The 56,480-nt window shown below is 59.3% G+C and carries 52 protein-coding genes; 9 read left to right on the forward strand and 43 right to left on the reverse strand.

From position 1 onward, the window contains the following. Positions 1-67 precede the first annotated feature (67 nt). A complete protein-coding gene (locus HMPREF3138_RS03055) occupies positions 68-400 on the reverse strand; it encodes a type II toxin-antitoxin system RelE/ParE family toxin (RefSeq protein ID WP_038872483.1) in 333 nt (110 codons plus the stop codon). A 31-nt stretch (positions 401-431) separates the two neighbouring features. Next, on the reverse strand, positions 432-659 hold the full coding sequence (locus HMPREF3138_RS03060) for a type II toxin-antitoxin system Phd/YefM family antitoxin (protein WP_038872484.1): 228 nt from the start codon (positions 657-659) through the stop codon (positions 432-434). A 134-nt stretch (positions 660-793) separates the two neighbouring features. Here HMPREF3138_RS03060 and HMPREF3138_RS26085 point away from each other — a divergent pair, with 134 nt between their 5' ends. Next, positions 794-1,036 (forward strand): hypothetical protein, encoded by a 243-nt coding sequence (locus HMPREF3138_RS26085; RefSeq protein ID WP_139145114.1) that lies wholly within the window; start codon positions 794-796, stop codon positions 1,034-1,036. A gap of 97 nt (positions 1,037-1,133) precedes the next feature. On the opposite strand, the gene HMPREF3138_RS26090 is transcribed toward HMPREF3138_RS26085, so the two are convergent. From HMPREF3138_RS26090 to HMPREF3138_RS03070, 3 genes are all read right to left on the reverse strand, one after another. Then, positions 1,134-1,328 carry a hypothetical protein gene (locus HMPREF3138_RS26090; protein WP_139145115.1) on the reverse strand — a complete coding sequence of 65 codons (195 nt, stop codon included), beginning with the start codon at positions 1,326-1,328 and terminating at the stop codon, positions 1,134-1,136. A gap of 158 nt (positions 1,329-1,486) precedes the next feature. Beyond that, on the reverse strand, positions 1,487-3,601 hold the full coding sequence (locus HMPREF3138_RS03065; protein ID WP_033644081.1) for a peptidase domain-containing ABC transporter: 2,115 nt from the start codon (positions 3,599-3,601) through the stop codon (positions 1,487-1,489). Beyond that, complete coding sequence (locus tag HMPREF3138_RS03070) at positions 3,594-4,871, reverse strand: HlyD family secretion protein (RefSeq protein WP_033644082.1); 1,278 nt, start codon at positions 4,869-4,871, stop codon at positions 3,594-3,596. Before HMPREF3138_RS03070 ends, HMPREF3138_RS03065 begins: the two co-directional genes overlap by 8 nt. A 320-nt stretch (positions 4,872-5,191) precedes the next feature. Between HMPREF3138_RS03070 and HMPREF3138_RS03075 the strand changes: the two genes are divergently transcribed. Next, the gene (locus tag HMPREF3138_RS03075) at positions 5,192-5,509 is read left to right on the forward strand and encodes a hypothetical protein (protein WP_079007635.1); all 318 of its coding nucleotides are present in this window, start codon (positions 5,192-5,194) and stop codon (positions 5,507-5,509) included. A gap of 77 nt (positions 5,510-5,586) precedes the next feature. Here HMPREF3138_RS03075 and HMPREF3138_RS03080 read toward each other — a convergent pair whose 3' ends face one another. The 4 genes from HMPREF3138_RS03080 to guaB form a co-directional block, all read right to left on the reverse strand. Then, positions 5,587-7,212: a cholesterol oxidase substrate-binding domain-containing protein gene (locus HMPREF3138_RS03080; RefSeq protein ID WP_070558783.1), complete on the reverse strand. Its 1,626-nt coding sequence runs from the start codon at positions 7,210-7,212 to the stop codon at positions 5,587-5,589. A 128-nt stretch (positions 7,213-7,340) separates the two neighbouring features. Continuing rightward, a complete protein-coding gene (locus tag HMPREF3138_RS03085; RefSeq protein ID WP_033644341.1) occupies positions 7,341-8,144 on the reverse strand; it encodes a helix-turn-helix domain-containing protein in 804 nt (267 codons plus the stop codon). 1,098 nt (positions 8,145-9,242) lie between these two features. Continuing rightward, a complete protein-coding gene (gene guaA, locus HMPREF3138_RS03090) occupies positions 9,243-10,820 on the reverse strand; it encodes a glutamine-hydrolyzing GMP synthase (RefSeq protein WP_021504498.1) in 1,578 nt (525 codons plus the stop codon). Positions 10,821-10,923: 103 nt separating this feature from the next. Beyond that, a complete protein-coding gene (gene guaB / locus HMPREF3138_RS03095; protein ID WP_038872489.1) occupies positions 10,924-12,387 on the reverse strand; it encodes an IMP dehydrogenase in 1,464 nt (487 codons plus the stop codon). 170 nt (positions 12,388-12,557) lie between these two features. Between guaB and xseA the strand changes: the two genes are divergently transcribed. Next, positions 12,558-13,934, forward strand: a complete 1,377-nt coding sequence (gene xseA, locus HMPREF3138_RS03100) for an exodeoxyribonuclease VII large subunit (RefSeq protein WP_038872505.1) — start codon at positions 12,558-12,560, stop codon at positions 13,932-13,934. A gap of 3 nt (positions 13,935-13,937) precedes the next feature. Here xseA and HMPREF3138_RS03105 read toward each other — a convergent pair whose 3' ends face one another. Both HMPREF3138_RS03105 and HMPREF3138_RS03110 read right to left on the reverse strand, forming a co-directional pair. Then, entirely contained in the window at positions 13,938-16,304 is a 2,367-nt protein-coding gene (locus HMPREF3138_RS03105; protein ID WP_038872492.1) for a glycoside hydrolase family 31 protein, read from the reverse strand. Between the two features lie 11 nt (positions 16,305-16,315). Continuing rightward, positions 16,316-17,626, reverse strand: coding sequence for an MFS transporter (locus HMPREF3138_RS03110; protein ID WP_033648908.1), 1,311 nt, complete (start codon positions 17,624-17,626; stop codon positions 16,316-16,318). Positions 17,627-17,985: 359 nt separating this feature from the next. On the opposite strand from HMPREF3138_RS03110, the gene HMPREF3138_RS03115 reads away from it, so the two are divergent. The 3 genes from HMPREF3138_RS03115 to HMPREF3138_RS03125 all read left to right on the forward strand — a co-directional run bounded on the left by HMPREF3138_RS03115 (position 17,986) and on the right by HMPREF3138_RS03125 (position 20,497). Further along, on the forward strand, positions 17,986-19,068 hold the full coding sequence (locus tag HMPREF3138_RS03115; RefSeq protein WP_038872496.1) for a LacI family DNA-binding transcriptional regulator: 1,083 nt from the start codon (positions 17,986-17,988) through the stop codon (positions 19,066-19,068). A 62-nt stretch (positions 19,069-19,130) separates the two neighbouring features. Continuing rightward, positions 19,131-20,156: a M4 family metallopeptidase gene (locus HMPREF3138_RS03120; protein ID WP_070558785.1), complete on the forward strand. Its 1,026-nt coding sequence runs from the start codon at positions 19,131-19,133 to the stop codon at positions 20,154-20,156. Next, the gene (locus HMPREF3138_RS03125; protein ID WP_033635587.1) at positions 20,156-20,497 is read left to right on the forward strand and encodes a protealysin inhibitor emfourin; all 342 of its coding nucleotides are present in this window, start codon (positions 20,156-20,158) and stop codon (positions 20,495-20,497) included. Before HMPREF3138_RS03120 ends, HMPREF3138_RS03125 begins: the two co-directional genes overlap by 1 nt. 4 nt (positions 20,498-20,501) lie before the next feature. Here HMPREF3138_RS03125 and HMPREF3138_RS03130 read toward each other — a convergent pair whose 3' ends face one another. From HMPREF3138_RS03130 to trmJ, 22 genes are all read right to left on the reverse strand, one after another. After that, a complete protein-coding gene (locus tag HMPREF3138_RS03130; protein ID WP_038872500.1) occupies positions 20,502-20,723 on the reverse strand; it encodes a zinc ribbon domain-containing protein in 222 nt (73 codons plus the stop codon). A 12-nt stretch (positions 20,724-20,735) separates the two neighbouring features. After that, positions 20,736-21,692 carry an AEC family transporter gene (locus tag HMPREF3138_RS03135; RefSeq protein WP_038872502.1) on the reverse strand — a complete coding sequence of 319 codons (957 nt, stop codon included), beginning with the start codon at positions 21,690-21,692 and terminating at the stop codon, positions 20,736-20,738. Between the two features lie 99 nt (positions 21,693-21,791). Further along, positions 21,792-23,282, reverse strand: coding sequence for a ribosome biogenesis GTPase Der (gene der / locus HMPREF3138_RS03140; protein WP_019452357.1), 1,491 nt, complete (start codon positions 23,280-23,282; stop codon positions 21,792-21,794). Positions 23,283-23,537: 255 nt separating this feature from the next. After that, positions 23,538-24,719 carry an outer membrane protein assembly factor BamB gene (bamB, locus tag HMPREF3138_RS03145; protein WP_038874541.1) on the reverse strand — a complete coding sequence of 394 codons (1,182 nt, stop codon included), beginning with the start codon at positions 24,717-24,719 and terminating at the stop codon, positions 23,538-23,540. Positions 24,720-24,730: 11 nt separating this feature from the next. Beyond that, positions 24,731-25,351: a YfgM family protein gene (locus HMPREF3138_RS03150; protein ID WP_033635592.1), complete on the reverse strand. Its 621-nt coding sequence runs from the start codon at positions 25,349-25,351 to the stop codon at positions 24,731-24,733. Between the two features lie 13 nt (positions 25,352-25,364). After that, positions 25,365-26,639, reverse strand: coding sequence for a histidine--tRNA ligase (gene hisS / locus HMPREF3138_RS03155; RefSeq protein WP_025159556.1), 1,275 nt, complete (start codon positions 26,637-26,639; stop codon positions 25,365-25,367). 139 nt (positions 26,640-26,778) lie between these two features. Beyond that, positions 26,779-27,900: a flavodoxin-dependent (E)-4-hydroxy-3-methylbut-2-enyl-diphosphate synthase gene (ispG, locus tag HMPREF3138_RS03160; protein WP_016929756.1), complete on the reverse strand. Its 1,122-nt coding sequence runs from the start codon at positions 27,898-27,900 to the stop codon at positions 26,779-26,781. Positions 27,901-27,947: 47 nt separating this feature from the next. After that, the gene (rodZ, locus tag HMPREF3138_RS03165) at positions 27,948-28,922 is read right to left on the reverse strand and encodes a cytoskeleton protein RodZ (protein ID WP_038874539.1); all 975 of its coding nucleotides are present in this window, start codon (positions 28,920-28,922) and stop codon (positions 27,948-27,950) included. Beyond that, positions 28,912-29,661, reverse strand: a complete 750-nt coding sequence (gene pilW / locus HMPREF3138_RS03170) for a type IV pilus biogenesis/stability protein PilW (RefSeq protein ID WP_033638557.1) — start codon at positions 29,659-29,661, stop codon at positions 28,912-28,914. Before pilW ends, rodZ begins: the two co-directional genes overlap by 11 nt. A gap of 98 nt (positions 29,662-29,759) precedes the next feature. Further along, positions 29,760-30,956 carry a dual-specificity RNA methyltransferase RlmN gene (locus tag HMPREF3138_RS03175; protein WP_004941426.1) on the reverse strand — a complete coding sequence of 399 codons (1,197 nt, stop codon included), beginning with the start codon at positions 30,954-30,956 and terminating at the stop codon, positions 29,760-29,762. Between the two features lie 237 nt (positions 30,957-31,193). After that, the gene (ndk, locus tag HMPREF3138_RS03180; RefSeq protein ID WP_004941424.1) at positions 31,194-31,619 is read right to left on the reverse strand and encodes a nucleoside-diphosphate kinase; all 426 of its coding nucleotides are present in this window, start codon (positions 31,617-31,619) and stop codon (positions 31,194-31,196) included. 162 nt (positions 31,620-31,781) lie between these two features. After that, the gene (gene sseB, locus HMPREF3138_RS03185; RefSeq protein WP_038874537.1) at positions 31,782-32,612 is read right to left on the reverse strand and encodes an enhanced serine sensitivity protein SseB; all 831 of its coding nucleotides are present in this window, start codon (positions 32,610-32,612) and stop codon (positions 31,782-31,784) included. Between the two features lie 89 nt (positions 32,613-32,701). Beyond that, entirely contained in the window at positions 32,702-33,997 is a 1,296-nt protein-coding gene (gene pepB / locus HMPREF3138_RS03190) for an aminopeptidase PepB (protein ID WP_038874535.1), read from the reverse strand. Positions 33,998-34,220: 223 nt separating this feature from the next. After that, positions 34,221-34,421: a Fe-S cluster assembly protein IscX gene (iscX, locus tag HMPREF3138_RS03195; protein WP_006327336.1), complete on the reverse strand. Its 201-nt coding sequence runs from the start codon at positions 34,419-34,421 to the stop codon at positions 34,221-34,223. Between the two features lie 32 nt (positions 34,422-34,453). Further along, positions 34,454-34,789 carry an ISC system 2Fe-2S type ferredoxin gene (gene fdx / locus HMPREF3138_RS03200; RefSeq protein ID WP_004941417.1) on the reverse strand — a complete coding sequence of 112 codons (336 nt, stop codon included), beginning with the start codon at positions 34,787-34,789 and terminating at the stop codon, positions 34,454-34,456. A 2-nt stretch (positions 34,790-34,791) separates the two neighbouring features. Next, the gene (hscA, locus tag HMPREF3138_RS03205; protein ID WP_038874531.1) at positions 34,792-36,642 is read right to left on the reverse strand and encodes a Fe-S protein assembly chaperone HscA; all 1,851 of its coding nucleotides are present in this window, start codon (positions 36,640-36,642) and stop codon (positions 34,792-34,794) included. 32 nt (positions 36,643-36,674) lie between these two features. Beyond that, positions 36,675-37,196, reverse strand: a complete 522-nt coding sequence (hscB, locus tag HMPREF3138_RS03210) for a co-chaperone HscB (protein ID WP_038874529.1) — start codon at positions 37,194-37,196, stop codon at positions 36,675-36,677. A 62-nt stretch (positions 37,197-37,258) separates the two neighbouring features. Next, on the reverse strand, positions 37,259-37,582 hold the full coding sequence (gene iscA, locus HMPREF3138_RS03215) for an iron-sulfur cluster assembly protein IscA (RefSeq protein ID WP_004941410.1): 324 nt from the start codon (positions 37,580-37,582) through the stop codon (positions 37,259-37,261). A gap of 54 nt (positions 37,583-37,636) precedes the next feature. After that, positions 37,637-38,023 carry a Fe-S cluster assembly scaffold IscU gene (gene iscU / locus HMPREF3138_RS03220; RefSeq protein WP_004941408.1) on the reverse strand — a complete coding sequence of 129 codons (387 nt, stop codon included), beginning with the start codon at positions 38,021-38,023 and terminating at the stop codon, positions 37,637-37,639. Between the two features lie 24 nt (positions 38,024-38,047). After that, the gene (iscS, locus tag HMPREF3138_RS03225) at positions 38,048-39,262 is read right to left on the reverse strand and encodes a cysteine desulfurase (RefSeq protein WP_016929764.1); all 1,215 of its coding nucleotides are present in this window, start codon (positions 39,260-39,262) and stop codon (positions 38,048-38,050) included. A gap of 54 nt (positions 39,263-39,316) precedes the next feature. After that, a complete protein-coding gene (gene iscR, locus HMPREF3138_RS03230; RefSeq protein ID WP_004941404.1) occupies positions 39,317-39,811 on the reverse strand; it encodes a Fe-S cluster assembly transcriptional regulator IscR in 495 nt (164 codons plus the stop codon). A gap of 193 nt (positions 39,812-40,004) precedes the next feature. Further along, positions 40,005-40,739: a tRNA (cytosine(32)/uridine(32)-2'-O)-methyltransferase TrmJ gene (gene trmJ / locus HMPREF3138_RS03235; protein ID WP_025303916.1), complete on the reverse strand. Its 735-nt coding sequence runs from the start codon at positions 40,737-40,739 to the stop codon at positions 40,005-40,007. A gap of 119 nt (positions 40,740-40,858) precedes the next feature. Here trmJ and suhB point away from each other — a divergent pair, with 119 nt between their 5' ends. Then, positions 40,859-41,662, forward strand: coding sequence for an inositol-1-monophosphatase (gene suhB / locus HMPREF3138_RS03240; protein ID WP_004941400.1), 804 nt, complete (start codon positions 40,859-40,861; stop codon positions 41,660-41,662). Between the two features lie 56 nt (positions 41,663-41,718). Here suhB and HMPREF3138_RS03245 read toward each other — a convergent pair whose 3' ends face one another. Together HMPREF3138_RS03245 and HMPREF3138_RS03250 are read right to left on the reverse strand one after the other, a co-directional pair. Further along, entirely contained in the window at positions 41,719-42,741 is a 1,023-nt protein-coding gene (locus tag HMPREF3138_RS03245; protein ID WP_038874527.1) for a nickel/cobalt transporter, read from the reverse strand. After that, a complete protein-coding gene (locus HMPREF3138_RS03250; protein ID WP_033651572.1) occupies positions 42,732-43,367 on the reverse strand; it encodes a DUF1007 family protein in 636 nt (211 codons plus the stop codon). Before HMPREF3138_RS03250 ends, HMPREF3138_RS03245 begins: the two co-directional genes overlap by 10 nt. Positions 43,368-43,549: 182 nt before the next feature. Here HMPREF3138_RS03250 and csiE point away from each other — a divergent pair, with 182 nt between their 5' ends. Beyond that, complete coding sequence (gene csiE / locus HMPREF3138_RS03255) at positions 43,550-44,815, forward strand: stationary phase inducible protein CsiE (protein ID WP_038874525.1); 1,266 nt, start codon at positions 43,550-43,552, stop codon at positions 44,813-44,815. On the opposite strand, the gene HMPREF3138_RS03260 is transcribed toward csiE, so the two are convergent. Together HMPREF3138_RS03260 and glyA are read right to left on the reverse strand one after the other, a co-directional pair. Then, positions 44,816-45,961 (reverse strand): 3-phenylpropionate MFS transporter, encoded by a 1,146-nt coding sequence (locus HMPREF3138_RS03260; protein ID WP_038874523.1) that lies wholly within the window; start codon positions 45,959-45,961, stop codon positions 44,816-44,818. Positions 45,962-46,117: 156 nt separating this feature from the next. Beyond that, positions 46,118-47,371, reverse strand: coding sequence for a serine hydroxymethyltransferase (gene glyA / locus HMPREF3138_RS03265; protein ID WP_025303922.1), 1,254 nt, complete (start codon positions 47,369-47,371; stop codon positions 46,118-46,120). 357 nt (positions 47,372-47,728) lie between these two features. On the opposite strand from glyA, the gene hmpA reads away from it, so the two are divergent. Further along, on the forward strand, positions 47,729-48,919 hold the full coding sequence (hmpA, locus tag HMPREF3138_RS03270) for an NO-inducible flavohemoprotein (RefSeq protein ID WP_038874521.1): 1,191 nt from the start codon (positions 47,729-47,731) through the stop codon (positions 48,917-48,919). Positions 48,920-48,956: 37 nt separating this feature from the next. Here hmpA and HMPREF3138_RS03275 read toward each other — a convergent pair whose 3' ends face one another. From HMPREF3138_RS03275 to HMPREF3138_RS03300, 6 genes are all read right to left on the reverse strand, one after another. Next, a complete protein-coding gene (locus HMPREF3138_RS03275; protein WP_038874518.1) occupies positions 48,957-50,141 on the reverse strand; it encodes a c-type cytochrome in 1,185 nt (394 codons plus the stop codon). Beyond that, positions 50,138-52,048 (reverse strand): NAD(P)/FAD-dependent oxidoreductase, encoded by a 1,911-nt coding sequence (locus HMPREF3138_RS03280; RefSeq protein WP_038874517.1) that lies wholly within the window; start codon positions 52,046-52,048, stop codon positions 50,138-50,140. Before HMPREF3138_RS03280 ends, HMPREF3138_RS03275 begins: the two co-directional genes overlap by 4 nt. Before the next feature lie 85 nt (positions 52,049-52,133). Next, the gene (gene patD / locus HMPREF3138_RS03285; protein ID WP_038874515.1) at positions 52,134-53,558 is read right to left on the reverse strand and encodes an aminobutyraldehyde dehydrogenase; all 1,425 of its coding nucleotides are present in this window, start codon (positions 53,556-53,558) and stop codon (positions 52,134-52,136) included. 35 nt (positions 53,559-53,593) lie between these two features. Next, positions 53,594-54,400 carry an ABC transporter permease gene (locus HMPREF3138_RS03290; protein ID WP_038874514.1) on the reverse strand — a complete coding sequence of 269 codons (807 nt, stop codon included), beginning with the start codon at positions 54,398-54,400 and terminating at the stop codon, positions 53,594-53,596. Then, the gene (locus HMPREF3138_RS03295; protein WP_033644105.1) at positions 54,390-55,334 is read right to left on the reverse strand and encodes an ABC transporter permease; all 945 of its coding nucleotides are present in this window, start codon (positions 55,332-55,334) and stop codon (positions 54,390-54,392) included. Before HMPREF3138_RS03295 ends, HMPREF3138_RS03290 begins: the two co-directional genes overlap by 11 nt. Before the next feature lies 1 nt (position 55,335). Continuing rightward, the gene (locus HMPREF3138_RS03300) at positions 55,336-56,364 is read right to left on the reverse strand and encodes an ABC transporter ATP-binding protein (RefSeq protein ID WP_038874513.1); all 1,029 of its coding nucleotides are present in this window, start codon (positions 56,362-56,364) and stop codon (positions 55,336-55,338) included. Positions 56,365-56,480 lie beyond the last annotated feature (116 nt).

Consider the following 56,480-nt stretch of genomic DNA (forward strand, 5'->3'; position numbering starts at 1 on the left):
CTGGAACCGGCCAGGCTGCATGCGCTGTTGACACAGTGGGGGGCCGGCTAGCGCATATTGAGGGCGATCAGGCCATGATCAGACGCTTAAACAGCAGCTGCTGAATGTCCTGCCGATGTGACAAAATCGCATGTGCTGTTACCACCCTTCCGTCGACAGAATACAAAACCCGGTAACCTTCAGGGTGGTTAAACTCCCGGTACTTTGCGCAGCCGATTTTCAGCAGCTCGGGGCAAATCTGGCATCCCTGTGGAAACTGGCCAACGATGCGCTCAAACTGAGTGAGAATATCTGCAATCACTGGGCGTGGTTCGACATCAACGCGACGGAGATGGTTCACTATTGTGTCGATACAGTGCCTTACCGTAAGCGTGTACTCAAAGGTCACCTGCTGTTCCATTGCAATCCTTTAATGTTGAGCACTGTAATGCTTAAAGCCCATCCAACAGCTGTTCCTTTGAGAACACGCGCCCTTCCGCTTTATCTTTCTCTGACAGCGTCAGCAATTTCAACAGAGCAATGGCGTTCTCTCGCTCCTGCTGCTGCTCATAGGATTCTATCACGTAGGCGGGAACCCCATTTTGCGTGACCAGGATAGGTTCAGAGAGATCGAGCGTGGCCGCGTTTTTTTTAACGTAGCTGATGGTCTCTACTTTCATCGTGCCCCCAAGCGCTACCAATCATATTAAGGTCTGAATATAGTCTATATTTAGACCAAAAACAATAATCTGCTTCAAACCTCATGATTGAAGCGAGGCAGAAAATAGCATAGCCATATAAAGAAAAATCCTCTGTGAAAACAAAAGATGGTATAGGCAAGCGAGACGAATCCGCCCTATCTACCAGCGCCCCCTTTTCGTCATCAGTTACCCTGACCTTATTCGAACGCCTGCCGGACGTGAGCGGCGCCATGGTCAGCGGCGAGTTCAACTCGCAAGTTCTGCAAGAGGCCGAGCAGGAAGGCTATCTGGTGCTGCGCAAGCCGCTGGAACCGGCCAGGCTGCATGCGCTGTTGACGCAGTGGGGGGCAAGTTAACTACACAGATGGCGCAGGTTATCCGCCAGCAATAAGGCAGGCTCAATGAATAAAACATTAAGCCTGCCGCATTTTACGTGGCGTTATCTAAATACGATTAATCGCATTTAGGCGGTTCTGGTTTGCAAACCGGCGGCTCAGGTTTACATACCGGCGGTTTTGGCGTGCAATCGCCCCAGGCATTATTCCACGCGTTTCCCCAGCTGTTAATCACTTTGCCGATAATAGCCAGACCCAGGCCAATCGTTGCGCCGTTCACCTGCTGAACTTCTGTTGAATTTAATTCTCTCATTTTTCATCTCCATTCACTAAAAAGAATCAATTTAAAATACTGCTTTTTATGAACCGTCGGTTCACGCTTTAGGTATAAGGCGCTCGATAAATTAATTCAATAACGAAAATCTTAATTAAAGATGAAATAAATATAAAATTTTATATTTCATCAAACAATTACGCCATTGCATTTACAGGCTGCAAAGTAATTACCCGATCTGCCGATGCAATCGTCGATGGCCGATGAGCAATGATAACGCGGGTCATTTTCAACGAGGATATGGCTTCGTTCACCCTTTTTTCATTGTCCAGATCCAAATGACTGGTGGCTTCGTCCATAAACAGAATACTGGGCCTTCGATATAACGCGCGGGCGATAAGAACCCGCTGTTTTTGCCCGCCGGAAAGGCTCCCCCCCAATTCGCCCACCAAGGTTTCATATCCCATCGGCATTTTCATAATATCGTCGTGAATATTGCAATGCTTGGCGCATTCAACGATAAATTCCGTATCGGGATGAGCATCAAAACTGCATATGTTCTCGGCAATTGAACCGGCAAGCAGTTTATCTTCTTGCAATACACATGCGATGCACTCCCGATAATTATTAATGCCGATATCATGAATGTTAATGCCGTTGATAAACAAGCGCCCTTCCGTCGGTTCCAACAGCCCGCACATCAGCTTCATCAACGTGGTTTTGCCAACGCCTGAAGGCCCGACGATCGCCACGCTTTCTCCCGCCGCGATCTGCAGGCTGAGCCCGGGGATCACTGGGCGCGAAAGGCTGTCATATTGATAAAGCAGATCGCGCACTTCAAAAGTCACCGCCTCGTTGGGATTGCATATCTTGCGATAGGGCTTTTCTTCCTCTGTCGTAGAAAGCACGATGTCCGCCAGCCTTTCATTATGCAAATTCAGCATTCGCAGCCGAATGACCATATCGATAAGATTTGACGCGCGATCGGAGAATTGCCCCCGATAGGCATTAAAGGCGACAAACATGCCTAATGTCATTTGACTGTCGATCACTAAAGACGCGCCCAACCACAAGATAACGATTTGATCGCAGGCCGCAAGAAACGCATTCACGCCGCCAAAGAACATATCGAGCTTCGTTACCCGAATATTGGCGTTTGCCGTATCGATATTTAAATTTAACCAGAACTGCGAACGCGTTCCCGCCAACCCCAACGACTTCAGCGTCGCGATGCTGTACAGCGTCTCCATAAAATGTGAGCTGGCTTTCGCCGACTTCACCAATTGCTCCTCGGACGCTTGCCGATAATAGCGATAGGTCGAAAGGCGCAGCAGAACATATAAGACCGTAAAGCCGGAGGCTACCCACACCAGCCAGCCGCCGTACATGAACATCATGATAAATACGCCGACCGACATGATGCCATCAATGATGCTGGAAACGATACTGGTGGTAAACGTGGTGCGAATGGCGTCCAACGAGCCAAAGCGCGATTGAATATCACCCAGCTTGCGCTTTTCAAAATAGGCAAGCGGGAGCTTCATCAGATGATCAAACAGCCCTGATTTCCACTGTATATCGATCAGCGCGCCCATCACGATGGAGATCCACGAGCGAAACATCGAAACGCAGGTGCGGAACAAGATAAAAAACAGTAAACCGACGCAAATAATGACCAATAAATTATGGTCGCCGGCCTGGATGACGTGGTCCATCACCAACTGAGTCCCGACGGGCATCAGCAGGTTGACGGCCTCAATGACCAGCGACAGCGCGAAAATTTTTACCAGCGCGCTTTTAAGACCGGTGACATTGCTGAGCAGTTTTCTAAAGTGCAGGCGATTTTTCTGCACCACAGGCGTGAATTCACTGCTTGGCCATACCTCTAAAGCGATTCCGGTAAAATGAAGGGAAAACTCCTGCAGGCCGATAACCCGGCGGCCAAATGCCGGATCGTGCAGGGTTATCCGTCCACCGCGAATGTTGACCAGGACCACAAAGTGATTCATATCCCAGTGCAATATGCAGGGCCTTTTCACCTGGTGAATCTCATCCAGGCTCAAGGATAGAGCCCGCGTTTTCAAATTGAGATTCTCGGCGATCGCGATCAGCGAGCTCAGGGTGGCGCCGCGGGCCGAGATATCAAACTTCTGGCGCATCGACAGCATATCGATGTGCATGCCGTAATAGCCGCACACCATCGCTAAACTGGCCAGCCCGCATTCGGCGGCCTCCGTTTGCAAGACCTGCGGCACTTTTCTTCTGAGCGACAGGTTCAGCTTGCCAACGATATTCTCATAAACTTTATTCACGAAGTGGCCCCGACACACTGTTTTTCATGTCATAAAATGGCGCGAACATCCATTGGTAGATAGGTCTTTTTTCCAGGAAAAGCGTGGCTTGCGCCTTCATGCCGCTTGAAAGGTTCAGCTTCTTTCCCTGATAGCCAAACTGCGTGTTATCGATAGCCACCAGCACTTTGTAGTACGACTCAACCAGTTCAGCCGATTGTCGAGTTGGCGAACTGCTGTAAGTGGACATTTCCTGAATCGATGCGGGAACATAAGCGATGCTTTCGATCACGCCGGGAAACTGACCAAATTTTTCATACGGGAAGGCGTCATAGCGAACGTTGATGTGATCGCCTCGGCTCACGTAAGGCACGCTGCTGTTGGGCAACCATAAAACCAAATAATAGATGGCATGATTACTGGGGATTAATTGCGCCAGGCTGTCTCCCGTATTGACCATTTGCCCAGGCGTCACGCTGAGCGATTCAACGCGCCCGTCCGCCGGCGCATTGACAATCAACGAGCCGCTGGCGTCCGCTTCGGCCAGCTGCCGCAGGAGATCATTGCGCTGAAATTGATATTGTGAGATTTGATTATCGAAATCGGACGCTCTTGTCGCGAGATCGCTATTCAGGTTAGTTATCTGCAAAGACTCTTGAATGCTTTGGTTATAGAGACTGTGGAACGTACTCTGCTGCTGATAGTAGAGGTAAACCTGGTTATTCAGCTGATCCCGATTAATGAGCCCCTTACTGCGATACTCATCGTAATTTTTCATGGTTTCGCGCATGAAGTTAACGCCGTTGCGTGAATTTTCGACCATCTGTTTGGACTGGCTGTGCGCCAGTTTATATTGGTCAATCTGCGCTTGCAGATTGACCAGGGTCGTTTTCTTGTTCGCCTCCAATTTGGCGATGATGCTATCGACCTGCGCCAGTTGATTTTCTATCGCCTGCCGCGTGCTTGCGCTGACGGTGCCGGAATCCGTCACCCTGCTGACGTCTATCTGATAAAGATGCTGCCCTTTTTTTACCTGATCGCCCACATTGACAAAGCGTTGTGCAATGAATCCCTGCTGAGTAGCAAATATGTTGACCGATCTTGGCAGCGTCGTGACCTCTCCGCCCACGCTGATACGCCGGGTATAACCGCCATAGGTCACGAAAATGATCAGCACAGAAACGAATGAAAGTGAAATGCCCGCGATGACCCAGGCCGGCAACCCTGCAATTAACAATGCTTTTCCTGCCCATTTAGAACGACTGTGCGATAAGGCCTCTTCCCTAAACAAATTCTGACCTCTCCATATATAACGACACCGTTCATTTTTATCTTTTCCCTGGCCCAACACGGCGCTTATTTAGATTTAGTCTTTGTTGGCAAAACCCACAAGTAATAATAATCTTAAAAAAACACAAAACTGCTGAAACGTCACAAAAAGTGCGACCCTAATATTAGCGACGGCGTTATGAGTTGCATATTTCAACGCCGACCTCTTTAATCTAAGCGTATTCTCATCAAGCCGTCATTCACAGAGGCTGCGAGAATTAAGCGGCGAAACGCTTTACGTTTCGTTCCTGAGGCATAGGGATAAAGTTGAAAGGATTTACTATGAAAGAGCTAAATACTGCAGAGATCGAAATCGTTTCTGGTGCGGGGATTATTTCCGATACGGCAAGCTTTGTATCAGGATTTGCCGGCGATGTTATCATTGATACCGTAAAATTGGCCAATGATGCGCTTAATACCCGATTGATCTCTTCCGTAGGCCAAGGGTTCAACGCGATCGGTTTTGGCTTGGGCGCCGTTCATAATGTCGCGGACTCGCTTGGCTATGCGGCATTTAAAAGCGTTGCAGCCGTAGGCTCCCTGCTGGGCGGGGATGCAAGCCGTATCGAATATCATTACGAGAAAGAATGGGGTGCTTGAAAACAAGCGGCTCCCTCTGAAAGGTTAATGATGCTAACCACCTGCCCAATCAGGTGGTTATTTCAATTACGCACTCACTAACTCTTCTGTTTGAAAACCGCTTTGGTCAATGGAGAGGAGAACACGTTGTGCGGATCGTACTTATTCAGCACGTTGCAGGCATGATTCCAACTGTCATTGTTCCCTGCCCCTGCATTAAAGCTGCGCGGAATGTTTTCTTCGAGTACGGTTTTATCCTGCCACGCGGCCTGTGACGTATAACCCCAGCCTTTACTCCACTCTACGCGAACCGTCGCATAGTCGCCCGCATAGTGGCTAAAAATCCATTTTTCCATTTCACTGTAGAATTTATTGGCATCCGGCGTATCGGGCATGGTCAGAATATCCAACCAGATCGCGACATCCCATTCCGGATGGGATTCAACGGGGCGAATGGCCGAAAGATCGGGAGCAATGGCATTGGCCACCGCGCTCTCTTTTGCATTGTCCAATCCGGTGACGCGAATTTCAATCGGGCCATTCATCGGAAATGAATTCTTGCTCTGGTAATCGGCCACCATTTCTTCATATTTTTTCGTGAAATCGTGCAATACGTTTTGAATATTGCTCCGCTTCGTGATTATCGCGTAACCATTGGCCGTCACGCGCAGCGTTGTCGGCTTCACATACAACAGCAGATCCTTGCTCCACCCCCACAGATCCGCCGACACGGTGGCCCCTAAACCAATGCTGACCAACTCCATCTGCGCCTTGCCGAGTGTCGGGGTCAGCTCCGGATGACCATTATTGATTTTTTTAATGATATCGGAAATTTTAACCGGCAAATTATCCGAGAACGGATAGTTAAATGGACCATTAACCGGTTTTGACACTTTTGGGAAGCTGTCTTCTTGCTTCCACACTTTCAGCCATGGTTTTTCCGTGAACGGGAACCAAATGACTTCAACGCGCCCGCACAGATCCAAGAAATGGCTGAAGGTATTTTTTGTCGTGCTTGCAGTGGAAAAAAGATCCGCCGCGGTGACATTAACATAACTTTGACAGCGTAAACGCCGGTTGCGCGGCACCTGCAGCGTCACTTCGCTGATAAAAGCCCGGCCGACATGCACCAGGAATGCCGAGCTCTCCGCATTATCACGCGTAAACTCCTTTAATTCATACTTCGACCGCGCCTGATCCCAGACGACAGCTTTTAGCGACACCACGCTATTGCTCACGGAACCAAAGCTGGCAAACTCAGCCAGAGGCTCATCTTTTGCCGGAATGCAGGTTCCATGGCCGCCGATGGCGAGCACGCCGCCCAGGGTCAGATCGCCAGGCGCCGGCGTCGCGTAAAAGCCGGGTTTCTTTTTTTCTAATTCAGTGAGCAAAGCCTGCATTGTCACCCCCGTTTGCGCGGTGACGTATCCATGCTCTCCCACTTTATTGATTGAGATGTTTTTGAATTTCCTGGTGAGGTCGATCAGCACGACATTGCTGTTATCCTCCCCGTTTGCAATAACGAGCGGGGACCAGTTGTGCTTGATGCCAACCGGACGCACGCAATATTTATTCTCATGCGCCCAGTTAATTACGGCCAAGAGCTCATCCGTATTTTGTGGATAGCAGGTCAGAATATGATTGCCGGAGATTTCTTTTGACCAATTAACAAAATTGACATACTCATAGCCCACAGGGAACGTGTTCAAACTAGAACTAGTCATAACTGACTTCCTTTTAAAATTAAAATAGATAGAGATAAAAACGGCAACAGCCCGAGCGCTAATTGATCACCCTGATAAGCACCTCCTTTTCCTTGGGATAATCCCTCTGTTTTACTGCCCGAATAGCGTCAAGACTTGCCAATATAAATCAACACTTTGACGTTAATTTCCGCGTATTGAAAATTCTTTTCTTTATGCAACTCAATTAAAAAGCCGTTTCTTATTCGCACGCCAAGCAAAGGAAGATAGGCGTCATAGATGCTGTCAAAAAAAACCAGGTATTCGTTCAACCTGCCGTTAAACTCGAACAACAAATACTGCCCTCTTATCAACGTCAGATTGCGTGTCTCGTAGTACCCTTTGCTGAGCGTTACTTCCCAACCGGATGAAGCCAACTTTACCGTGCGCATTGACGTATCGGTATTTTTCCCTGTGCGGCTGCCGTATTTCTGTCGCTCCTCTCCTCCAGAACTGGAAGCATTCATCGAATGATAGAGAAAAAACTTATATCCCTTAAGCAGGTATATGTTCTTGGGCATTTCGATAAAATGATATGCTGACGGATTTTGTATTAAAAAGGGAGGGAGATGTTTGGAAAAGTCCCATTCCTGGCTCGTTCTAAAGTCCTTTGGGCTTTCACCGAAAAAGCGTTGAAAGGCGCGGCTAAAAGCCTGCTGGGAGCTAAAGCCGATAGCAGTAGCCACTTCCAATACTTTTAAATCAGACTGTTTGAGCATGACGGCAGACTTGCTCAGACGCCTATTTCTAATATACGTCGCTATTTTCATTCCCGTATAACGCTGAAACATTCTTTGCAAGTGCCATTTCGAATAACCAGACAAATCCGATAACTTTTCTATCGAGAGATCATGCTGTATATTCATCTCGATCAAATTAACTAGCTCGACCACAATACTATGCTGGTAACTCATAATGACATCCATGCCCTAACAAAACCCACCCTCAAACAACCTGCTCATTGGGCTTTTATCCATTAAAATGAAAAACAAAGCGCTGCCGCAATCATGCAATTAGGATTAGAATGTGAAAAACGATGAACCTTTTATAATTGATTGACAGAGAGATACTTCTTTTTGGGTAGACATCCTCCTTATGACGTTATTGGTATAATTCTTATAAAGCTTTTCCCTGGTGAAGGCTTTTCCTGTCTCTTTCATCTTGACCAATATCCATCCTGACGTTGTGCAACTAAGCAGTCAAAAGAAAGCATGTCCTGGCATCCGTTGATAAATCGTTTGCCTCCCTCTCGGCGGTGCATTTTAATACCCTTACATTTAGAGTAGCCTATGTAGATAGCTTAGAAAATATCAAATGCCAGATAATTACACAGTTCGCACTTTATGTTACGACAATAATTAAAAGACAAGAGAAATCATATAATTAGAATTTCAACTCCAAGCAATGAATGCCGATAAAACGTAGGAATCGCCCTTGAGAAGGGTTATTAAATACAATAAAACCGCTGATTTCCTCAATAAAAACAGAAGGAAAGATTTATAAAATAAGAAATAGACTAATTCATCGCATCCTTCTGATATATTTATTCGTCAGACCAAGTCTTTCAGAAAAATCCCATAAAAGGGCGCACGGAGTCCTTTTATTTTCGCAGAGGATTAATTAGCTACGCCATCGCCCGATGCCGATGAGTCGACGCGCCTCAATACGGCAATTCATTATGCCGCGGCCCGGCGGATACGGTGAATAAAGCCCCGTTATCCGACGACATCATCGCACCGGCGAAGTGCGCGTGGTTGCAGAATACCGTTCTGCGGATAGGCGCAAAGCCGAGATGGAAAACGCCGCGCCTCAGAAAATGAGCCGTAAGCAAAGCGCAGGCGGCTCCGTGCGGGCTGTCCTCTCCATTCGCGCCTCTCTCAACCCAGCCCTCTTGCGGATCGGAGGCCGTCTACGGCACAGGGCGCCAAACATCGGGCATAAAAAAACCCGCCGTTAAGCGGGTTTGGTTCTCATGTGCGGTTCACTGACGCCAGCCTACGCCGGACGCGGGATTACTCCCACTCGATCGTCGCCGGCGGCTTGCCGCTGATGTCGTACACCACGCGGGAGATGCCGTCCACTTCGTTGATGATGCGGTTGGACACGCGGCCGAGGAAGTCATACGGCAGATGCGCCCAGTGCGCGGTCATGAAGTCGATGGTTTCCACCGCACGCAGGGAGACCACCCAGTCGTATTTGCGGCCGTCGCCCATCACGCCGACCGAGCGCACCGGCAGGAACACGGTGAACGCCTGGCTGACTTTGTTGTACAGGTCGGCTTTGTGCAGCTCTTCGATGAAGATGGCATCGGCGCGGCGCAGCAGATCGCAGTACTCTTTCTTCACTTCGCCCAGCACGCGCACGCCCAGACCCGGGCCCGGGAACGGGTGACGGTACAGCATGTCGTACGGCAGGCCCAGTTCCAGGCCAATTTTGCGCACTTCGTCTTTGAACAGCTCTTTCAGCGGCTCGACCAGGCCCAGCTTCATCTCTTTCGGCAGGCCGCCCACGTTGTGGTGCGACTTGATCACGTGCGCTTTGCCGGTGGCGGAAGCGGCGGATTCAATTACGTCCGGGTAGATGGTGCCCTGCGCCAGCCATTTCACCTGCTCTTGCTTGCAGGCTTCTTCGTCGAACACTTCAACGAACACGCGGCCGATGATTTTACGCTTGGCTTCCGGCTCGTCGACGCCCGCCAGCGCGGTCAGGAAGCGGTTTTCCGCCTCGACGTGCACGATGTTCAGGCCGAAGTGGTCGCCGAACATTTCCATCACCTGCTTGGCTTCGTTCAAGCGCAGCAGGCCGTTGTCGACGAACACGCAGGTCAGACGCTTGCCGATGGCGCGGTGCAGCAGCATCGCGGTCACGGAGGAGTCAACGCCGCCGGACAGGCCGAGGATCACGTGGTCTTCACCCACCTGCTCGCGGATGCGCTCGACCGCATCTTCGATGATGGTGGCCGGGGTCCACAGGGCTTCACACTGGCAGATGTCCAGTACGAAACGCTCCAGCATGCGCTGGCCCTGACGGGTGTGGGTCACTTCCGGGTGGAACTGCACGCCGTAGAAGCGTTTTTCTTCGTTGGCCATAATGGCGAACGGGCAAGTGTCGGTGCTGGCGACGGTCACGAAGTCGGATGGGATCGCGGTCACTTTGTCGCCGTGGCTCATCCACACGTCCAGCAGCGGTTTGCCGGCCGGGCTGATGGCGTCTTCGATGTCGCGCAGCAGCGCGCTCTCGTTGACGATTTCCACCTGCGCGTAGCCGAACTCGCGTTCGTTGGAGCCCTGCACATGGCCACCCAGCTGCATCGCCATGGTCTGCATGCCGTAGCACACGCCCAGTACCGGCACGCCGGCGTTGAACACGTAGTCAGGGGCGCGCGGGCTGCCGGCTTCGGTGGTGCTTTCCGGGCCGCCGGACAGGATGATGCCGCTTGGGTTGAATTCGCGGATCTGCTCTTCGCTAACGTCCCAGGCCCACAGTTCGCAGTAAACGCCGATTTCGCGCACGCGGCGGGCGACCAGTTGGGTGTATTGCGAACCGAAGTCCAGTATGAGGATGCGATGCTTATGGATATTTTGTGTCATGTGAGGCGAATTCCAGCAACAAGAGAAAAAGAGCGAAAATGTATGTTTTCGGGATGGGGCTTAGCGCCCCACCCCGGCCTCTCACTCAGGAGAGGTTAAGGCATTAGCCCATGCGGTAGTTCGGCGACTCTTTGGTGATGGTCACGTCGTGCACGTGGCTTTCCTGAATGCCGGCGCCGCTGATGCGCACGAACTCCGCCTTGGTGCGCAGATCGTCGATGGTGGCGCAGCCGGTCAGGCCCATGCAGGAGCGCAGGCCGCCCATCTGCTGGTGCACGATGGCTTTCAGCATGCCTTTATAGGCCACGCGGCCTTCGATACCTTCCGGCACCAGTTTGTCGGCGGCGTTATCGGTCTGGAAGTAACGGTCGGAAGAGCCTTTGGACATCGCGCCCAGTGAGCCCATGCCGCGGTAAGATTTGAACGAACGGCCCTGATACAGCTCGATTTCGCCCGGGGATTCTTCGGTGCCCGCCAGCATGGAGCCGACCATCACGCAGGATGCGCCCGCGGCGATCGCTTTGGCGATGTCGCCGGAGAAACGGATGCCGCCGTCGGCGATAACCGGGATGCCGGTGCCTTCCAGCGCTTCCACCGCGTCGGCGATGGCGGTGATCTGCGGTACGCCCACGCCGGTCACGATGCGGGTGGTACAGATAGAGCCAGGGCCGATACCCACTTTCACCGCGCTCACGCCGGCTTCAGCCAGCGCTTTGGCGCCCGCTGCGGTCGCGACGTTGCCGCCGACGATCTGCAGATCCGGGTATTTGGCGCGGGTTTCGCGGATGCGCTGCAGCACGCCTTCGGAGTGGCCGTGCGAGGAGTCGATCAGCAGAACGTCAACGCCTGCCGCCACCAGCGCGTCAACTCGCTCTTCGTTGCCGGCGCCGGCGCCGACCGCCGCGCCCACGCGCAGACGGCCGTGCTCGTCTTTACAGGCGTTCGGTTTGCGTTCCGCTTTCTGGAAGTCTTTAACGGTGATCATGCCCAGCAGGTGGAAGCTGTCGTCCACCACCAGCGCTTTTTCTACGCGCTTCTCGTGCATCTTCTGCAGCACCACGTCGCGCGCTTCACCTTCTTTCACGGTGACCAGGCGATCTTTCGGCGTCATGACCGCGGTGACCGGCTGGCTCAGATCGGTCACGAAGCGCACGTCGCGGCCGGTGATGATGCCGACCAGTTCGTTGTCTTCGGTGACGACCGGGTAACCGGCGAAGCCGTTGCGCGCGGTCAGCTCTTTCACTTCCTGCAGCGTGGTGGCCGGGGTAACGGTCTGCGGGTCGGTGACTACGCCGCTTTCATGCTTCTTCACGCGGCTGACTTCTTCAGCCTGGCGCTCGATAGACATGTTTTTGTGGATGAAGCCCAGGCCGCCTTCCTGCGCCAGCGCGATGGCCAGGCCGGATTCGGTAACGGTATCCATGGCTGCGGACAGCATAGGGATGTTCAGGCGGATGGTTTTGGTCAGTTGGGTGCCGAGCTCTGCGGTGTTAGGCAGAACCGTGGAGTGGGCTGGAACCAGGAGGACGTCGTCAAACGTCAGAGCTTCTTTAGCGATACGTAGCATGGGCAATATCTCACCAGGGTGGGCTGTGAAAAAGATAAAATATTGCCGCGGCATTATACAGAGCGGAATCGGTTGCCTCCAGCACTTTCTTACAAAAAGTCTTGATTACCTTTTTCAGCCATGTAGTATCGACCAATTAAGTGATTGTTTTGAAATTTGATCTGGGTCACATGACGCTACCTGTTTCGCCTTCCATTTTTACCGTAAGCCGCCTCAATCAGACGGTTCGCCAACTGCTGGAAATGGAAATGGGGCAGATTTGGCTCTCCGCCGAGATCTCCAACCTCTCCCAGCCCGCCTCCGGCCACTGGTATTTCACGCTGAAAGACGACCGCGCCCAGGTGCGCTGCGCGATGTTCCGCAACAGCAACCGCCGCGTCACCTTCCGGCCGCAAAACGGCCAGCAGGTTCTGGTGCGCGCCAGCATCACGCTGTATGAACCGCGTGGCGACTACCAGCTGATCGCCGAGAGCATGCAGCCCGCCGGCGACGGCCTGCTACAGCAACAGTTCGAGCAGTTGAAACAGCGCCTGAGCGCCGAAGGGCTGTTCGATCAGCAATTCAAGCAGCCGCTGCCCGCACCGGCCAAACGCGTCGGGGTGATCACCTCCGCCAGCGGCGCGGCGCTGCACGATATTCTGCAGGTATTGCAGCGGCGCGATCCGTCGCTGCCGATCGTCATCTACCCCACCTCGGTGCAGGGCGCGGAAGCGCCGATGCAGATCGTGCGCGCCATCGAGACCGCCAACCGCCGCGACGAATGCGACGTGCTGATCGTCGGCCGCGGTGGCGGTTCGCTGGAGGATCTGTGGAGCTTCAACGACGAACGCGTGGCGCGGGCGATCTTCGCCAGCCGCATTCCGATCGTCAGTGCAGTCGGCCATGAAACCGACGTCACCATCGCCGATTTCGTCGCCGATCTGCGCGCGCCGACCCCTTCCGCCGCCGCCGAACTGGTCAGCCGCAATCAGCTTGAGTTGTTGCGCCAGCTGCAGTCACAGCAGCAGCGGCTGGAGATGGCGATGGATTACTACCTGGCGCAGCGCCAGCAGCAGTTCACCCGCATTCACCACCGTTTACAGCAGCAGCATCCGCATCTGCGCCTGGCGCGCCAGCAGACGCTGCTGTTCAAGCTGCAGCGCCGGATGGAAGACGGCATGCAGCAACAGCTGCGCCTGGCCGCCCGCCGCAGCGAACGCGCCCAGCAGCGGCTGGCGCAGGTGCAGCCGCAGGGCCGCATTCACCGCTACCAACAGCGCGTACAGCAGCAGGAATACCGTCTGCAGCAGGCGATGGAGCGGCAGCTCAACGCCTACCGCCAGCGCTTCGGCGTGGCCTGCAGCCAGCTGGAAACCGTCAGCCCGCTGGCGACGCTGGCGCGCGGCTACAGCGTGACGCAAACCCCGCGCGGCGAGCTGCTGAAAACCACCAAACAGGCGCAGGTCGGCGAACTGCTGAAAACCCGCCTGCAGGACGGCTGGGTGGAAAGCGAGGTGAAAACCATCACCGTCGCCAAGAAGCCGCGCAAGAAACGCGCGGCCGAGTAGCCCCTACTCCAGCGTAAAACGCTCGCCCGGTTCGCCGTTCACCCACAGCGCGCGCGTTTCGCCTTCCGGCAGGCTGAGCGCCAGCGTGCGCCAGGCCGGGCGGAAACGCCCTTCCGTCGTGATATCCAGCATGATGCGCTGATTGTCGCAGCGCATTTCCCAGCGCAGCCACAGCGCATCGCCCTGCCGCCAGCCTTCACTTTCACCGTCGTCCTCAAACAGCAGCCCGCTGCTTGCGCCGCAGCCCTTGAGCGGAAACAGCCGCAGCTCGCGCCGATCGTCGGCGGCCACATCCACATGCGCCAGCCGCTGCGACAGCGGCAGCGCCGCCCCGGCGCGCACCAGCAGCGGCAGACGCTCCAGCGGCGCTGCCAGCGTCACCGTCTGGCCGCCGCCGAACCATTGGCCGCTGTAGAAGCAGTACCAGCCTTCGCCGTTGTCCGGCAGATACACCGAACGCCGGCGCTGCCCCGGCTCCACCACGCTGGCCACCAGCAGATCGCGGCCGATCAGAAAATCGTCGTTCTCGCCGAAGGTGCGCGCATCCAGTTCATGATCGAGGAAGGTCGGGCGCAGCATCGGCTCGTCGTCGGCGCAGGCCTGCCATAGCAGGGTGTAGAAATACGGCAGCAGCCGGTAGCGCAGGTTGATCGCCTCACGCACCGCCGGGGTGGCGGCCGGGTACATCCAGGGCTCGTTGACCGTGGCGTCGTCGTTCCAGGAATGAATGGTGAAACGCGGATGCATCACGCCGTTTTGCACCCAGCGCACCAGCAGCTCCGCGTCCGGCTTGTCGCCGGAGAAACCGCCGACGTCGTGGCCGAGGTTATACAGCCCGGACAGGCTCATGCCCAGCCCCATGCGGATGTTGTAGCGCAGCGTCTGCCAGCTGGTGCGGTTGTCGCCGCTCCAGGTCTGCACGTAGCGCTGCATGCCGGCGCAGCCGGAGCGCGAGATCAGGTACGGCCGCTTCTGCGGCGAGAAGCGCTGCTGGGCCTCCATCGAGGCTCGCATCATCAGCAGTGGCATCACCGGGCGGATGTGCTTGATGGCGATCGGCCGTCCGAAACCGTGGCAGCGCGCTTCGCCGTCCCACACTTCGTACTCGTTGTTGTCGTTCCAGGTCGAGTCGATGCCCATCTCCAGCAGCTGCTGCGTGACGCCTTGCTGCCACCAGCGCACCGCCGCCGGGTTGGTGAAGTCGAGGTGCGATCCCTCGTCATCCCAGAAGCTGGAGCGCTCGGGTGCGTCGCTTTGCGAATCGCGGATAAACAGCCCCTGCGCCGCCACCGCCTGATACTGCGGGTGATCCTGCAGCAGGCACGGCTTGATGTTGGCCGCCAGCCTGAGACCGGCGTCGTGAAACGCCTGGCTCAATTGCTTGGGCTGCGGCACCTTGTCGTAATTCCAGTTGAACACGTAGCGCTTGTTGTTGATCGAGGTGTAGCCCGACGACAGCTGGAAGGAGTCGCAGGGAATGGCGTGTTGACGGCACAGCGCGATGAACTGCTGCAGCTGCTGCTGGGCGTCCGGCGCGTCGGTATAGTGCATGGTCGAACCGCTGTAGCCCAGGCTCCACTTCGGCCCGAAGTGGGTGCGGCCGGTCAGGCGCACGAAGGCCTTGGTGACGTCCAATACCTTCGGCCCGAGGAACAGGTAGTAATCCAGATCGCCCGCTTCGGCCAGATAGCGGCGATAGGCCGCGTGGTAGTTGTCGATCTCATTGCCCAGATCCAGCCAGCAGCTGCTCAGGTTGTCGTAAAACAGGCCGAAGCTCGCCTCCGGCCCACGGGTAATGGTGAACGGAATGTGTTTGTACAGCGGATCGGTGCTGGCGGCGTTGTAGCCCATGGCGTCCAGGTTACGCATCTCGAAGCGGCGGCCGGTGCGCTCCAGATCGCCGGCTTTCTCCCCCAGGCCGTAATAGCGCTCATCGGCAAAACGCCGCTGGTAGTGCGCCACGCCGTCGCCGTGCGCATTGAGCAGGTAGGCGCTGGTCGGCCGGTCCGCCGCCAGCGGCCGCCATTCGCCGGCGGCGTTGCAGTGCTCCCATTCCAGCCACAGCGGCTGATGCACCGTCACGCGCAGCCGCGGCGTGCTGACCACCAGCCGATCGCCCTCCTGGCGCAGCTGATAGCCCGGCAGGCTGAAACCGGCGACGCTGAGCCGATCGCGCCCCTCCCAGGGCACATCCTCCTGCGGCGCGATGCTCCAGGTGCGATCCAGCGCCAGCCCGCCCTCACGTTTGATCAACACGCGGAACAGATCGTTTTCCAGCACGTACAGGCAGAAACGGTGGCGTTCATCGACCAGCAGCTCAACGTGGTCGGCATGCTGCGCCGCCAACGTCCAGTTTTTCAAGGTTTTCATAAGCATTCCACTTAGCTGTGTGAAGGTGTTTTCTTACCGCCGCGTTCGGCGATCAGGGCAATCAGGAACAGGGCGCCAATCAGGTCAAAGAAACCCATGGCGATGAACAGCGGGTTGAAGCCGATGGTGTCGGATACCGCGCCGATCAGCAGCGTGAACAGGAAGCTGGCGATCCAGGCGCTGGAGCCGCGCATGCCGTTGACCGTCGCCATCTGGTTTTTATCGAACGATTCCACCACCAAGGCGCTGAGCATGCAGGAGATCACCTGGTGGCCGAAGCCGCCGATCGAGATCAGCGCGATCGCCACATAGGGATCTTGAGCGATCGCCACGAACGCCAGCGACACCATCAGGAAAGCGCCGGTCACCGAGCTGGCAACCACCGAGTTGACGCGGCTGCAGCCGAACCATTTGCGGTACAGGGTGGTGAGATAGCCGCTGGCGACGCTGCCGATATCCGCCGCCAGGAACGGTAACCAGGCGAACATCGCAATCTGTTTCAGATCCATGCCGCGTTCGGTGGCCAGGTACAGCGGCACCCAGAAGCTGAACACCGCCCAGGCCGGTTCGGCGAGAAAGGCCGGGATGGCGATGCCGTAGAACTTCTTGTTCTTGCACAGGCTGGCCAGCGAGGTGAGGAACGGCAGCTTCGGCAGCACCGGCTCGTTGTCTTCGCGGATCAGATCCAGCTCTTGCTGGCTGAGGTTCGGGTGCTGCTGCGGCGAGTGGTAGAACAGCCACCACAGCACCACCCAGATCAGCGCCAGCCCGCCGGAGAACAGGAAGGCGCCCTGCCAGCCGAAGGAGACGTGAGCGATGACGATGATCGGCGGCGCCAGCATGGCGCCGATGGAGAAACCGACGCCCGCCCAGCCGGCGGCGATCGGCCGCTCCTTCTTCGGGAACCAGTCGGAGATCGCCTTGGCGTTGGCCGGGGTGGCCGCCGCCTCCGCGCCCCCCATGAAGAAGCGCAGAATGGCCAGTTGCAGCCAGCTGCCGGCGCCGGCGTGCAGCATGCATACCACCGCCCAAATGCCGGCGCAGATCAGAAAGCCCATCTTCAGGCCGATAACGTCGATCAGCCAGCCGCAGATCGGCTGAAACACCGTGTAGGCCAGCTGGAACGACGCCACCACCCAGGCATATTGCTCGGTGCTCATGTTCAGGCTGGTTTTCAGCTCCGGCGCCAAAATGCCCAGCGAGTTGCGGGTGATGTAGTTGACCGTGACGCCCAGCAAGAACAGCGCCAGCATCCACCAGCGCAGCGATTTGAACTTGCGCCGGCCGCTCTGCGCGACCGCCTGATTGATCTCCACACTCATCGGTTCTCTCCCCGCGGCCGCCGGCGACGGCAACGCGCGTTTTGGTAGGGTACGTTGTGCTATCAAACCAGGGACGGTGAAAACGGGTCGGCGCCGTATCATTGACCGACAGACAATCACAACCCCATGATTTATTTTTTGTTTTCTTTTTCGCACACCGTTAAAATTGGACTGACAGGTCGCTAAAATTGGTGTACCAATGCAGACTACTCAGCGAGAGCGCGCAGCGAAACGGGGTTTTTTGCAAAGATTTTCACAGGCGGGTGAAAAAATAGTCATAATGGGTATGAAAGCCGGTCAAGACGCTGAAAACCCGCGGTGAAAATATTCTCATGGACGAATTTGAAGGAGATCACAGAATGAACGGAAAGCTGAAAATTCAGGAGATCGCTCGCCAAACCGGGTTGTCGATCAGCACCGTTTCCCGCGTGCTGGCGGGCAAGGCCAACACCAGCGCCGAGGCGCGCCGCAAGGTGCTGGACTGTGCGCAGCAAAACGGCATTCTGCAGGGTATTTCCAGCGGCCGGCTGATGCTGAACAACGTGATGGTGTTCGCGCCGCAGCGCGCGTTCGACGTGCGCACCGACATCTTCTACTACAAGGTCATTCAGGGTATCGCCGCCGCGCTGATGGAGCACGAGGTGCGCATCCGCTACTGCGGGCTGGAAGAGCAACACAGCGACGGTGCGCTGTTTCTGGAAAAGATAAGCGACCCGCACACCGAAGCGGCGCTGATCATCGGCATCGACGACGCGCATATCCACACCCTGGCCGCCGATCTGCACAAGCCCTGCGTACTGATCAACTGCAGCGATCGGCAGATGCGGCTGGACAGCGTCTCGCCGGATCATCAGCTGATCGGTGATTACTCCGCCAGCTACCTGTTCCAGCAGGGGCACAGCCATATCCTCAACCTGCAGTGTCTGCGCCGCCACACCATGGAGCTGCGGCTGGCGGGCATCCGGCAGGCCTACGCCCGGCATCATTTGCCGTTCGACGACGGCCGCCATCTGGTCACCACCTCCGGCTTCGGCAGTGAAGAGGCTGAGCAGGCGCTGACCACCTATCTCGATGGCCTCCACGGCCACTCCCCGCTGCCGACGGCGATCCTGGCCGGCGGCGACTACATGGCGGTCGGGGCGGTCAAGGCGCTCAACAAGCGGGGGCTGAACGTGCCGGGCGACGTCTCGGTGATGAGCACCGACGGCTTCAACCTGGCGGAAATCCACGATGTGCCGCTGACCTCGGTGCAGGTTCCGCGCGATGAGCTGGGCTACGAGGCGATCCAACTGCTGCAGCGGCGCATGCTGCGCGCCGACGCGCCGCCGTGCAATCTGCTGCTGCACGGCCGGCTGGCGGTACGCGCCTCGGTGCGGCGCATCAGCCCGCACAAGACCGCGCCGGCGGTGAGCACGCATGACCACAGGCTTTATGACGAGTAGGCTACACTTAGGCACAGTGCATTCATTCGATGAGGTAAAATTTTTGCCTAAGGAGAGCCACTATGCCAGCCCAGCGCATGCGTTCCGTCATTCCTCCCTACATGCTGCGCCGCATCATTGAACACGGCAACGCCCCGCAGCGCGACTGCGCGCTGCACACGCTGAACCACGTGCAAAGCCTGCTCGGCAATAAGCCGCTGCGTTCGCCGACCGAGAAAAACGCCCGAGCCGGTGAAGCGCTCCGCGATATCTACGACGCCCAGAACGGCACCCAGCTGCCCGGCAAACAGGTGCGCAAAGAGGGCCAGCCCAGCAACCACGACGTGGCGGTGGACGAAGCCTACGACTATCTCGGCGTCACCTACGATTTCTTCTGGCAGGCCTACCGCCGCAATTCACTGGATAATAAAGGGCTGCCGCTGGTTGGCAGCGTGCACTACGGCAAGGAGTACCAGAACGCTTTCTGGAACGGCCAGCAGATGGTGTTCGGCGACGGCGACGGCGAGATCTTCAACCGTTTCACCATCGCCATCGACGTGGTCGGCCACGAGCTGGCGCACGGCGTGACCGAGAGCGAAGCCGGGCTGATCTACTACCAGCAGTCCGGGGCGCTCAACGAGTCGTTGTCCGACGTGTTCGGCTCGTTGGTCAAGCAGTTCCACCTGCAGCAAACCGCCGATAAAGCCGACTGGCTGATCGGCGCCGGGCTGCTCGCCAAGGGCATCAAAGGCAAAGGGCTGCGCTCGATGTCGGCACCCGGCACCGCCTACGACGATCCGCTGCTGGGCAAAGACCCGCAGCCCGCCAGCATGAAGGATTATATCCAGACCAAGGAAGACAACGGCGGCGTACACCTCAACTCCGGCATCCCCAACCGCGCCTTCTACCTGGCGGCGACGGCGCTGGGCGGCTTCGCCTGGGAGAAAGCCGGCTACGTCTGGGATGACACGGTGTGCGACAAAGCGCTGCCGCAAAACGCCGACTTCGCCACCTTCGCCCGCGCCACGGTGAAACATGCGCAAGCGCGTTTCGACCAGAGCGTGGCAGACAAGGTGCAGCAAGCCTGGCATCAGGTGGGGGTGGAATAATGAAACCGCTGCCGACGCTCAATCAGGATACGGTCATTGAGCTGGCGCGCGAGGGAGGCTTCGCCTACATTCCCAAACTGGCGGGCCAGCGCCGCATCGCGCTGGCCGATATCACGCCGGAGCAGCGGCAGCGCCTGAATCAGTTGCTGAACCAGACGCTGCCCTATGCGCAGGAAGAAGGCCAGCCCACCTCCCCCGGCTGCGGCGACCAGCGCTACTACCGCGTGCAAATCAACTACACCAGCCCCACCCTGAGCACTGAGATCGTACTGTTAATCCCGGAAAGCAGCGCGCCGCAGGCGCTGGTGGATCTGTGGAAAACCGGCCAGGTGGATGAATGAGGGCTTACAGCGGCTGATAGCTGAAATTCACCCTTTTTTTGGAGATCAGCCCGTGCCCGTTCTGGCACAGGTAATCCACCGCCCCGCAGGCTTTCAATTCTTGCAGCGGCTGCCCGCACTCCGGGCAGCTCGCCAGCTGCCGATAATCGCGGAGGCAGGCTTCACAATGGTAGTGACCCGCTACCCACTTCATGGTCTGACTGCATTGCGGACAGTGCGCTTCCATAACGACTCCAGGTTAAATCGCGCCCCATGAGCGCAAGAAATAGATCCCCAACGCGGTGGTAAAGAACGAACCGACGGTGGTGATGGCAATAATGTTGGCCGCCAGCGTGGCGTTACCGCCCATGGCACGCGTCATCACATAGCTGCCCGAAGCGGTCGGCGTGGCGGAAAACAGGAAGATAATGCCGAGCGCCGCCCCCTGAAACCCGCACAGCCAGCCGGCCAGCGTCATCAGGCACGGCACCAGAAACAGCTTGGCCGCCGACGACAGCGCCGCCACGTTGGACGAGCGGAACATGGCGCGAAAATCCAGGCTGGCGCCGGTGCACAGCAGCGCCAGCGGCAACGACAGCGCGGAGATATAGCTGCCGGTCTGGCGGATCACGGTCGGGATGCCCAGCCCGGTTTGCGCATACAGCAGCCCGCACACCAGGCCGATGATCAGCGGGTTGGTAACGATGCTGCGCAGCAGCGACAGGTGGCTGATTTTCTTGCCCTGCCCGCCCTGCAGGCTGCGCGTGAGGGTGATGACCGACAGCACGTTGAACAGGATCACCGTCACCGTCAGGTACAGCGAGGCGAGCGCAATGCCTTCGCTGCCGTAGGCGGTCATGGCGTAGGCCAGGCCGACGATGGCGGTATTGGCGCGGAAACCGCCCTGCACGAACACCCCGCGCTCACGCGGTTCTTTCACCAACCACTTGGCGGCCAGCTCCAAGAGCAGGAAGGTCGCCAGCGTGCCAACCGCGCCGAACAACACCAGCGGCAGGTTGTCGAGCAGCTGCGGGTGGTTGGTGGCGATGCTGAAAAACAGCAGGCACGGCAGCGCCAGATTGAACACCAGGCGGGTCGCGCCGTCGACAAAGCGGTCATCCATCAGGCGCCAATGGCGCAGCAGGATCCCCAGCAGCATCATCAATAAATTCGGCACGGTGACGTTGAACGCAAAACTCCAGGTTTCCCAGGACATGGTGTTCCTTCAGGTAGGCGAGGTAATCTTCAGATAATAAAACGATTTCGGGCCAATAAAAAAGGGGCGCGGCATCACTGCCGCGCCCCTCATGAGCGATTACTTGCTCTTTTTCAGGTGGCTCATCAGGCGCTTGCGCTTGCGCATCTGGGTCGGCGTCAGCAGGTTGCGTTTGCCGGCGAACGGGTTGTCCCCCTCTTTGAACTGGATGCGGATCGGCGTCCCCATCACGTTCAGCGAGCGGCGGAAGTAGTTCATCAGGTAGCGTTTGTACGAATCGGCCAGATCGCTGACCTGGTTGCCGTGGATCACCACGATCGGCGGGTTGTAACCGCCGGCGTGGGCATATTTCAGCTTCACGCGGCGGCCGCGCACCAACGGCGGCTGGTGATCGTCAACCGCCATCTGCATGATTTTGGTCAGCATCGAGGTGTTTACGCGACGGGTTGCGCACTCGTAGGCTTCCTGTACCGATTCGAACAGGTTGCCGACGCCGCTGCCGTGCAGCGCGGAAATGAAGTGCACGCGCGCGAAGTCGACGAAGCCCAGACGCAGATCGAGCATCTCTTTCACGTGCTCGCGATCTTCTTCGCTCATGCCGTCCCACTTGTTGACCGCAATCACCAGTGAGCGCCCACTATTGAGGATAAAGCCGAGCAGCGAAAGATCCTGATCGGAGATGCCTTCACGCGCGTCGATCACCAGCAGCACGACGTTGGCGTCTTCAATCGCCTGCAGGGTTTTGATCACCGAGAACTTCTCGACGGTTTCAGTCACCTTGCCGCGTTTACGCACCCCGGCGGTGTCGATCAGCACATATTCGCGTTCGTCGCGCACCATCGGAATGTAGATGCTGTCGCGGGTGGTGCCCGGCATGTCGTACACCACCACGCGCTCCTCGCCGAGGATACGGTTAGTGAGCGTAGACTTACCAACGTTCGGGCGACCGACGATCGCCAGTTTGATCGGCAGATCCTGCGGGTTAAACTCTTCTTCCGGCTCTTCGTCTTCTTCGCCTTCCAGCGTTTCGCCGTTTTGCTCGGCCCAGTAAGCGGCGTTGGCCTCTTCCTCGGTCAGCTCGACGTCTTCCGGTTTTTCCGGCACGAACGGCACCAGCACGTGTTCGATCAGCTGGGTCACGCCGCGGCCGTGGGAAGCGGCGATAGCGAACACTTCACCCAGGCCGAGCGAGTAGAAATCGGCGGTGGCGGTATCCGGATCCAGCCCGTCGGTCTTGTTGGCCACCAGGAAGGTCGCTTTCTGGCGGCTGCGCAGGTGTTGGGCGATGCCCTGATCCGCCGGCATCAGGCCGGCGCGGGCGTCGACCATGAACAGCACGATGTCCGCTTCTTCGATCGCCAGCAGCGACTGACCGGCCATGCGCGTTTCAACGCCGTCTTCGGTGCCGTCGATACCGCCGGTATCGACGATGATGAATTCATTGCCTTCGATTTCAGCACGACCATACTTGCGGTCACGCGTCAGCCCCGGGAAATCCGCCACCAGCGCATCACGCGTATGGGTTAAACGGTTGAACAAGGTGGATTTACCCACATTCGGGCGCCCGACCAGCGCGACGACAGGTATCATTGTTGAAGCCTCATTACTTAATAATCAATGCGTTACTGCACTGTGGATAGACACCAGCGGTGCAGCTTATAAAATACGAAACGGCCCCTGAACATTCAGGAGCCGTTTTCCCCTTCATCTTTCGCGCCACAGCGACCTTGTCTGCGCACCTTCGCCTCGGTCACTTAGTTCACTAAGCTCCCGAGGGCTCATGCGCTTGCCGCCTGGCTGCAACCCGAAATCTTTCGGGCGCAAGAAGGGTCACGACGAGCGGCGTTAGCGGGTGAAAGCGTAAACTTTCCCGCCGCGAGCCTGGATGACCAGCTTGTCGCCGGCCACCATCGGCGCAGACAGGAAGCCGGAGCTGTCCACTTCCTGCTGGGCGACAAAACGGCCATCGGTGGTGTTGATCCAGTGCAGATAGCCTTCGGCGTCACCGGTCACCAGATAACCATTATACATCACCGGCGGCGTCAGGTTGCGGTGCAGCAGATCGCTCTGCGTCCATACGGTCACGCCGCCTTCGGTGCTGAGCGCGACTACGCGATCGTTCTGGTCGATCAGGTAGATGCGGCCCGCGTCGACGATGAAATCGTTCACCGAACCCAGCTCGCGTTTCCAGATAATCTGGCCGGAACGCAGATCCAGCGCCGTCAGGTTGCCGTTGTAACCCAGCGCGTAGACCACGCCATCAACGATCACCGGCGTGGTATCCACGTCGTTCAGGCGATCGATTTCGGTTGCGCCGCTCGGCTGGGAAATGCGCTGTTGCCAGATAATCTGACCCTGCTGCATCAACACGGCGCTGACGCGGCCGTTGTCACCGCCGACGATGGCGGCGCCAAAGGCGACGGCCGGCGCGGATTCACCGCGCAGCGACAGCGAAGGCATGTCCAGGTTAACCGTCCACTTCACCGCGCCATCGGCTTCGTTCAGCGCCTGCAGCATGCCGTTGGAGGTGTGCACCAACACCATGCCGTCGCTGACAACCGGACGGGAGATCGCTTCACCGGCCACTTTGGTCTGCCAGGCGATGGCACCGTCGGCGGTGTTCAATGCGTAAACCACCGCTTTTTCGCTGCCGACGTAAACCTTGTCACCCGCGACCGTCAGGCCGCCCGACAGCAGCGCAGACAGGTTGCTGGAGAAGAAGCCGGTCTTCTCTGAGAGATTGACCTTCCACTTCTCGTTGCCGCTGTCGGCGTCCATCGCTTTCACGATGCCGAAGCGATCGGCGGCGTAAATGGTGCTGTCCTGATAGGCCGGACGCAGGTGGGAGTAATACTCACCGATACCGTCGCCCACCGAGGTGCTCCACGCCTTGTTCGGCGTAAACTGATTTTCAACTTTCGGCAACGGCGACATGGTAACCACGTCTTCTTCGCTGTTAAACAGCGAGCAACCACTCAGCAAGGCAGCGGAAACCAGTCCGACCAAGAGTGTTTTACGCAATTGCATGGGAATTCCCCTTAGCTGGACAAGTTATTCAATTTCATGCGCAGCAGAACCTGCAGCGCCTGAGAAGCGTTGGACTCAATGCCTTTGCTGTAAGCTTCGCGCGCGCCCTTGGCGTCGCCCTTGGCCAGCAGCACATCGCCGCGCACATCCTGCATCATCGCCGCCCAGCCTTCGCCTTTCACGCCATCCAGCGTTTTCAGCGCTTCATCCAGCTTTTTCTCCTGCAGCTGGACGCGCGCCAGACGCAGATCGATCATCGCCAACAGGTTGTCGTCTTTGGTCTGGCCCTGCGCCAGCGCCAGTTGTTGTTCCGCCTTGGCGAAATCATTCTGTTCGACAAAGTGCTTGGCCAACTGCAGCGCGGCCAATACGCCGTAGCTGTTGCCGTTAGCCTGGACAAATTTCTCCGCGGCAGCCACGTCATCCGGCTTGCCGGCCGCCAGACGATCGCTGGCTTCCTGATAGGATTGCGACGCAGCCATCATGTTGGAGTTTTCATGGCTCTGCCAGTAACGCCAGCCAACCAGGGCACCAATTCCGAGCACCACGCCCACCGCCAGCGCTTTGCCGTTCTCGGCAAAGAACCGACGCAGTGCGTCGACTTGTTCGTTTTCAGTGGTATAGACTTCCACGGTGTCCTTCTCCTTAACCTAACATCAAAGCCAGACGCGCAGCGACTTCGCTTTGCGCCAGCGTTTCTTGTTCACCACTGCGCAGGTCTTTCACCACCACCTGCTGCGCCGCCACTTCGCTCTCACCCAGGATCAGCGCGATGCGCGCGCCCCATTTGTCCGCACGAGTGATCTGCTTCTTGAAGTTGCCGCCGCCGTAATTGGTCATCAGCTTCAGCTGCGGCGCCGCATCGCGCACCTGTTCAGCCAGCTGCATCGCCGCGCTCTGGGTGCCCGCGCCGGAAGAGATGACGTACACGTCGATAGCCGACGGCGCCTTGAATTCCGGGTTAACCGCCTGCACCAGCAACACCAGGCGCTCGAGGCCCATGGCGAAACCGACCGCCGGGGTGGCACGGCCGCCCAATTGCTCGACCAGGCCGTCGTAACGGCCGCCCGCGCAGACGGTGCCCTGCGCGCCCAGGCTGGTGGTTACCCACTCAAACACGGTGCGGTTGTAGTAATCCAGACCGCGCACCAGGCGCTCGTTAACGGTATATGGGATACCTGCCTGCGCCAAAAGTTCACACAGACCGGCGAAGTGAGCACGGGATTCTTCGTCCAGGTACTCGGACAGGCGCGGCGCGTCGTTCAACAGCGCCTGCACCTCAGGATTCTTGGAGTCCAGCACGCGCAGCGGGTTGCTGTACATGCGGCGTTTGCAGTCTTCGTCCAGCACCTCGACGTGCTGCTCCAGGAACGCCACCAGCGCGTCGCGGTAGTTGGCGCGTGCCTCCAGCGAACCGATGGAGTTCAGCTCCAGCTTGACGTGCTCGGCGATGCCCAGCGCTTTCCACCAGCGGGCCGTCAGCAAGATCAGCTCGGCGTCGATGTCCGGGCCTTGCAGGCCGAACACTTCCGCACCCAGCTGATGGAACTGACGGTAGCGGCCCTTCTGCGGGCGCTCGTAGCGGAACATCGGGCCGATGTACCACAGACGCTGTTCCTGATTGTACAGCAGACCATGTTCGATGCCGGCGCGCACGCAGCCAGCCGTCCCTTCCGGACGCAGCGTCAGGCTTTCGCCGTTGCGGTCTTCGAAGGTATACATCTCTTTTTCCACGACGTCGGTCACTTCGCCGATCGCGCGTTTGAATAACGGGGTCTGCTCTACAATCGGCAACCGGATTTCGCTGTAACCGTAGCTGCCCAGCACCTGCTTGAGGGTGCCTTCAATACGCTGCCATAATGCCGTTTCTTCCGGCAGGTAGTCGTTCATGCCGCGAATGGCTTGAATGTTCTTTGCCACGTGAGTTCTCTGTCCGTTGTCTGTAAAAATGAACCCGATTATAGGGACTTTGCCGCCCGGTATTCAACGCGGATGCGGTTTTCTGCCCTTCAGGTTCATAAACAAGCGGGCCAACAGGCCCGCCGCGTAGCGATAACGCTTATTTTTCCAGCAGGTTGACCGTGATGCGGTTGCTTTCGTCCATCATCGCGGCCTTGGCGCGAATTTTCGCTTCCAGCTGGTCGATCATCTGTTCGTTGTCGAAACGCTCTTTCTGGCGCACGCCGTCTTCATAGAAGCCGCTCTTCTTGTGGCCGCCGGTCACGCCCATGGTGGACACCAGCGCTTCGCCCGGGCCGTTCACCACGCAGCCGATGATCGAAACGTCCATCGGCGTGATGATGTCTTCCAGGCGCTGCTCCAGCGCGTTCACCGTGCCGATCACGTCGAACTCCTGACGCGAACAGGTCGGGCAGGCGATGAAGTTGATGCCGCGCGCGCGGATGCGCAGCGACTTCAGGATATCGAAACCGACCTTCACTTCTTCGACCGGATCCGCCGCCAGCGAGATGCGCAGGGTGTCGCCGATGCCTTCAGACAGCAGCATGCCCAGGCCGATGGCCGATTTGACCGACCCGCTGCGTGCGCCGCCGGCTTCGGTGATGCCCAGATGCAGCGGCTGATCGATGCGCGAGGCCAGCAGGCGGTAAGATTGCACCGCCAGGAACACGTCCGACGCCTTGACGCTGACCTTGAACTGGTCGAAGTTGAGGCGATCGAGGATGTCCACGTGGCGCATGGCAGATTCCAGCAGCGCTTCCGGCGTCGGTTCGCCGTACTTTTCCTGCAGATCTTTCTCCAGCGAGCCGCCGTTGACGCCGATGCGAATCGGGATGTTCTTGTCGCGGGCGCAGTCCACCACCGAGCGAATGCGCGATTCGTTACCGATGTTGCCCGGGTTGATGCGCAGGCAGTCTACGCCGTATTCGGCAACCTGCAGCGCGATGCGATAATCGAAATGGATATCGGCGACCAGCGGCACGTTGACCTGCTGCTTGATCAGCTTGAACGCCTCGGCGGCGTCCATGGTAGGAACCGAAACGCGGACGATGTCGACGCCCACGCGCTCCAGCGCTTTGATCTGATTAACCGTTGCTTCAACATCGGTGGTACGGGTGTTGGTCATCGACTGCACGGCAATCGGCGCGCCATCACCAATAGGCACCTTGCCGACGTAAATGCGTGTAGATTTTCGACGGTTGATGGGCGCTTGGTTATGCATTACTTACTCTCCATTGCTGCTCTGACATCACGACCGGGGCCGCGCGATTACTGCGCGGCGACGGTCAGGCGAGCAACACGGTTTGACTTAACGAACCGGCTTAAATCAACCGGTTTACCCTGATACTGGATCTGTACTGCCGCCGGCGCGCCGATGGTCAGTTTATACGGCGCGGTGCCGGCCAGGTTCAGCTTGCCGCCCTTCTTCTGGGTGCCGCTGAACAGCGTTTTACCACTCGCGTCGCTCACCTGCAGCCAGCAGTCGGCGGAGAAGTCCATTACCAGCGCATTTGGATCGGCTGCGGGCGCAGCCACGCCCGCATCGGCGGTCGGCAGCGGCGCTTGTGCCGCCGGGGTGGTTTCCGGCAGGGTAGTCTGGCTTGGCGACACCACGGCAGGCTGCTGCTGAGCCGTGCCCGGCACCTGAGCGGTAGCCGCCGGTGCCTGAGCCGCTGCGCCGGCATCGGCCGGCGCAGCGCTGTTGTCGGTCAACGGCACGTTGGTGCCGGCGTCGGCGTTGCCGTCGGTCAGCGGCACGGACTGCCCTTCGTTATTCTGTGAAAGCTGCGCGGAGGACTGATCGGCCATGGTGGCGATCTCTTCCTGCTGGGCCTTGTGGTTTTGCCACCACCAGGCGCCGGTCAGGCCGATCACCACGAACACGATAAGCCAGGTGAAGCTCATCAGCCAGCCGTCGCGTTTCTTGCGGCGCTTGCCCAGCGAGAAGCTTTGCATCGGCGCCACTTTCGCCATCTTCAACGGCGCCTGCTTGGCCAGCATCGGCAGCAGTTCGTCTTCCGGCAAATGCACCAGCTTGGCGTAGGAACGGATGTAGCCGCGCACGAAGGTGGACGCGAGGTCAGCAGACACGCTGTCTTCCTCGATATCGCGCACGGTGGACATTTTGAGACACAGGCGTTCTGCAACGGTCTGTTGGCTCAGCCCGAGTTGCTCACGGGCCTGACGCAGGCGCTGGCCCGTCGTCATGGATACGGTTTTATCTTGGGAGGCTTCAGTATTCATTAGCTAAGAACTGCTGGTACTGTTTGGATTGTGGAAAACTTCGCGCTAGCTGCTTGCCATAGCGTTGAACGCTATCCTGACGGCCGGCTAACGCGGCGAAACGAATCTGTAACCATAAGCTGCTGGCGCTGGCCGGCAGAACATGCTGATAAACATCCAATAAAAGTTGCGACTGGGCGCGCTTCCCTTCTCCAAATTGCTTTTCGGCCTCCGCCAACAGCGGAGTGCCTTTGTCCGGATCGACCTTCAGCGCGCGGCTTAACAGCGTGCGCGCCTCATCGTTTTGTCCGGCCTTGAGAAAACAGTAACCTGCGTTTTCCAGGCTGTCGGCGACCTGGCCATAATCGGGCGCCAGCGCCGCAGCGCTAAACTGCTGTTGCGCCGGTACATACTGCCCTAAACCGCAAAGAAACGCACCGTAATTATTCAATACGGTGCCATTGCCTGGCGCAAGTTTGAGCGCTTGTCGATAACGTTGTTCGGCTGCGGCATTTTCACCGATCCGCTGCTCATAGAGCGCCATGCCCAACTGCGTGCGGTAATCCTGCGGGGCCGCGTCCAGCGCCTTTTCCAGGTTCTGGCGCGCGGCGTCCATGTCGCCTTGCTGCAGGTACTCCAGGCCCAGTTGCAACCGCGTCTGGCCCGCCTCAGAGACTTGTGCTTCCTTTTCCGGCGCTGAACCGGAACACCCGGCCAACAACCCGGCCGCCAGCCACACACCCCACAGTTTCAGCTTCATGCCCGCATTCATTTCCTTATCGGCCGTCAGCTAACGCCCACCAGCGACATGCTTGCGCATAACAGGCTGTTAGATAACAAAAAATGGTGTTATAGGATTCAGACCGCCCGTACGTTGATAGGTTCCCCAGCCATTTTCTTCTTCAGGGTACGCTTGGTACGGTCGATCACTTCACCCGCCAGTTGCCCGCAGGCGGCGTCGATATCGTCACCACGGGTTTTACGAACAATAGTCGTAAAGCCGTATTCCATCAACACCTTGGAGAAACGATCCACCCGGCTGTTGGAGCTGCGGCCGTAGGGGGCGCCCGGGAACGGGTTCCATGGGATCAGGTTGATCTTGCACGGCGTGTCTTTCAGCACTTCCGCCAGTTGATGCGCATCGTCGGTGCTGTCGTTGATATGATCCAGCATCACGTACTCGACGGTCACGCGGCCCTGATTGGCGTTGGATTTCTCCAGATAGCGACGCACCGCGGACAGGAAGGTCTCGATGTTGTACTTGCGGTTGATCGGCACGATCTCATCGCGGATGGTGTCGTTCGGCGCGTGCAGCGAAATCGCCAGCGCCACGTCGATCATGTCGCCCAGCTTGTCCAGCGCCGGCACCACGCCGGAGGTAGACAGGGTCACGCGGCGTTTGGACAGGCCAAAGCCGAAGTCGTCCAGCATGATTTCCATCGCCGGCACCACGTTGTTCAGGTTGAGCAGCGGCTCGCCCATCCCCATCATCACCACGTTGGTGATCGGACGTTGGCCGGTCACCTTCAGCGCGCCGATGATTTTCGCCGCGCGCCACACCTGGCCAATGATTTCCGACACGCGCAGGTTGCGGTTGAAGCCCTGCTGCGCCGTCGAACAGAATTTACACTCCAGCGCGCAGCCTACCTGCGAGGAGACGCACAGCGTCGCGCGGTCGGCTTCCGGGATGTACACGGTTTCGACCTGCTGATCGCCGACTTTAATCGCCCACTTGATGGTGCCGTCGGCCGAACGCTGTTCTTCCGCCACTTCCGGCGCGCGGATTTCCGCCACGCGCTGCAGCTTGCCGCGCAGGACTTTGTTGATGTCGGTCATCTGCTCGAAATCGTCACAGCAGTAGTGGTAAATCCACTTCATCACCTGATCGGCGCGGAACGGTTTCTCGCCCATTTCGGCGAAGAACTCGCGCATTTGCTGGCGGTTCAGGTCCAGCAGGTTGATTTTGGCCGCAGCCGGTTGCTCCACGTTAACGGAGGGAGTAGTCAGCGAATTATTTTCAGACACGGTGTGCTCGGACGTGATGGGTTCTAACATAATGATCTCTGGCCTCGTTATTACACGTTATGGCGCTAAAGAATGGACAGTAAGTTGTGCATTTCAGCCCGCATGGTTCGGGTGGCGGCACTAAAAACACGCCCCTGACAAGTCGTCTTATCAGGGGCGCGGCATTGTACAAATTTTAGTAGCGGGTGGCTACGGCTGAAAGGCATTCAGGGCATTTTTATTGTTTCAGCCGGTGAATGCCTGGTTATCAGCTAAGAAACGGCACGATTAACGTGCGCAGATTTCGCTTTCGTTGAAGAAGTAAGCGATTTCGCGCTGTGCGGATTCAACGGAGTCGGAACCGTGAACGGCGTTAGCGGTGAAGCTGTCCGCGTAGTCGGCACGCAGGGTGCCGGCCAGGGCGTTGTCCGGGTTGGTTGCGCCCATGATGTCACGGTTGCGCTGCACGGCGTTTTCAGATTCCAGAACCTGCACCATGATTGGGCCGGAGGTCATGAACTCAACCAGACCGTCGAAGAATGGACGGCCTTTGTGCTCAGCGTAGAAGCCTTCAGCTTGTTCGCGAGTCAGACGCAGCATTTTAGCGGCGATGATTTTGAAACCGGCGCGCTCGAAACGAGCATAGATAGCGCCGATGTCGTTGTTGGCTACAGCGTTTGGTTTAACGATGGAAAAGGTACGTTCTACGGTCATGATGGCCTCTGTATGACTTCCAAAACAGGCCGGTCTGCAATGTTGCCGGCCTTCTCAAGTGGCGCAGATTATATGTGCGCCGTTAACGCTTGCCTACGGGAAAATCAACATTTCATTAAAAAAATATGATCTTCATGGGCCATTTTCGACAACGTGGTGGCGCTACTGGGTCTTGTCGGTAGACGGGATCAAATTGCGCAGCCAGCTGCCCCAGCGGCGCTGATAAAACGGCTGCGTATGGGAGATCAGATAGTGGCTGATGCCGCGCTCCTTCTCCGACACCAGGCAGAAATCCACCGGTTCGTCGTTCGGCGCCGTTTCGCTGGCGACGCTGCCGGCCTCGTTGATCAACGCCTCGATCTCCGCCGGCTCGGCGTCCACTTCCAGCCCGATCAGCAAATTCGGCTTCTCATCCGCCGCCTGGTCGTGCATCAGCGCCAGAAACGCGCGGCGCACCGGCTTGCGCTGGCTGAACAGCGTGGTCAACGCATCCACCATCGCCGACGGGTACTCTTCGGGCTGCCCCAGCAGGATTTGGGTCTCTTTGTCGACGTAATGCTCCACCGGTTTGACGACGCCGCCGGTCGCCAGCAGCATCGCCACCTCTTCCGGATAGAACTCCTTGCCGTACTCCGCCTTCGGGTTGAGGAACAGATCCGCGCCCTGGGTGATTTCGAACAGCACCCGTGCCGGCATGGCGATAAATGGCTGTTCGTCCTCAACGGCCTTCTGCAGCGCTTCCAGCGAGGTGAAGAACGGAATGATGCTGCCGCCGTCCTGCTTCTCCCAATGCTGGATATTGACCGGCGTATCCGCGTTCAGCGCGATGTCGCCGTCCTGCTGCACCTGCTCGCTGTCGCCGAGGATCAGCACCGTGGCGTCGAGCAATTCACGGAAGAACGCCGGGCGGTGGGCCGGCTCCGTCACCGCCAGCTTCAGCAGGCGTTCAAGTTCGTTCTCGCTCGGGGCGGCATCGTGATGATGGGCACTCATGGCAAACTCCAGGGATCAAATAGCGAGGCCCAGCATGCTGGGCCCCGAAGATAATGCGCATTCTAGCGCCCGACGCGGCGGGCGTTCAATTATTTGGCTTTGCTCAGCAGCAGATTGGCCAGGGTACGCACGCCCAAACCGGTCGCGCCGGCCGACCACTGCTCCACCGCGCCTTTGCGGTAGGTGGCGGAACAGTCGATGTGCAGCCAGCCTTGCTGGTAATTCTTGACGAAGTGCGACAGGAAGGCCGCCGCGGTGCTGGCGCCGGCGGTGTAGGCCGGGCCGGCCACGTTGTTCAGCTCGGCGAAGTTGGACGGCAGCTGGCTGCGGTGGAACTCGGCCAGCGGCAGACGCCAGAACGGCTCTTGCTCGGCGGCGGCGCTGCTCAGCAGCTCCTGCGCCAGCGCGTCGTCGAAGCTGAACAGCGCATGGTAGTCGTTGCCGACTGCGGTTTTGGCCGCGCCGGTCAGGGTGGCGCAGTCGATAATCAGCTGCGGGTTCTGCTCAGAAGCGTCGATCAGGCCGTCGGCCAGCACCAGGCGCCCTTCCGCATCGGTGTTCATCACCTCAACGGTTTTGCCGTTGCGGTAGCGAATGATGTCGCCCAGTTTGAAAGCGTTGCCGCTGACCATGTTGTCGGCGCAGCACAGGTACAGCTTCACGCGCTGCTTCAGGCCGCGCGCCGCCGCCAGCGCCAGGGCGCCGGTGATGGTGGCCGCACCGCCCATGTCAGCCTTCATCGAATCCATAAAGGCGCTCTGCTTCAGGCTATAACCGCCGGTATCGAAGGTGATGCCCTTGCCGACCAGGCAGGCAAACACCGGCGCGTCCGGGTTACCGGTCGGGTTGAAGTCGAGCGCCAGCAGCACCGGTGGGCGCTCGGAGCCGCGGCCGACGGTGTGGATGCCGGCATAGTTCTGCTCGCGCAGATCTTCGCCCTTGGTGATGCGGTAGCTGACGGCATCGCAGCCGACGTCGCACATCAGATCAACGGCGCGGGTCGCCAGCTGCTCTGGCCCCAGCTCTTCCGCCGGCATGTTGATGGTGTCGCGCACCCAGTCTACGATCTTCAGGCGCTTATCCAACTCCTGACGCGCGGCTTCCGGCAGTTCGGCCCATTCGACGTTGCGTTTCCCTTTCGGCCCGCGGTAACCCTGCCAAAACGCCCAGCTGTTTTCCAAGTCCCAACCGTCGCCGGCGAGTTTGACATTTTTGATGCCCTGACCGTCAATTTTGCGGCCCGCGCGCTGGATCGCGCCCAGCTTGTCGGCCCCGGTCAGGTGGATGGTCATCCCTTCGCCGTTGGTGCTCAGCAGCGCTTTCTCGCCCCAGCGGGCGTCGGCAGGTTGTTGCGACAGCGTGACCTGCATGAATTCTGTTGTCATAGCCTTCTTACTCCGGATGTTCCCTTTATTATTTCATTAGGGCTTTATTGCATACCCTATGGATTTCAAATTGCAGCTAGGCGCCCAGCGATCGCATCCCCAGGAGCTTACTCAGGTAAGTGACTGGGGTGTGATCGTGCAGGTAACAACGCTGCGGTTTGAAAGACGACGGGTATGTCGGATACAAAATAAACGGGCCGCCCATGGCAGCCCGTTACGCTATTTACTCCGCTTCATCTAACCAGACCAGCAGGATCGCTTCCAGTATTTTTTCGTTGGAAGCCTGCGGATCGTCGTCGAACTCTTCCAGATCGCAGATCCACTGATGCATGTCGGTAAAACGCACGGTTTTCGGATCGGTGTCCGGGTATTGGTCGTACAGGGCTTCGCCGATTTCTCGGCTGTCGGTCCACTTCAGTCCCATTATGATCTCCGGATTGGCGCTGCGGCTAACAATTAATGCTCACGCGCGTGGTTGACGGTGTAGCGCGGCATTTCGACCACCAGATCTTCGTCGGCGACCAGCGCCTGGCAGCTCAGACGGCTTTCCGGCTCCAGCCCCCACGCTTTGTCCAGCATGTCGTCTTCCAGCTCGCTGCTCTCTTCCAGCGAATCGAAGCCTTCACGCACGATGCAGTGGCAGGTGGTGCAGGCGCAGGATTTCTCGCAGGCGTGCTCGATTTCAATGCCGTTGCGCAGCGCAACGTTGAGGATCGACTCCCCTTTTTCGGCTTCCAGAACCGCCCCTTCCGGGCAAAGATCTTGATGGGGCAGGAAAACAATTTTAGGCATGGTTAAACCTCATCCACAGAATGGCCAGCCAGCGCGCGGCGAATGGAAGCGTCCATGCGGCGCGCGGCAAAATCTTGCGTTTGTGCATCTAATGTTTTGATGGCGTCTTCGATAGCGGCGGGATCTTCCCCCTGCACCGCCTGCTGCAGCGCCTGGGTCGCGGCGGCGATCGCCTGGCTTTCCGCCTCGCTCAGCAGCGCGGCGTCGGTGGCCAGCGCGCCCTGCAGGCTTTCCAGCACCCGTGCGGCTTCCACGCGTTGCTCCGCCAGCTTGCGCGCGCCCACGTCGCTTTGCGCGTTGGCCATCGAATCCTTGATCATGCCGGCGATTTCGCTGTCCGACAGGCCGTACGACGGCTTGACCTGGATCGACGCTTCAACGCCGGTGGATTTCTCCATCGCGGTGACGCTCAGCAGACCGTCGGCATCCACCTGGAAGGTGACGCGAATGTGCGCCCCCCCGGCAGGCAGCGGCGGCAGGCCGCGCAGCGTGAAGCGCGCCAGCGAACGGCAATCCTGTACCAGCTCGCGCTCGCCCTGCAGTACGTGGATCATCATCGCGCTCTGGCCGTCTTTGAAGGTAGTGAACTCCTGCGCGCGCGCCACCGGAATGGTGGTGTTGCGCGGGATCACTTTCTCCACCAGGCCGCCCATGGTTTCGAGGCCCAGCGACAGCGGGATCACGTCCAGCAGCAGCATGTCGCTGTCCGGCTTGTTGCCCACCAGAATGTCGGCCTGGATCGCGGCGCCGATGGCGACCACTTTATCCGGATCAATAGACGTCAGCGGCGTACGGCCGAAGAAGGCGCCCACCTGCTCACGCACCAGCGGCACGCGGGTGGAACCGCCAACCATCACCGCTTCCAGCACCTCGTCGGCGGCGACGCCGGCGTCTTTCAGCGCACGGCGGCAGGCCATCAGCGTGCGTTTCACCAGTGGAGCGATCAGCGCTTCGAACTGGGTGCGGGTCACCTCGCCCTGCCAGCCGGCCACTTCAACGCGTACGCTGTCGGCATCGCTCAACGCGATTTTAGCGGCGATGGCGGCATCCAGCAGTTGGCGCTGCACGCCATGGTCGCTGCGATCGGCCACGCCGGCCTGCTCGCGCAGCCAGTCGGCCAGCAGGTGATCGAAGTCGTCGCCGCCCAGCGCAGAATCGCCGCCGGTGGCCAGCACTTCGAACACGCCGCGACTGAGGCGCAGAATGGAGATATCAAAGGTGCCGCCGCCCAGATCGTAAACCGCGATCACCCCTTCCTGACCGGAATCCAGCCCGTAGGCGATCGCCGCCGCGGTCGGTTCGTTCAGCAGGCGCAGGACGTGCAGGCCGGCCAGACGCGCCGCGTCTTTGGTGCCCTGGCGCTGCGCGTCGTCGAAGTAGGCGGGAACGGTGATCACCACGCCGTCCAGATCGCCTTCCAGCGCCGCTTGCGCGCGCGCGGACAGGGCCCGCAGGATATCGGCGGAGACGCCGACCGGGTTAACCGGGCCGGCGGCGGTGACGATCAGCGGCAGGCCGTTGTCGCTGGCCTGGAATTGATAAGGCAGGTTCGGGTAACGTTGCTGCACGTCCGCCAACGAGCGGCCCATCATGCGTTTGATGGAGCTGACGGTATTGGCCGGATCCTGCGCCGCCTGTTGGCGCGCCTCCCAACCGACGCGCTGCGCGTCCGCCTGATAATGCACCACCGAAGGCAGCAAATGGCGGCCCTGTTCGTCGGCCAGCGTTTCCGCTTGCCCGCTGCGCACCGTGGCGACCAGCGAGTTGGTGGTGCCTAAGTCGATGCCGGCGGCCAGACGTCGCTGGTGCGGCGCGGCGCTGAGGCCAGGCTCACTAATTTGTAATAAGGCCATGTTGAAGCTTCCACAATCAGAATCAGAAGGTGTTACTCAAAACCCAGCAGTTTTTCTTCGAGTTGTTCAACCTGTTGCTGGAGTTTGTCCAAAAAGCGCAGCTTGCGCACGGTGTCGGCGGCGTCCGCCCATTGCTCGCCATCCAGCTGCTGCAGCATCAGCGCACTGCGCTGTTTGATGGAGACGGCCAGCCGCGCGCCAAAATCGGCCAGCAGGCGCTCGGCCTCCGGCTTGCGCTCAATGGCGTCGAGCTCTTCGCGCAGTTCCAGCTGTTCCATCAGGAACGCGGTGTCGCGCATCGTATGCTGTTCGTTGCCCAGATCGAAGCCGTGCAAAGATAGCATATACTCCGCGCGTTTTAACGGGTGCTTCAGCGCCTGGTAGGCTTCATTGATGGTCGCCGCCTGCTGCAACGCCATCAGGCGTTCGCGCTCCGGCTGGTTGGCGAAACGATCGGGGTGGAATTGGCGCTGCAGATCCTGGAAGCGGGACGCAAGCAGGCTGCCGTCCACGGTGTAGCGAACTGGCAGCCCGAATAAAGTAAAGTAATCCATAGCGTGCTCTGGGCGTTAGCGGATGAAGTTCCCCCGCCGAAACGGGGGAGCACGATGGACTGTCAGACGTTGAAACTCTCGCCGCAGCCGCATTCGCTTGAGACGTTCGGGTTGTTGAACTTGAAGCCTTCGTTCAGGCCTTCCTTAACGAAATCAAGCTCGGTGCCGTCAAGGTAGACCAGGCTCTTGCCGTCGATGATCACCTTGATGCCTTTGTCTTCAAACACGATGTCGTCATCGTTGGCTTCGTCAACAAATTCCAGCACGTACGCCATCCCGGAGCAGCCGGAAGTTCGCACTCCCAGACGCAGGCCGAGACCTTTGCCGCGGTTCGTCAAAAACGCCTGAACACGCTGCGCAGCGCTGTCGCTCATGGTAATAGACATCACAACCTCACACTTCACATCAAAGCCCGGCGCGGCCGGGCCGACTCAGACAAATTACTTGGCGCTATGCTTGCTCTTATAGTCGGCAATCGCTGCTTTGATGGCGTCTTCAGCCAGGATCGAGCAGTGAATTTTGACCGGCGGCAATTCCAGCTCTTCGGCGATCTGGGTGTTTTTGATCGCTTCTGCCTGATCCAGCGATTTGCCCTTCATCCATTCGGTCACCAGCGAGCTGGAGGCGATGGCGGAACCGCAGCCGTAAGTTTTAAAGCGCGCGTCTTCGATGATGCCTTCATCGTTAACCTTGATTTGCAGCTTCATGACGTCGCCGCAGGCCGGCGCCCCTACCATGCCGCTGCCGACGGTAGGATCTTCGTTGTCGAAAGAACCCACGTTACGCGGGTTTTCATAATGATCGATTACTTTTTCGCTGTAAGCCATGACCTTGCTCCTGAAACCTGAGAATTAATGATGCGCCCATTCGATGCTGTTGATGTCCACGCCCTGCTTGAACATCTCCCACAGCGGGGACAGATCGCGCAGACGGCCGATGGATTTACGCACCAGTTGAATGGTGTAGTCGATCTCTTCTTCCGTGGTGAAACGCCCCAGGGAGAAACGGATCGAGCTGTGCGCCAATTCATCGCTCATGCCCAGCGCGCGCAGCACGTAGGACGGCTCGAGGCTGGCGGAGGTACAGGCTGAACCGGAGGAAACGGCCAGGTCTTTCAGCGCCATGATCAGCGACTCGCCTTCAACATAGTTGAAGCTGACGTTCAGGATGTTCGGTGCGCCGTGCTCCAGATCGCCGTTCAGATACACTTCTTCCATATCTTTCACGCCGTTCCACAGACGATCGCGCAGGGTGCGCAGACGCGCCATCTCTTCGGTCATCTCTTCTTTGGCGATGCGGTAAGCTTCGCCCATGCCGACGATCTGGTGGACAGGCAGGGTGCCGGAACGCATGCCGCGCTCGTGACCGCCGCCGTGTACCTGCGCTTCGATGCGGATGCGCGGCTTGCGGCGCACGTACAGCGCGCCGATGCCTTTCGGGCCATAGATTTTGTGGCCGGAGAACGACATCAGGTCGACTTTCAGCTTGCTCAGATCGATAGGCAGTTTGCCCACGCTCTGGGTGGCGTCAACGTGGTAGATGATACCGCGCGCGCGGCACATTTCACCGATCGCTTCGATATCCTGCACCACGCCGATTTCGTTGTTGACGTGCATGATGGAGACCAGAATGGTGTCATCACGCAGCGCCGCTTCGAGATCCTGCAGGCTGATGATGCCGTTGCTCTGCGGCGCCAGGTAGGTCACTTCAAACCCTTCGCGCTCCAGCTGACGGCAGGTGTCCAGCACGGCTTTGTGTTCGGTTTTGCTGGTGATGATGTGCTTGCCTTTTTTCTGGTAGAAATTGGCAGCGCCTTTGATCGCCAGGTTGTCGGATTCGGTCGCCCCGGAGGTGAAGACGATTTCGCGTGGGTCGGCGCCCACCAGTTCGGCGATTTGGTTACGGGCGATGTCTACCGCCTCTTCCGCCTGCCAACCGAAACGGTGGGAACGGGAAGCCGGGTTGCCGAAAGTGCCGTCCAGGGTCAAAAACTGCATCATCTTCTCAGCAACGCGCGGGTCGACCGGCGTCGTTGCTGAGTAATCCAGATAAATCGGTAATTTCATTGCTCTTGTGCTCCGTACATCACTTCCAAAAACTAAAAAAATTTCGCCAGCTGCTTATGCGCGCAGATTAACGTTGATAGTTTCTTGCGGACGACCGTTGGCCGTGCGGCGCGTATCGTTGTTTTGACGATCCGCCACCACCAGCACTTCCTGGTTATTGACCAGTTCTGCCAGCGTAATGTTGTTCAGGAACCCGCTGATGCGCTCGCTCAGATCGCGCCACAGGGCGTGGGTCAAGCAGCGATCGCCGCCCTGACAGCCTTCTTTGCCCTGGCAACGGGTTGCATCTACCGATTCATCGACGGCAGTGATGACAGCGCCAACGGCGATCTCACCCGCGTCTTTACCCAGCAGATAACCCCCGCCCGGACCGCGCACGCTGGCCACCAGGCCATTCTTGCGCAGACGGGAGAATAATTGTTCCAGATAAGAGAGCGAAATACCCTGGCGTTCGGAAATGTCCGCCAGTGGCACCGGCCCTTCCTGGGAATGCAGCGCTACGTCGAGCATAGCGGTTACGGCATAACGGCCTTTGGATGTCAGTCTCATAGCTCAATGGTTACCTGTTGGTCAAATATGGCCGAAAGTCTGACATTCCTGAGTAAAACAGTCAACTATTTAACCCAGTAATTGACTCAAGTATTAGCACGTTTTGAACTTAGCAAGAACAAAGGTATATAAAATACATGTTATAACCTTTGGATAACTAATACTATTGTCGCCCACCGTTATGCCACATCAATTAATTACCTTGATGTTTATCCTGTTTCTCGATCGACGTCAGCATGCCGCGCAGGATATTCAGCTCCTGTCCTTCCGGGCGCGCGCGGGTGAACAGCCGACGCAGGCGGCTCATCACCTGCCCCGGATGGGACGGGCGAATAAAGCCGGTGCGCTGCAGCGTCTGCTCCAGGTGCTGATAGAAACGCTCGAGGTCGTCCACCAGCGGATACGGCGTCTCTTCCAGCTGCGGCGCGCCCGCCTGTTGGCGATCGAGGTAAGCCACGCGCACTTCATACGCCAGGATCTGCACCGCCATCGCCAGGTTCAGCGAGCTGTAGTCCGGGTTGGCCGGAATGGCGACGTGGTAGTGGCACTTCTGCAGTTCATCGTTGGTCAACCCGACGCGTTCGCGGCCGAACACCAGCGCCACCGGCGCGTGTTCGCCTTCGTGTACCGCGCGCACGCCGCATTCACGCGGCTCCAGCATCGGCCACGGCAAGGTGCGAGAACGTGCGCTGGTGCCCACCACCAGGCTACAGCCGGCGATGGCGTCATCGAGGGTGTCGACGATAGTGGCGTTGCCGATCACGTCGCTGGCACCGGCGGCCAGGGCGATGGCCTGAGAATCGGGTTTGATCAGCGGATTAACCAGATAAAGGTTGGTTAAACCCATGGTTTTCATGGCTCTGGCGGTCGAGCCCATGTTGCCGGTATGTGAAGTCTCTACCAGAACAATGCGGATATTGTGCAGCATACAAACTCTGAGCGTGGCGGAAAATCGCAGCATCTTAACACAGCCATAGGCAATTTGCCGAACAGCTGCTATACTTCGCGCCGTTTCCTGTTCTTTAACATCCTAGTTGGAAGATACCCATGCATCCGATGCTGACTATCGCCGTGCGCGCTGCGCGCAAGGCCGGTAACCTGATTGCCAAAAACTACGAAACCCCGGACGCTGTAGAAGCGAGCCAGAAAGGGACCAATGACTTCGTCACCAACGTCGATCGCGATGCAGAGCATCTGATCATCGACGTCATCCGCAAGTCTTATCCGCAACACAGTATCGTGAGCGAAGAACGCGGTGAGCTGATCGGCGAAGATCGCGATGTGCAATGGGTGATCGATCCACTGGATGGCACTGCAAACTTCATCAAACGTTTCCCTCATTTCTCCGTTTCCATCGCCGTACGCATCAAAGGCCGTACTGAAGTGGCCGTGGTCTACGATCCGATGCGCAACGAACTGTTCACCGCCACTCGCGGCCAGGGCGCACAGCTCAACGGTTACCGCCTGCGCGGCACCAACGCCAAAGATCTGGATGGCACCATCCTGGCGACCGGCTTCCCGTTCAAGGTCAAACAGCACGCCACGCCTTACATCAACATCGTCGGCAAGCTGTTCACCCAGTGCGCAGACTTCCGCCGCACCGGTTCCGCCGCGCTGGATCTGGCCTATGTGGCCGCCGGTCGCGTAGACGGGTTCTTCGAAATCGGCCTGAAGCCGTGGGATTTCGCCGCGGGCGAACTGCTGGTGCGTGAAGCCGGCGGCCTGGTGACCGACTTCGTCGGTGGCCACAACCACTTCAGCTCCGGCAACGTGGTTGCAGGCAACCCGCGCGTAGTGAAAGCCATGCTGGCCACCATGCGTGAAGAGCTGAGCGAAGCGCTGAAGCGTTAATCGCCAGAAGCGAATCGAAAAAAAGCGCTGCCGATGCAGCGCTTTTTTTATGCCCGTTAGCGGGAGAAGGGCCGGATGCCACCGCCGAATTCCGGCTGCGCGCTGACGTACAGCAACAGCCCCGCAGCCAGCAGGATCAGGCCGCCGGCCAGCGCCAACGCCCCCCAGGCCACCGCGCTCCAGGCCGCGGGCGCGCGCGAACGGCTGAGGCGCACCGCCAGCCGGCGGCTGTAATGCACCAGCAGTGCCAGCATCGAGATGGTCAACGAGGTGCCGAACGCCATCGCCAGCGCGGAGATCACTCCCCAGCCGAACACGCCGATCACCTTGGAGAACAGCAGCACCAAAATCGCCCCCGAACAGGGGCGCATGCCCATCGCCAGCACGATGGCGGCCTGAGTGCGCCAGTCGCTTCCCGCCTGCAGCTCGCTGTCGCTCGGCAGATGCCGGTGGCCACAGCCGCAGTGGGCGCTGTGCACATGATCCGCCGCCAGCGGCGTCAGGCTGTTGATGCGCAGCGCCGGTGCCGGGCGCATCGCCTTGATCGCCGCAAACAGGCGTTTCAGCGCGCGCCAACTCAGCAGCACGCCAAGCAGCATCACCAGAATAAAACTGCCCTTTTCCAGCCAGAAGCTGCTTTGGTGCAGCTGGCGCGAAGAGAGCTGCAATACCACCAGCATCAACGTGACCAGCGCGATCGCTACCCCGCCTTGCACCAACGAGGCGGCGAAGGTCAGCTTCAGGCTGCTTTTCAACCGCGCCGGATGGGTAGCCAGGTAGGTGGCGATCACCACTTTGCCGTGGCCGGGGCCGAGCGCATGCAAGATGCCATAGCCGAGGCTGAACAGCATCAGCGCCAGCCCGGCCTGCTGCGGCGCAGCCTTCACCTGCTGTAACAGCCCCGCCATCTGCTGGTGCAGCGCTTTTTGCCATACCACGCTCTGCATCAGCAGCTGCGGCCAATAGTGCCACGCCAGCAGCGCGGCGGCCGCCAGCGCCAGCGTGAACGGCAGTAGCGGCCACAGGCCGAAGACCCAGTGGCGTCGGCTCGTCGTCGGTGGTGAGAAATTTAACGACATTGCAGCGTCACCCGCTGGGCGAACTGCTGCCCCAGCGCCAGGTCCTCACCGGGCGAGTCGTTCTTGTCGAGCGACAGCGCATAGGCCTGCAGCGACGCATTCGGCTTCGGCGTCATCAGCTTGTAGCTGCACAGCTGCGCCATCTCCGGCGGCAGATGCAGCGCATTTTGGTCTTTATAGGTCATATCCACGAAATAAGTCGGATCGTAAGTAGAAAGTTCGAACGGCTTGCCCGCCAGCGGCTGCGGTTCGGCCAACGGCAGCACGAACTCCAGCACCGCCTGATTACCCTGGCGCGACAGGTGATATTCGCTGGGCAAGTTCAGGTATTTCACCGGCTTGCCGTCGCGGTAAAGATCGGTGAAATAGTGCTGCCCCAGCACGTTGGCCATCACTTCCGCCGCCAGCTTTTTCCACACTTCCGAATCGCTCTTGGCGTTTTTCGCATCGTAGAGCAAATCCGCCGAGGTGATTTCATCCATCACCCACACCATTTTCAGGCCGACCAGCCGCTGGTCTTTGGCGACGAAGGTGGTATTCATGTCGATAAAGCTGTGCGGATGCGCGATCGCACCGGCGCTGAACACGGCGCCGAAGGCAGCCAAAAGACGACGTAACTTCATCATTATCCTGTCTTACCTGCATTTGTTATAACGTAACATAAATAAATACCGAACGGCCCGCCTCTCCCGGCGATATTTGTGACGAAAGTTGTAAGCCGAAGTAAAAGCCACGCAGTAACCCTGCCATTACAAAGCCTTTTGCTATGCTTAGGCATAATCGCAACCTTTTATGCCGGAAGGTGATAATGAGCCTGGACACCTCTCCCGTGCCCGAGCTCTCCGGACAACAACGGCGCTGCCATCTGCTGCTGATGCTGTACACGCCGGAGCCCGAGTTGCAGCTGGAGACCCTGAGCCGAATCAACGGCGTCGCCCCCCCGATAACCCGGCAAGATATAGCCGAGGTGGCCAGTGAAATCCAGCGTTTCCACCACCTGGAGATCGCCGTCGGTCCCGATCGCGGTTACCAGCTGCGGGGCAGCGCGCTCGACCAGCGCCTGTGCCTGATCCATTGGCTGCGGCGGGCCCTGCGCTGCAGCCCGCAATTCGTTGAAGGCGATTTCGCCCCGCGCCTGCGGCACGCATTGGCGGCCGATGCCGCCCCGGCGTCTGCGCTGGCAGAGGCGATCGATGCTTGCGAACCGCTGCTCAACCGCCGCTTCGATGCGCGCGACCGCCAATTCCTGCAGCATTATCTGCTCTACTGCGCCTGGCAAAATCGCCTGCGGCAGCATCCGCGTTTCGACGCCGTTCAGCGCGACTGGCTGCGGCAAAAGCCGGAGCAGCAGGCCGCCGCCTGGCTGCATCAGGCCTGCAACCGGCTGTTTAACCAGCCGCCGCAGGCAGACGAGCGCGATTTTTTGGCGCTGACGTTTACCATGTTGAAAAATCACAGCTACCACAGCAACGACTCCGCGCAGGAACAGCGGCTGATGGCGGCCATCGACAGCATGGTCGAGCGCTTCCAGCAGCTTTCCGGCATGGCCTTCAGCAGCAAGGCGGAGCTGGTCAGCCAGCTGTTCGCCCACCTGGCGCCGGCGCTGGAGCGCTGCCGTTTCGCCATCGGCATCGACAATATGCTGCTGGAAGAAGTGGTGCGCAAATACCCGCGGCTAATGCGCACCACACAGGAAGCGTTGAAACCGCTGGAACAGGAGTACGGCGTGCATTTTTCCAACGAGGAGGCGGGCCTGGTGGCCATCAGCTTCGGCGCCTGGCTGATGCAGGACAACGCGCTGCAGGAAAAACAGGTGCTGCTGCTGACGCTGGACAACCCGCAGTTGGAAGAAGAAGTGGAATACCAGATCCGCGAGCTCACGCTGCTGCCGCTGAACATCAAGTATCTGCCGCTGAGCGACTATCTGCGCGGCGGAGCACCGCAGGGCATCATGCTGGTGATCACCCCTTATGCGGCGGTGCACAGCGATCCGCACCCGCCGCTGATCTATACCGAACTGCCGCTGGAAACCCGGCAGCGCCAGGCGATCCGCGCGCTGCTGGAAGCCCCTTAATCAGCGGCTGACGCTGACCGCCGGCGGCCGGATGAACAAGGCCGGCACCGCGACCGCCGCCATCACCCAGAATACCCCGCCCTGCCAATGTTCGAACAGGAACCCGGCAATGACCGTCATGACGGCGATACCACCGCCCATCGCCAGCGCCGAATACACCGCCTGCAACCGGATCACCTCTTGCCCCTGGCGCGCGGCGATAAAGCGCATCGCCGCCAGATGGCAGACGGTGAAGGTGCCGCAGTGCAGGATCTGGATCAGCAGCAACCAGCCCAGTTCGGTGCTGTAGGCCATCAGGCTCCAGCGCAACACGCCGCAGCAGGCGGAAAGCAGCAACAGGTTGCGCGCATTCCAGCGGCGAAACAGCACGTTGCTGCTGGCGAAAATAATCACCTCCGCTACCACGCCCAGCGACCACAGATAGCCGATAGTCGAGGCCGAATAGCCCGCCTCCTGCCAGTAAATGGAGCCGAAGCTGTAGTAGCCGGCATGCGCCCCCTGCAGCAGCGTGACGCACAGCAGGAAGCGCCAGACCGGCCCCTCTTTCAACAGTGCCCACAGCGAGCGCTCGGCTCCGCTGTGCGTGCGCGCTTCGCCCTGTGGCATGACGCTCGGCTTCAGCAACATGCCCAGCAGCATCGCCAACACGCTGAAGATCAGGCTGTAGAGAATCGCGTTATGGCCCCACACCGCCACCAGCTGCCCGGTCAGCGCCGAGCCGATGACGAACGCCAGCGAGCCCCACAGCCGCACCCGCCCGTAGTCCATGCGGATCTGCTTTTGCCAGGTGCCGGCCAGCGCGTCGGTCAGCGGCACCAGCGGCGAGAAGAACAGGTTGAAACCCGCTATCACCAGCATCAGCCAGCCCCAGCCGTTGCCGAAGCAAAAGCCGACCGCGAAGGCCAGGGTCAGCAGCGCCAGCAGGCGCAGGGCGGAGACTAAATGAGAGGGATCTTTAACGCGGGGTGCAATCAGTAAACTGCCGAGGAAGCGGGCCACCAAGCCGGCACCGAGCAACATGCCGATGGTTTCGGGCGCGATGCCCTCACCTTTCAGCCATACGCCCCAGAACGGTAAGAAGATGCCATAGGAAAAGAAGTAGGTGAAATAACTGAGAGCGAGCCAACGCGTTGATTGCAGAACCATGATCCCTCCGGAGTGAGGGCAATACTTTGACAGAGCTCACACCGCCCCGCAATCGTCATTCCACTTCAATACGTTAGAGTGCCATACAGTTCACAGTTTGCTGCTAGCGGGCATAAAAAAACCCGCCGCAGCGGGTTTTGTCAGGCGAAAGCGGGATTATGCGTAAACCGGCAGGCGGGCGCAGATATCCAGCACTTTCTTCTTGGTGCGTTCGATGGTGGCTTCATCGTTGATGTTGTCCAGCACATCGCAGATCCAACCGGCCAGTTCGCGCACGTCGGCCTCTTTGAAGCCGCGACGGGTCACGGCCGGGGTGCCGATACGCACGCCGGAGGTGACGAACGGGCTCTTCGGATCGTTCGGCACGCTGTTTTTGTTGACGGTGATGTTGGCGCGGCCCAGGGCAGCGTCCGCTTCTTTACCGGTCAGGTTTTTGTCGACCAGATCCAGCAGGAACAGGTGGTTATGGGTGCCGCCGGAGACCACTTTGTAGCCACGCTGCAGGAACACGTCCACCATCGCCTTGGCGTTGACCGCCACTTGCTGCTGGTAAACCTTGAACTCAGGCTCCATCGCTTCTTTCAGCGCCACCGCCTTGCCGGCGATCACGTGCATCAGCGGGCCGCCCTGGCCGCCAGGGAACACGGCGGAGTTCAGCTTTTTGTACAGCTCTTCGTCGCCGCCCTTCGCCAGGATCAGGCCGCCGCGCGGGCCCGCCAGGGTTTTGTGGGTGGTGGTGGTGACGATGTGCGCGTGCGGTACCGGGTTCGGGTACACGCCGGCGGCGATCAGGCCCGCCACGTGCGCCATGTCGACGAACAGGTAAGCACCGATGCTGTCGGCGATTTCGCGCATTTTGGCCCAGTCAACCACGCCGGAGTAAGCGGAGAAGCCGCCGATGATCATTTTCGGCTTGTGGGTTTGCGCCTGCTTGGCCAGATCGTCATAGTCGATTTGGCCTTTGTCGTCGATGCCGTAAGGCACCACGTTATACAGTTTGCCGGACAGGTTGACCGGAGAACCGTGGGTCAGGTGGCCGCCGTGCGCCAGGTTCATGCCCAGAATGGTGTCGCCCGGCTGCAGCAGCGCGGTGTACACGGCGAAGTTAGCCTGGGAGCCGGAGTGCGGCTGCACGTTGGCGTAATCGGCGCCGAACAATTCTTTGGCGCGATCGATAGCCAGCTGTTCAACGATATCCACGTATTCGCAGCCGCCGTAGTAACGCTTGCCCGGATAGCCTTCAGCGTATTTGTTGGTCAGCTGGGAACCTTGAGCCTGCATCACGCGCGGGCTGGTGTAGTTCTCAGACGCGATCAGCTCGATGTGCTCTTCCTGACGCACCACTTCCTGCTCCATGGCACGCCACAGTTCCGCATCGTAATCGGCAATGTTCATTTCACGCTTTAACATCCGGCATCTCCTGACTTAAATCAGCTAACTAAAAAATCACCAAATAACTACCCGTTTGGGTTCTGGGCCACAGTGTAAACCGTTTCGCCCCACCGAAGATAGGTCTTGACAGAGGTTTTTACGCAAACGATTGGCATAAGGTGGCGCAAGGCTTTGATCCGCGAAACACCGCCGTTTATCAACGGACATTTCCTCATGCGAACAATGCGCTTTTTTCATGTTCTGTGAGCGCGATCGACGCCCGAAGAACACCGCAACGAAAACAAGGGTATTTACAAGCGACGCGGAACCCAATAAGATGCATTTAAAATACATCATTAAAATTCTCGTCAAGATCTCAACCCAAGGAGCGCTTCCATGCTGGATAGCCAAACCATCGCCACCGTGAAATCCACTATTCCCCTGCTGGCTGCGACCGGGCCGAAGCTGACCGCCCACTTTTACGATCGCATGTTCGCGCACAACCCGGAATTGAAAGACATTTTCAACATGAGCAACCAGCGCAACGGCGATCAGCGTCAGGCGCTGTTCGACGCCATCTGCGCCTATGCCGCCAACATCGAGAACCTGGCGGCGCTGTTGCCGGCGGTGGAGCGCATCGCGCAGAAGCACACCAGCTTCAATATCCAGCCGGAGCAGTACAACATCGTCGGTGGTCATCTGCTGGCGACGCTGGACGAAATGTTCAGCCCAGGCCAGGAAGTCCTGGACGCCTGGGGCAAAGCCTACGGCGTGCTGGCCAACGTATTTATCCAGCGTGAAGAGCAGATTTATCAGCAGAGCGAAACCGACAACGGCGGCTGGCGCGATCTGCGCGCGTTCCGCATCCTGAAGAAACAGCCGCAGAGCGACGTGATCTGCAGCTTCGTGCTGGCGCCGGTGGACGGCGGCCGGGTGGCGGACTTCAAACCGGGGCAATACCTGGCGGTCTACATCAAGCACGACAGCCTGGAGCATCAGGAAATTCGCCAGTACTCGCTGACCACCTCGCCGAACGGCGAGTTCTACCGCATCGCGGTGAAGCGCGAAGATCTGGGGAAAGTATCCAACTACCTGCACCAGCAGGCGCAGGAAGGCGACGTGATCTACATCGCCCCGCCGCACGGCGACTTCTTCCTCGACGTGGCACCGACCACGCCGGTGGCGCTGGTCTCCGCCGGCGTCGGCCAAACCCCGATGCTCGGCATGCTCAACACCCTGCACGACAACCAGCATCAGGCGCAGGTCCACTGGCTGCACGCGGCGGAAAACGGCAGCGTGCACGCCTTTGCCGATGAGGTAGCGGATATTGCCGGGCGTATGCCGAATCTGAGCCGCCATGTGTGGTACCGCGAGCCGGGTGCCGATGACGTGGAAGGCCGCGACTACCACAGCCGCGGATTGATGGATTTGAGCGCGCTGCAAGGCAGCCTGGCCGATCCGCAGATGCACTATTACTTCTGCGGCCCGGTGGCCTTCATGCAGTTCGTGGGCAAACAGCTGCTGGAGATGGGCGTAGAGGCCGAACGCATCCACTACGAATGTTTCGGCCCGCATAAGGTGCTGTAATGCTTGCGGAGCGCGGCCGTCAGACCGCGCTCCCCTCTCATTTCGCCTGCAGTTGGCGCGCGTCCTGCACCTGCTGCACCGTCACCGGTGCCGCCTGGTTGCCCCAGCTTCCCCGCAGATAGCTCATCAGATCCGCCGCCTGCCGATCGTTCAACGCCCAGCCGTAAGCCGGCATATCGAACGCCATCGCGTGCTGCGTGGCTGGCGTATGCGCCCCCTCCAGCACCACCCGCAGCGCGGTCAGCGGATTGTCCGCCGTTACCGTGGCATTGCCCGCCAGCGCCGGAATGGCAAAATCGGTGCCTTCGCCCTTGTTGCCGTGGCAGGTCGAGCAGTACATCGCGTAGGTCGCCTTGCCGCCCGGATTATTCGCCTGCACGGCAGGCGCAGCGGCTTTGGCGGCGGTTTCCGGCGCCAGGCTGCGCAGGTACACCGCAATGGTGTTCAGATCGCCGTCGCTGAGATACTGCGTACTGTGGGTCACCACCTCGCTCATCGGCCCGGCGACCGCCGCATGGCGGCTGCGGCCGGTTTTCAGCAGCGCCGTCACCTCTTCCGGCGGCAGGCCGCGTAGATTGGAGGCATACCAGCCGTCCAGCTCGGCGCCGCTCAGGAATACCGGCGCCTTACCGTCCAGCCCCTTCTCCTGCATCGCCCAGCCGCGCGGCGTGTGGCAGCTGCCGCAATGGCCCGCGCCCTGCACCAGGTAGGCGCCGCGGTTCCACTCGGCGCTTTGCTGCGGATCGGCCTGATACGGCTGGTCGTCGTGGAACAGCTGGTTCCACACCGCCAGCGGCCAACGCATCGACAGCGGCCAGCTGATGTCGCTGTCCCGGTTGGCGACGTTCTGCGCCGGCACTTCATTCATCAGATAGTCATACAGCGCGCGCATGTCTTCCGCGCTCATTTTAGCGTACGAGGTGTACGGCATCGCCGGGTAAAGCCGGTGACCATCTTTGGCCACCCCCTGGCGCATGGCGCGATCGAACTCTTCGAACGAATAGGCGCCGATGCCGTGCAGCTTGTCCGGCGTGATGTTGGTGGCGTAGATAGCCCCGAGCGGCGTCGGGAACTTCATGCCTCCCGCCAGTTCAGCGCCGCCCGGCGCGGTGTGGCAGGCGGTGCAGTCGCCGGCTTTGGCGACATATTCCCCGGCCGACATCGCCTGGGCCGAGCCGCCGGCAGCCAGCAGGCTCAACAGGTACAGCGAACGCAGACTCATGCTCCCTCCTTGGCGGCAACCTTGCCGTAGGCCAGTTCGTTCACCGCGCGCCACGCCTGATCGATCGCCGAGTTGGCGTACGGGCTCCAGTCAGAATCGGAGTTAGCGATAACGATCTTACCGATCGGCTGCCGCGCCGTTTCGATGATTTTCTTGGCTTCTTCTTCATCGTCAAACAGCCCGTTGAGGAAGTAGGAATAACCGTGCGACCAGCGGTTGACGGTGATCGCCTGAATGTCGCGCTGATGGTCGAAACCCGCCTCGCCCAGCATGCCCTGCAGCTGTTCGCGGATCATCTGCTCGTGCACCTCGAACGGCGTGCCCAGCAGCAGCGCGCGCCCTTTGCGCGACTGCTCGCGCGGGCTGAGGCCGCTGCCCGGCAGCGTCGGCACGTACACCATATGCAGACCGATTGGCCGATCCGGATCGCGCGGGTGCTGATACCCGCCCATGCTCACCGGGTAGTCCAGCTTCACGCGGCTGTACGGCGCGGCCGGCGAATAAATTTCGTGCACGCCCAGCTTGATGAACGGCTGCCAGTTGCGGATCACCACCTTGCTGTACACCAGCGGCGCCTTGACGTTCTGCTTGAGCGCCTCCTGCTGCTCGTGCGACATCTCCGGCACCAGGTACGGGATCATCATGTTGTAGCCGGCCATCACCACCTGCCCGGCGCGCACCTTGGTCATCTTCTCACCGGTCATATAGGTGACTTCCACCTTGTCGCCGACGTTGGCCGCGTGGAGCCCGGTGCTGTTCAAACGCAGCTTCACCGGCGACTCCGGCCGATCGAGCTGGCTGTAGTCAAATTTGGCCAGCACCACGTCGTTCATGTCTTTTCCGGCCGGCGCCACCGCCGGGATCAGCTTGCGCACCATCAGGCGCGTCAGCGTGGCGTTGCCGTCCGGGAAGTGGAACACATAAGGATCATCGAGGTCCGCCTGCGACTCTTCGTCCAGCGGCGGCAGATTCATGCCGTTCAGGCCCGGCAGATCGCAAATGCGCGCATCGCTGCACGACGTGCCGTCGATGCCCACCGCCTGGAAATCGTTGGTGGTCTGCTGGAAATAACGGATCGCCAGTTCGCTCAGGCCCACTTTTTCACGCAGGAACTGGGTGTAGCTGTGGGTATCGAGCCATTCGACCTTCTGCTCCAGCGTCATCTCCGGCAGATAATCTTTCTCCACCGTATGCAGCGCGATCAGCGCCTGGCGATCGCTTTCCGGCAGCGGGAAATCGCCGATGAACGCTTCATAAGAGCGGCCGTTGAGGCGATCGCGCGGAATGTCGTCCGCCACCGTGCGGCCCGGATCGCCGCTCACCACCTTGTCGACGCCGAAGTTCTTGCGATCGAAGTAAACCCCGCGGCTCAGGTTCAGATCCGGGTAGAAGGTGGTGTCAAACGCCTGCTCCAGTTGGTCGATATCGACGCCGAGCTTGCGCAGCAGCCCCATCGCCACCGGGCTGAAGTTGGAGCGCGGCGACTGCAGCGATTCGCTGCCGCCGTAGCCGAGCAGCATGCCGTCGTCGGTGTTGAATTCGTTGCGCTTGGCGTGGCCGCCGAAGTCGTCATGGTTGTCGATCAGCAAAATGCGCTGCTGCTCGCCTTTCAGCTGCTGCCAGAAGCAGGCGGCCGCCAGCCCGCTGATGCCGGCGCCCACCACCACCAGATCGAACTCTTCAACGGCGGGCACGCTGCCGAAATCAAAGGTTTTACCGTCGCGCCCCAGCTGGTGCGCATGCTCGAACGAGCCCGGATGGTTGCCCCGCAGCCCGGTCAGCGCCGGCGGATAGTACAGGGTTTGATTGGCGGTTTGCGGCGACGCGCGCAAGATTTGCAGCGGCGTCAACCCGGCGGCGATGGTGATCGCCACCCCGTTGAGAAAATCGCGTCTGGTGATACCCATATAGGCTTCCTTTCAATTTTTATTATCATCGGCCGGCCGGGGCCGGCCCGAAGGCCGCGCTATTGTGCGGATAATTATTGTAAAATCAATGTTTGAACATCACATGACGAATGGCGGTGTAATCCTCCAACCCGTACATCGACATGTCCTTGCCGTAGCCGGACAGTTTCTGGCCGCCGTGCGGCATTTCGCTCACCAGCATGAAGTGGGTGTTCACCCAGGTGCAGCCGTATTGCAGGCGGGTGCTTAAGCGATGCGCACGGCCCACGTCGCGGGTCCATACGGACGACGCCAGCCCGTAGTTGGATTCGTTTGCCCAGGCCAGCACCTGCTCTTCGTCGTCGAACGGCGTCACCGTCACCACCGGGCCGAACACCTCGCGCTGCACGATCTCATCCTCCTGGCGCGCGCCGGCCAGCAGCGTCGGCTGGAAATAGTAACCCGGCCCTTTTACCTTCTCGCCGCCGGTCACCACCTGCACGTGCGGCAACGCTTTGGCGCGCTCGACAAAACCGGCGACCCGCTCCAGATGCTGGGCGGTAATCAATGGCCCCAGTTCGGTGCTCTCGTCGTCCGGCGCACCGATCTTCAGGCTGGCCACCGCCTCGCCCAGCCGCTTCACCAGCTCGGGATAAATGCTTTTCTGCGCGTAGATGCGGCAGGCGGCGGTGCAATCCTGCCCGGCGTTGTAGAAACCGAAGCCGCGAATACCGTCCACCACCTGCTGCAGATCGGCGTCGTCAAACACCAGCACCGGCGCCTTGCCGCCCAGCTCCATATGGGTGCGCTTAATGCCGGCGGCGGTGTGGGCGATGATGTGCTCGCCGGTGGCGATCGAGCCGGTCAGCGACACCATTCGCACCTTGTCATGCCCGGTCAGCCGATCGCCGACGCTTGCGCCGCGGCCGAACAGCACGTTGAGCACGCCCGGCGGGAACAGCCCGGCGGCCAGTTCGGCCAGTTTGAAAGTGGTCAGCGGCGTCTGCTCCGACGGCTTGATCACCACGCAGTTGCCCGCCGCCAACGCCGGCGCCAGTTTCCAGGCCGCCATCATCAGCGGGTAGTTCCACGGCGCGATCGAGGCCACCACGCCGAGCGGATCGCGGCGGATCATCGAGGTATGCCCGGCCAGATACTCGCCGGCCGCCATGCCGGTCAGGCAGCGGCTGGCCCCGGCGAAGAAGCGAAACACGTCGGCCACCGCCGGCAGCTCGTCGTTCAACACGCAGTGATAAGGTTTGCCGCAGTTGAGCGACTCCAGCCTGGCGAAAGTCTCGGCATGCTCATCGATCAGATCCGCCAGCTTGAGCAGATGCTCGGCGCGCTCCTTCGGCGTGGTTTGCCCCCAGGCGGCGAACGCGGCGTCCGCCGCCAGCACCGCGCGATCGACCTGCTCCGGGCTGGCCTCCGCCACCTGCGCAATCACTTCGCCGGTCGCCGGGTTATACACCGGCTGGGTCGCGCCCTGGCCATTCACCAGTTGGCCGTCAATCAACAGTTGGCTTTGCATAGGGTTATCCTTTTATCAGAGGTCGGGTAAGGAAATTATTTGCCGCTGCCGGCGACGCTTTCCCCACCTTTGGTCAGGTAGTAAGCGCCGAGGATCGGCAGCATGGTCAACAGCATTACCGACAGCGCCACCACGTTGGTGATCGGCACGTCGCGCGGGCGACCGAGCTGGTTCAGCAGCCACAGCGGCAGCGTGCGCTCGTGGCCGGCGGTAAAGGTGGTCACGATGATTTCATCGAACGACAGCGCGAACGCCAGCATGCCCCCGGCCAGCAGCGCCGAGCCGAGGTTCGGCAAGATCACGTAACGAAAGGTTTGCCAGCCGTCGGCGCCGAGATCCATCGACGCTTCGATCAGGCTGTACGAGGTGCGGCGGAACCGGGCGATGACGTTGTTGAACACGATCACCACACAGAACGTCGCATGGCCGACGACGATAGTCAGGATGCCCGGCTCGATGTTCAGCGCCTTGAACGCCGCCAGCAGCGCCAGACCGGTGACGATCCCCGGCAGCGCGATCGGCAGCAGCAACAGCAGCGAAATGCTGTCCTTGCCGAAGAAATCGCGCCGATACAGCGCCGCCGCCGCCAGGGTGCCGAGCACCAGCGCGATGGCGGTCGCCAGGCAGGCGATCTGCGCCGACAGCAGCACCGCATCGATGATGTCCTGCCGCCCGGCGGCAACGTTGAACCAGTGCAGCGTGAACCCCTTCGGCGGGAAGCTGAAGGCGGCATCCTCGGTGTTGAAGGCGTAGATGGCGATGATCGCCAACGGGAAATGCAGGAAGATCAGTCCGCCCCAGGCGGCCAGCTTCAGCCCTAAGGGCGCGCGTTCAGAGTGCATCGAAAGCCCCCAGACGTTTGACGATGGAAAGGTAGATGGCGATCAGGACGATCGGCACCAGCGTAAAGGCCGCGGCCATCGGCATATTGCCGATCGCACCCTGCTGGGCGTACACCATGCTGCCGATGAAATAGCCCGGCGGCCCCACCAGCTGCGGCACGATAAAGTCGCCCAGCGTCAGCGAGAAGGTGAAGATCGATCCGGCGGCGATGCCCGGTACCGCCAGCGGCAAAATGACGTGGCGGAAGGTCTGCGCCGGTCGCGCGCCCAGATCCGCCGAGGCGTGCAGCAGCGAGGGAGGCAGGCGCTCCAGCGCCGCCTGGATCGGCAGGATCATGAACGGCAGCCAGATATAGACGAACACCAGAAAACGCCCCAGCCCCGAGGTCGACAGCGTGTTACCGCCGACGCCGGGCACCGTCAGCAGCGAAGCCAACAGCGGCTCCAGCCCCAGGTGCTGCAGGAACCATTGCGCCACGCCGTCTTTCGCCAGCAGCAGGGTCCAGGCATAGGCTTTAACGATATAGCTGGCCCACATCGGCATCATCACCGCGATGTAAAAGAACGCTTTGACGCGGCCGCTGGTATAGCGCGCCATGTAATAGGCGATCGGGAACGCCAGCGCCGCGCTGGCCAGCGACACCAGCACCGCCATGGTCAGCGTGCGCAGGATGATGTCGTAGTTGGCCGGGTTGAACAACGCCGCCAGGTTGGCGAAGGTCAGATCCGGCGTCACCGCCATGGTGAAATCGTCGAAGGTGTAAAACCCTTGCCACAGCAGCGTCAGCAGCGAACCGAGGTACACCGCGCCAAACCACAGCAGCGGCGGCACCAGCAGCAAAAGCAGATACAGCGTCGGCCGGCGATAAAGCCAGGTCGACAGCGCGCGCACGGTACCGCCGCGCGCCGAGGGGGAATCGATGCTCATGTCCATCTCACCTCTCCTCCAGCAGCGGTACCATCGCCGCGCGCGGCCAGCAGGCGACGATCGGCTGGCCAATCTGCCGCTGTTGCCCTTCGGCGATCCACTGCGGATTGGCCTGGCTGACCAGCAGCTTTTCGCCGCCGTTCAGCGCGATTTCATACCGCGTGGCCGCACCCTGGTAATGGATTTCCTGCAGCGTGCCCTGCACCTGGATCTCGTCCTGCGCCGCGCCGCCGTACTCCAGCAGGCGGATGTGTTCCGGCCGGATCGAGAAGGTTCGGCTTTCGCCGAGCAGGCGCTGCGCCAGCTCGTTGCGCACCACGTTGGAGGTGCCGACGAACTCGGCGACGAACGGCGTCTTCGGCCGCATGTAAAGCTCGCGCGGCGTATCCACCTGTTCGATGCGGCCGTTATTGAACACCGCCACCCGATCGGACATCGACAGCGCTTCGCTTTGATCGTGGGTGACGAAGATAAAGGTGATGCCCAGCTGGCGCTGCAGCTTCTTCAGCTCGCCCTGCATCTGCTCGCGCAGCTTGAGATCCAGCGCGCCGAGCGGTTCGTCCAGCAGCAGCACTCGCGGCCGATTGACCAGCGCGCGCGCCAACGCCACGCGCTGCCGCTGGCCGCCCGACAGGTGCGCCGGCTTGCGTTCGGCAACGAAACCGAGCGCCACGCTCTCCAGCGCCTCTTGCGCCCGCGCCAGCCGCTCGCGTTTAGCGACGCCCTTCACCATCAGGCCATAGGCGACATTTTCCAGCACCGACATGTGCGGGAACAGCGCGTAATCCTGAAACACGGTATTCACGTCGCGCTGATACGGCGGCAGGTTGGCGGCTTCCTGGCCGTGGATGCGAATCGAGCCGGAAGTGAGCTGTTCAAAGCCGGCGATCAGGCGCAGGCAGGTGGTTTTGCCCGAGCCGGACGGCCCGAGCATGGAGAAGAATTCCCCGTCCTGAATGTCGATAGATACCCGATCCACGGCGCGAACATCGCCGAAAGTCCGCGAAACATCGATGAATTGCACGGCAATGGTCATGATCTGCACTCCAAAAAATCAAATGACTTCGGCGGATTGGGCGACAACCCGTAACCTAACCAGACCTATCCGCAAAATAATTCGAGCTGCATCGAGGCGGCAACCAAACGCATCCC

It is taken from the genome of Serratia sp. HMSC15F11 (genome assembly GCF_001808215.1).
Lineage (GTDB): Bacteria > Pseudomonadota > Gammaproteobacteria > Enterobacterales > Enterobacteriaceae > Serratia > Serratia nevei.

What these genes read in the sequence shown, in the direction of transcription:
- hscB (WP_038874529.1), bottom strand. Translation starts at nt 37,196, where the DNA reads ATGGATTACTTTACTTTATTCGGGCTGCCAGTTCGCTACACCGTGGAC.
- HMPREF3138_RS03300 (WP_038874513.1), bottom strand. Translation starts at nt 56,364, where the DNA reads ATGACCATTGCCGTGCAATTCATCGATGTTTCGCGGACTTTCGGCGAT.
- HMPREF3138_RS03105 (WP_038872492.1), bottom strand. Translation starts at nt 16,304, where the DNA reads ATGAAAACCTTGAAAAACTGGACGTTGGCGGCGCAGCATGCCGACCAC.
- pilW (WP_033638557.1), bottom strand. Translation starts at nt 29,661, where the DNA reads ATGAAGCTGAAACTGTGGGGTGTGTGGCTGGCGGCCGGGTTGTTGGCC.
- iscR (WP_004941404.1), bottom strand. Translation starts at nt 39,811, where the DNA reads ATGAGACTGACATCCAAAGGCCGTTATGCCGTAACCGCTATGCTCGAC.
- sseB (WP_038874537.1), bottom strand. Translation starts at nt 32,612, where the DNA reads ATGAGTGCCCATCATCACGATGCCGCCCCGAGCGAGAACGAACTTGAA.
- iscS (WP_016929764.1), bottom strand. Translation starts at nt 39,262, where the DNA reads ATGAAATTACCGATTTATCTGGATTACTCAGCAACGACGCCGGTCGAC.
- guaB (WP_038872489.1), bottom strand. Translation starts at nt 12,387, where the DNA reads ATGCTACGTATCGCTAAAGAAGCTCTGACGTTTGACGACGTCCTCCTG.
- HMPREF3138_RS03175 (WP_004941426.1), bottom strand. Translation starts at nt 30,956, where the DNA reads ATGTTAGAACCCATCACGTCCGAGCACACCGTGTCTGAAAATAATTCG.
- HMPREF3138_RS03085 (WP_033644341.1), bottom strand. Translation starts at nt 8,144, where the DNA reads ATGAGTTACCAGCATAGTATTGTGGTCGAGCTAGTTAATTTGATCGAG.
- HMPREF3138_RS03075 (WP_079007635.1), top strand. Translation starts at nt 5,192, where the DNA reads ATGAAAGAGCTAAATACTGCAGAGATCGAAATCGTTTCTGGTGCGGGG.
- hmpA (WP_038874521.1), top strand. Translation starts at nt 47,729, where the DNA reads ATGCTGGATAGCCAAACCATCGCCACCGTGAAATCCACTATTCCCCTG.
- trmJ (WP_025303916.1), bottom strand. Translation starts at nt 40,739, where the DNA reads ATGCTGCACAATATCCGCATTGTTCTGGTAGAGACTTCACATACCGGC.
- HMPREF3138_RS03250 (WP_033651572.1), bottom strand. Translation starts at nt 43,367, where the DNA reads ATGATGAAGTTACGTCGTCTTTTGGCTGCCTTCGGCGCCGTGTTCAGC.
- glyA (WP_025303922.1), bottom strand. Translation starts at nt 47,371, where the DNA reads ATGTTAAAGCGTGAAATGAACATTGCCGATTACGATGCGGAACTGTGG.
- HMPREF3138_RS03125 (WP_033635587.1), top strand. Translation starts at nt 20,156, where the DNA reads ATGAAACCGCTGCCGACGCTCAATCAGGATACGGTCATTGAGCTGGCG.
- xseA (WP_038872505.1), top strand. Translation starts at nt 12,558, where the DNA reads ATGACGCTACCTGTTTCGCCTTCCATTTTTACCGTAAGCCGCCTCAAT.
- HMPREF3138_RS03280 (WP_038874517.1), bottom strand. Translation starts at nt 52,048, where the DNA reads ATGGGTATCACCAGACGCGATTTTCTCAACGGGGTGGCGATCACCATC.
- HMPREF3138_RS03260 (WP_038874523.1), bottom strand. Translation starts at nt 45,961, where the DNA reads ATGGTTCTGCAATCAACGCGTTGGCTCGCTCTCAGTTATTTCACCTAC.
- iscA (WP_004941410.1), bottom strand. Translation starts at nt 37,582, where the DNA reads ATGTCTATTACCATGAGCGACAGCGCTGCGCAGCGTGTTCAGGCGTTT.
- der (WP_019452357.1), bottom strand. Translation starts at nt 23,282, where the DNA reads ATGATACCTGTCGTCGCGCTGGTCGGGCGCCCGAATGTGGGTAAATCC.
- HMPREF3138_RS03060 (WP_038872484.1), bottom strand. Translation starts at nt 659, where the DNA reads ATGAAAGTAGAGACCATCAGCTACGTTAAAAAAAACGCGGCCACGCTC.
- HMPREF3138_RS26090 (WP_139145115.1), bottom strand. Translation starts at nt 1,328, where the DNA reads ATGAGAGAATTAAATTCAACAGAAGTTCAGCAGGTGAACGGCGCAACG.
- HMPREF3138_RS03135 (WP_038872502.1), bottom strand. Translation starts at nt 21,692, where the DNA reads ATGTCCTGGGAAACCTGGAGTTTTGCGTTCAACGTCACCGTGCCGAAT.
- csiE (WP_038874525.1), top strand. Translation starts at nt 43,550, where the DNA reads ATGAGCCTGGACACCTCTCCCGTGCCCGAGCTCTCCGGACAACAACGG.
- HMPREF3138_RS03275 (WP_038874518.1), bottom strand. Translation starts at nt 50,141, where the DNA reads ATGAGTCTGCGTTCGCTGTACCTGTTGAGCCTGCTGGCTGCCGGCGGC.
- patD (WP_038874515.1), bottom strand. Translation starts at nt 53,558, where the DNA reads ATGCAAAGCCAACTGTTGATTGACGGCCAACTGGTGAATGGCCAGGGC.
- HMPREF3138_RS03295 (WP_033644105.1), bottom strand. Translation starts at nt 55,334, where the DNA reads ATGGACATGAGCATCGATTCCCCCTCGGCGCGCGGCGGTACCGTGCGC.
- HMPREF3138_RS03120 (WP_070558785.1), top strand. Translation starts at nt 19,131, where the DNA reads ATGCCAGCCCAGCGCATGCGTTCCGTCATTCCTCCCTACATGCTGCGC.
- fdx (WP_004941417.1), bottom strand. Translation starts at nt 34,789, where the DNA reads ATGCCTAAAATTGTTTTCCTGCCCCATCAAGATCTTTGCCCGGAAGGG.
- bamB (WP_038874541.1), bottom strand. Translation starts at nt 24,719, where the DNA reads ATGCAATTGCGTAAAACACTCTTGGTCGGACTGGTTTCCGCTGCCTTG.
- iscX (WP_006327336.1), bottom strand. Translation starts at nt 34,421, where the DNA reads ATGGGACTGAAGTGGACCGACAGCCGAGAAATCGGCGAAGCCCTGTAC.
- iscU (WP_004941408.1), bottom strand. Translation starts at nt 38,023, where the DNA reads ATGGCTTACAGCGAAAAAGTAATCGATCATTATGAAAACCCGCGTAAC.
- HMPREF3138_RS03245 (WP_038874527.1), bottom strand. Translation starts at nt 42,741, where the DNA reads ATGTCGTTAAATTTCTCACCACCGACGACGAGCCGACGCCACTGGGTC.
- pepB (WP_038874535.1), bottom strand. Translation starts at nt 33,997, where the DNA reads ATGACAACAGAATTCATGCAGGTCACGCTGTCGCAACAACCTGCCGAC.
- ispG (WP_016929756.1), bottom strand. Translation starts at nt 27,900, where the DNA reads ATGCATAACCAAGCGCCCATCAACCGTCGAAAATCTACACGCATTTAC.
- HMPREF3138_RS03055 (WP_038872483.1), bottom strand. Translation starts at nt 400, where the DNA reads ATGGAACAGCAGGTGACCTTTGAGTACACGCTTACGGTAAGGCACTGT.
- HMPREF3138_RS03080 (WP_070558783.1), bottom strand. Translation starts at nt 7,212, where the DNA reads ATGACTAGTTCTAGTTTGAACACGTTCCCTGTGGGCTATGAGTATGTC.
- HMPREF3138_RS03130 (WP_038872500.1), bottom strand. Translation starts at nt 20,723, where the DNA reads ATGGAAGCGCACTGTCCGCAATGCAGTCAGACCATGAAGTGGGTAGCG.
- guaA (WP_021504498.1), bottom strand. Translation starts at nt 10,820, where the DNA reads ATGACACAAAATATCCATAAGCATCGCATCCTCATACTGGACTTCGGT.
- HMPREF3138_RS03290 (WP_038874514.1), bottom strand. Translation starts at nt 54,400, where the DNA reads ATGCACTCTGAACGCGCGCCCTTAGGGCTGAAGCTGGCCGCCTGGGGC.
- ndk (WP_004941424.1), bottom strand. Translation starts at nt 31,619, where the DNA reads ATGACCGTAGAACGTACCTTTTCCATCGTTAAACCAAACGCTGTAGCC.
- hscA (WP_038874531.1), bottom strand. Translation starts at nt 36,642, where the DNA reads ATGGCCTTATTACAAATTAGTGAGCCTGGCCTCAGCGCCGCGCCGCAC.
- suhB (WP_004941400.1), top strand. Translation starts at nt 40,859, where the DNA reads ATGCATCCGATGCTGACTATCGCCGTGCGCGCTGCGCGCAAGGCCGGT.
- HMPREF3138_RS03115 (WP_038872496.1), top strand. Translation starts at nt 17,986, where the DNA reads ATGAACGGAAAGCTGAAAATTCAGGAGATCGCTCGCCAAACCGGGTTG.
- HMPREF3138_RS03110 (WP_033648908.1), bottom strand. Translation starts at nt 17,626, where the DNA reads ATGAGTGTGGAGATCAATCAGGCGGTCGCGCAGAGCGGCCGGCGCAAG.
- rodZ (WP_038874539.1), bottom strand. Translation starts at nt 28,922, where the DNA reads ATGAATACTGAAGCCTCCCAAGATAAAACCGTATCCATGACGACGGGC.